The organism is Pseudomonas sp. Leaf434, from assembly GCF_001425545.1.
Classification (GTDB): Bacteria; Pseudomonadota; Gammaproteobacteria; order Pseudomonadales; family Pseudomonadaceae; genus Aquipseudomonas; species Aquipseudomonas siliginis.
In genome coordinates, this window is the sequence record NZ_LMQZ01000010.1 from 115344 (window position 1) to 173014 (window position 57671).

Annotated in this window: 47 protein-coding genes (2 of these 47 cut by a window edge); 14 read left to right on the top strand and 33 right to left on the bottom strand. The window is 60.5% G+C overall.

Annotated elements, in window-relative coordinates:
• A protein-coding gene (locus ASG55_RS21045; protein ID WP_056790093.1) for a dermonecrotic toxin domain-containing protein crosses the window boundary here: on the top strand, positions 1–2044 show its end. Its footprint begins 2948 nt before the window's first position; the window shows 2044 of its 4992 coding nt (coding positions 2949–4992); the start codon falls outside the window, past its left edge; the stop codon is at positions 2042–2044.
• Between the two features lie 92 nt (positions 2045–2136).
• Here ASG55_RS21045 and ASG55_RS21050 read toward each other — a convergent pair whose 3' ends face one another.
• From ASG55_RS21050 to ASG55_RS21070, 5 genes are all read right to left on the bottom strand, one after another.
• Positions 2137–2652, bottom strand: coding sequence for a CS1 type fimbrial major subunit (locus ASG55_RS21050; protein ID WP_056790095.1), 516 nt, complete (start codon positions 2650–2652; stop codon positions 2137–2139).
• 33 nt (positions 2653–2685) lie between these two features.
• Positions 2686–3429, bottom strand: coding sequence for a pilus assembly protein (locus ASG55_RS21055; protein ID WP_041479900.1), 744 nt, complete (start codon positions 3427–3429; stop codon positions 2686–2688).
• Positions 3430–3473: 44 nt separating this feature from the next.
• Positions 3474–4691: a hypothetical protein gene (locus ASG55_RS21060; protein ID WP_056790097.1), complete on the bottom strand. Its 1218-nt coding sequence runs from the start codon at positions 4689–4691 to the stop codon at positions 3474–3476.
• A gap of 4 nt (positions 4692–4695) precedes the next feature.
• Positions 4696–7218 (bottom strand): TcfC E-set like domain-containing protein, encoded by a 2523-nt coding sequence (locus tag ASG55_RS21065; protein ID WP_056790099.1) that lies wholly within the window; start codon positions 7216–7218, stop codon positions 4696–4698.
• A gap of 113 nt (positions 7219–7331) precedes the next feature.
• A complete protein-coding gene (locus ASG55_RS21070; protein ID WP_041479903.1) occupies positions 7332–7820 on the bottom strand; it encodes a CS1 type fimbrial major subunit in 489 nt (162 codons plus the stop codon).
• A gap of 495 nt (positions 7821–8315) precedes the next feature.
• Here ASG55_RS21070 and ASG55_RS21075 point away from each other — a divergent pair, with 495 nt between their 5' ends.
• Positions 8316–8891, top strand: a complete 576-nt coding sequence (locus ASG55_RS21075) for a PadR family transcriptional regulator (RefSeq protein ID WP_056790102.1) — start codon at positions 8316–8318, stop codon at positions 8889–8891.
• Entirely contained in the window at positions 8888–9673 is a 786-nt protein-coding gene (locus tag ASG55_RS21080; RefSeq protein ID WP_056790103.1) for a siderophore-interacting protein, read from the top strand. Before ASG55_RS21075 ends, ASG55_RS21080 begins: the two co-directional genes overlap by 4 nt.
• Positions 9674–9794: 121 nt before the next feature.
• Here the strand turns inward: ASG55_RS21080 and ASG55_RS21085 are convergent, their stop codons facing one another.
• Entirely contained in the window at positions 9795–10433 is a 639-nt protein-coding gene (locus ASG55_RS21085; RefSeq protein ID WP_056790104.1) for a Pr6Pr family membrane protein, read from the bottom strand.
• Position 10434: 1 nt separating this feature from the next.
• Positions 10435–10665 carry a VF530 family DNA-binding protein gene (locus ASG55_RS21090; protein ID WP_016773359.1) on the bottom strand — a complete coding sequence of 77 codons (231 nt, stop codon included), beginning with the start codon at positions 10663–10665 and terminating at the stop codon, positions 10435–10437.
• A gap of 300 nt (positions 10666–10965) precedes the next feature.
• On the opposite strand from ASG55_RS21090, the gene ASG55_RS21095 reads away from it, so the two are divergent.
• Together ASG55_RS21095 and ASG55_RS21100 are read left to right on the top strand one after the other, a co-directional pair.
• Positions 10966–12327 (top strand): carbohydrate porin, encoded by a 1362-nt coding sequence (locus tag ASG55_RS21095; protein ID WP_056790107.1) that lies wholly within the window; start codon positions 10966–10968, stop codon positions 12325–12327.
• A 222-nt stretch (positions 12328–12549) separates the two neighbouring features.
• Positions 12550–14961, top strand: coding sequence for a glucose/quinate/shikimate family membrane-bound PQQ-dependent dehydrogenase (locus tag ASG55_RS21100; protein WP_056790110.1), 2412 nt, complete (start codon positions 12550–12552; stop codon positions 14959–14961).
• 205 nt (positions 14962–15166) lie between these two features.
• Here ASG55_RS21100 and ASG55_RS21105 read toward each other — a convergent pair whose 3' ends face one another.
• The gene (locus ASG55_RS21105) at positions 15167–15355 is read right to left on the bottom strand and encodes a hypothetical protein (RefSeq protein ID WP_041479908.1); all 189 of its coding nucleotides are present in this window, start codon (positions 15353–15355) and stop codon (positions 15167–15169) included.
• A 396-nt stretch (positions 15356–15751) separates the two neighbouring features.
• Between ASG55_RS21105 and lon the strand changes: the two genes are divergently transcribed.
• From lon to cmoB, 4 genes are all read left to right on the top strand, one after another.
• Entirely contained in the window at positions 15752–18166 is a 2415-nt protein-coding gene (gene lon / locus ASG55_RS21110) for an endopeptidase La (protein WP_056790112.1), read from the top strand.
• Between the two features lie 216 nt (positions 18167–18382).
• On the top strand, positions 18383–18775 hold the full coding sequence (locus tag ASG55_RS21115) for a protease inhibitor I42 family protein (RefSeq protein ID WP_056790115.1): 393 nt from the start codon (positions 18383–18385) through the stop codon (positions 18773–18775).
• A 208-nt stretch (positions 18776–18983) separates the two neighbouring features.
• The gene (gene cmoA, locus ASG55_RS21120) at positions 18984–19727 is read left to right on the top strand and encodes a carboxy-S-adenosyl-L-methionine synthase CmoA (protein WP_056790118.1); all 744 of its coding nucleotides are present in this window, start codon (positions 18984–18986) and stop codon (positions 19725–19727) included.
• Entirely contained in the window at positions 19724–20680 is a 957-nt protein-coding gene (cmoB, locus tag ASG55_RS21125) for a tRNA 5-methoxyuridine(34)/uridine 5-oxyacetic acid(34) synthase CmoB (protein ID WP_056790120.1), read from the top strand. The genes cmoA and cmoB overlap by 4 nt, the downstream gene beginning before the upstream one ends.
• Positions 20681–20846: 166 nt before the next feature.
• Here the strand turns inward: cmoB and tadA are convergent, their stop codons facing one another.
• The 7 genes from tadA to treP form a co-directional block, all read right to left on the bottom strand.
• On the bottom strand, positions 20847–21347 hold the full coding sequence (gene tadA / locus ASG55_RS21130) for a tRNA adenosine(34) deaminase TadA (RefSeq protein ID WP_056790123.1): 501 nt from the start codon (positions 21345–21347) through the stop codon (positions 20847–20849).
• Entirely contained in the window at positions 21347–22723 is a 1377-nt protein-coding gene (locus ASG55_RS21135; protein WP_056790126.1) for a multicopper oxidase family protein, read from the bottom strand. Before ASG55_RS21135 ends, tadA begins: the two co-directional genes overlap by 1 nt.
• A gap of 117 nt (positions 22724–22840) precedes the next feature.
• Complete coding sequence (locus tag ASG55_RS21140) at positions 22841–23131, bottom strand: PTS transporter subunit EIIB (protein WP_056790130.1); 291 nt, start codon at positions 23129–23131, stop codon at positions 22841–22843.
• A 2-nt stretch (positions 23132–23133) separates the two neighbouring features.
• Positions 23134–25662 (bottom strand): phosphoenolpyruvate--protein phosphotransferase, encoded by a 2529-nt coding sequence (gene ptsP / locus ASG55_RS21145; protein ID WP_056790131.1) that lies wholly within the window; start codon positions 25660–25662, stop codon positions 23134–23136.
• 50 nt (positions 25663–25712) lie between these two features.
• Positions 25713–26936: a maltoporin gene (locus tag ASG55_RS21150; RefSeq protein ID WP_056790134.1), complete on the bottom strand. Its 1224-nt coding sequence runs from the start codon at positions 26934–26936 to the stop codon at positions 25713–25715.
• A 108-nt stretch (positions 26937–27044) separates the two neighbouring features.
• On the bottom strand, positions 27045–28691 hold the full coding sequence (gene treC, locus ASG55_RS21155) for an alpha,alpha-phosphotrehalase (protein WP_056790136.1): 1647 nt from the start codon (positions 28689–28691) through the stop codon (positions 27045–27047).
• Between the two features lie 21 nt (positions 28692–28712).
• Positions 28713–30155, bottom strand: a complete 1443-nt coding sequence (treP, locus tag ASG55_RS21160; protein ID WP_024014201.1) for a PTS system trehalose-specific EIIBC component — start codon at positions 30153–30155, stop codon at positions 28713–28715.
• A gap of 235 nt (positions 30156–30390) precedes the next feature.
• On the opposite strand from treP, the gene treR reads away from it, so the two are divergent.
• Both treR and ASG55_RS21170 read left to right on the top strand, forming a co-directional pair.
• Positions 30391–31095: a trehalose operon repressor gene (treR, locus tag ASG55_RS21165; protein WP_056790138.1), complete on the top strand. Its 705-nt coding sequence runs from the start codon at positions 30391–30393 to the stop codon at positions 31093–31095.
• A 100-nt stretch (positions 31096–31195) separates the two neighbouring features.
• The gene (locus ASG55_RS21170; RefSeq protein WP_056790141.1) at positions 31196–34324 is read left to right on the top strand and encodes a membrane-targeted effector domain-containing toxin; all 3129 of its coding nucleotides are present in this window, start codon (positions 31196–31198) and stop codon (positions 34322–34324) included.
• Positions 34325–34401: 77 nt separating this feature from the next.
• Here ASG55_RS21170 and guaA read toward each other — a convergent pair whose 3' ends face one another.
• The 4 genes from guaA to ASG55_RS21190 all read right to left on the bottom strand — a co-directional run bounded on the left by guaA (position 34402) and on the right by ASG55_RS21190 (position 39114).
• Complete coding sequence (gene guaA, locus ASG55_RS21175) at positions 34402–35979, bottom strand: glutamine-hydrolyzing GMP synthase (protein WP_016773344.1); 1578 nt, start codon at positions 35977–35979, stop codon at positions 34402–34404.
• An 80-nt stretch (positions 35980–36059) separates the two neighbouring features.
• A complete protein-coding gene (gene guaB / locus ASG55_RS21180) occupies positions 36060–37529 on the bottom strand; it encodes an IMP dehydrogenase (RefSeq protein WP_016773343.1) in 1470 nt (489 codons plus the stop codon).
• Between the two features lie 105 nt (positions 37530–37634).
• A complete protein-coding gene (locus ASG55_RS21185) occupies positions 37635–38183 on the bottom strand; it encodes a sugar ABC transporter ATPase (protein WP_041479923.1) in 549 nt (182 codons plus the stop codon).
• 163 nt (positions 38184–38346) lie between these two features.
• Positions 38347–39114, bottom strand: coding sequence for a sulfite exporter TauE/SafE family protein (locus ASG55_RS21190; RefSeq protein ID WP_056790143.1), 768 nt, complete (start codon positions 39112–39114; stop codon positions 38347–38349).
• A gap of 219 nt (positions 39115–39333) precedes the next feature.
• Here ASG55_RS21190 and xseA point away from each other — a divergent pair, with 219 nt between their 5' ends.
• From xseA to leuA, 3 genes are all read left to right on the top strand, one after another.
• On the top strand, positions 39334–40713 hold the full coding sequence (gene xseA / locus ASG55_RS21195; protein WP_056790145.1) for an exodeoxyribonuclease VII large subunit: 1380 nt from the start codon (positions 39334–39336) through the stop codon (positions 40711–40713).
• A 3-nt stretch (positions 40714–40716) separates the two neighbouring features.
• Positions 40717–41538, top strand: coding sequence for a peptidoglycan DD-metalloendopeptidase family protein (locus ASG55_RS21200; protein ID WP_056790148.1), 822 nt, complete (start codon positions 40717–40719; stop codon positions 41536–41538).
• Positions 41539–42001: 463 nt separating this feature from the next.
• Positions 42002–43681, top strand: a complete 1680-nt coding sequence (gene leuA / locus ASG55_RS21205) for a 2-isopropylmalate synthase (RefSeq protein ID WP_016773339.1) — start codon at positions 42002–42004, stop codon at positions 43679–43681.
• Between the two features lie 177 nt (positions 43682–43858).
• Here leuA and ASG55_RS21210 read toward each other — a convergent pair whose 3' ends face one another.
• The 14 genes from ASG55_RS21210 to hscA form a co-directional block, all read right to left on the bottom strand.
• Positions 43859–44650, bottom strand: a complete 792-nt coding sequence (locus ASG55_RS21210) for an amidohydrolase (protein ID WP_041479926.1) — start codon at positions 44648–44650, stop codon at positions 43859–43861.
• Entirely contained in the window at positions 44638–45786 is a 1149-nt protein-coding gene (locus ASG55_RS21215; protein ID WP_056790151.1) for a pyridoxal phosphate-dependent aminotransferase, read from the bottom strand. Before ASG55_RS21215 ends, ASG55_RS21210 begins: the two co-directional genes overlap by 13 nt.
• A gap of 291 nt (positions 45787–46077) precedes the next feature.
• The gene (gene der, locus ASG55_RS21220; protein WP_024014210.1) at positions 46078–47550 is read right to left on the bottom strand and encodes a ribosome biogenesis GTPase Der; all 1473 of its coding nucleotides are present in this window, start codon (positions 47548–47550) and stop codon (positions 46078–46080) included.
• 135 nt (positions 47551–47685) lie between these two features.
• Complete coding sequence (bamB, locus tag ASG55_RS21225) at positions 47686–48837, bottom strand: outer membrane protein assembly factor BamB (RefSeq protein WP_016773335.1); 1152 nt, start codon at positions 48835–48837, stop codon at positions 47686–47688.
• A complete protein-coding gene (locus ASG55_RS21230; RefSeq protein ID WP_056790153.1) occupies positions 48830–49471 on the bottom strand; it encodes a tetratricopeptide repeat protein in 642 nt (213 codons plus the stop codon). Before ASG55_RS21230 ends, bamB begins: the two co-directional genes overlap by 8 nt.
• Before the next feature lie 41 nt (positions 49472–49512).
• Positions 49513–50802 carry a histidine--tRNA ligase gene (gene hisS, locus ASG55_RS21235; protein ID WP_056790156.1) on the bottom strand — a complete coding sequence of 430 codons (1290 nt, stop codon included), beginning with the start codon at positions 50800–50802 and terminating at the stop codon, positions 49513–49515.
• A gap of 22 nt (positions 50803–50824) precedes the next feature.
• Positions 50825–51934, bottom strand: coding sequence for a flavodoxin-dependent (E)-4-hydroxy-3-methylbut-2-enyl-diphosphate synthase (gene ispG / locus ASG55_RS21240; RefSeq protein WP_016773332.1), 1110 nt, complete (start codon positions 51932–51934; stop codon positions 50825–50827).
• 3 nt (positions 51935–51937) lie between these two features.
• Positions 51938–52957: a RodZ domain-containing protein gene (locus ASG55_RS21245; protein ID WP_056790159.1), complete on the bottom strand. Its 1020-nt coding sequence runs from the start codon at positions 52955–52957 to the stop codon at positions 51938–51940.
• The gene (gene pilW, locus ASG55_RS21250; protein ID WP_016773330.1) at positions 52957–53715 is read right to left on the bottom strand and encodes a type IV pilus biogenesis/stability protein PilW; all 759 of its coding nucleotides are present in this window, start codon (positions 53713–53715) and stop codon (positions 52957–52959) included. Before pilW ends, ASG55_RS21245 begins: the two co-directional genes overlap by 1 nt.
• A 12-nt stretch (positions 53716–53727) precedes the next feature.
• Complete coding sequence (gene rlmN, locus ASG55_RS21255) at positions 53728–54876, bottom strand: 23S rRNA (adenine(2503)-C(2))-methyltransferase RlmN (protein WP_024014215.1); 1149 nt, start codon at positions 54874–54876, stop codon at positions 53728–53730.
• A 28-nt stretch (positions 54877–54904) separates the two neighbouring features.
• Positions 54905–55330 (bottom strand): nucleoside-diphosphate kinase, encoded by a 426-nt coding sequence (gene ndk, locus ASG55_RS21260; protein WP_024014216.1) that lies wholly within the window; start codon positions 55328–55330, stop codon positions 54905–54907.
• An 87-nt stretch (positions 55331–55417) separates the two neighbouring features.
• Positions 55418–55618, bottom strand: a complete 201-nt coding sequence (gene iscX, locus ASG55_RS21265) for a Fe-S cluster assembly protein IscX (RefSeq protein WP_056790162.1) — start codon at positions 55616–55618, stop codon at positions 55418–55420.
• A gap of 14 nt (positions 55619–55632) precedes the next feature.
• Positions 55633–55974 carry an ISC system 2Fe-2S type ferredoxin gene (gene fdx / locus ASG55_RS21270; protein ID WP_016773327.1) on the bottom strand — a complete coding sequence of 114 codons (342 nt, stop codon included), beginning with the start codon at positions 55972–55974 and terminating at the stop codon, positions 55633–55635.
• A protein-coding gene (gene hscA / locus ASG55_RS21275; protein WP_039761433.1) for a Fe-S protein assembly chaperone HscA crosses the window boundary here: on the bottom strand, positions 55974–57671 show its 3' portion. It continues 168 nt past the right edge of the window; the window shows 1698 of its 1866 coding nt (coding positions 169–1866); the start codon falls outside the window, past its right edge — the gene reads right to left on this strand; it ends in the stop codon at positions 55974–55976. Before hscA ends, fdx begins: the two co-directional genes overlap by 1 nt.

The window sequence follows — 57671 nt, forward strand, 5'->3', positions numbered from 1 at the left end:
TTATCAGCGCGGTCAGGGCCGCGCCTTGAAACTGTGGATCATGGAACAGTGCGCCCCGCCAGCCGAACGCCGTATTGCTCTGGCGCAACCGCCGATCCGAACGGTCGCCCCCCGCGAGACGGAGATTCTTCTACGCGGCTGGCCCTGGGCGGCAAAAACCCCGGAACAGCGGCTCAGACAGTTGTACCCGAAACTCAACGACAGAGAGGTCGCGGGTTTCCTGGCGGCGCTGGAAAAAAAGGGCAACAGCGAACGCGCCATCGCCGACCTTGAGCGCGAACGCGAAGTGCTCGACAACGCCCTCGACAGCTGGCGCAGCAGTTACACCCCCGTCATTGAAGACAACGGGGAACTGATCGCGCTGCCAACGGATTTCGTCCGCGAGGGCGGCTTGTACATCGAGCAGCAGTTGAGGAAGTGCTTCAAACGCGAGAACGAACGGCCCGGCGCACGCAATCCCCATCCGGAACACGGCTATACGCTGGACCTTTCAGCCGAACTGCCGCTACCGAACCTTGAGTCATGGTGGCGCGACTTGCGACGGCGTCCCGGGATGCAGCAATACTTCGAGCGGATTACCGGACTGAACATCACCAACGTTGCGCTTTCAACCACACCGGACAGCCTGCTGGCGAGTTTCCCGAATCTGCGGCAATTGAGCGCCCAACGCTGCGGTTTCAAGGAGGTGCCGGCTGCCCTCGGAAAAATGCATCAATTGCAGACGCTGGACCTGTCGCACAACAGCATTGAACTGACCTATGACTCAAGCACGCGCCTGAGCAATCTCACCCGCTTGCACAGCCTGAATCTCAATGGCAACAACCTGCGTGTGCCGCCGGATATCGGGCGCATGGAGCAACTGGTCGAACTGAACCTGGTCAATACGCGCATTCGCGATTGGCCGGCAGGATGGCTTGAAGTCGATGGACAGATACGGCAGCGCCCGAAGGGGTTCTACCTGGACATGCGAGACAATCCGCTGGACACCCTGCCCCGGGTCGAACCCGGTAGCGATCAGGCGCGCCTGCTGGCTCGCGCACGGATCAGTGTTGCCAAATTCGACGGTGACCAGTTGCGGCGTCTTGGCGAGTATCGCCAGTCGGTAGGGTTGAGCGTCGTGCCCGGTTATTCATCCGCCGCCGCCGATGAGCTTGATTACTGGAAGTTGATGCCCGCCAATGCGGATCCGTCCCACCCTTCGGCAGCCTTCAGCCGCTACCGCGAGCAGTCCTGGCATGACCTGATGGCCGAGCCTGATTCCGCCGGCTTTTTCAGCGTGATCCGCAAGCAACGCGAATCCGCCGATTACGGGACTGACGCGGGGCGGCGGAATTTGACCGCACGGGTCTGGGACATGGTCGATGCGGCGGCGCTCGACGAACATCTGCGCAAAAAGCTCTTCGAGCAGAACGTGTCTGCACAGGACTGCGCTGATCTGGGCCAGCAGCTGTTCAATTCACTGGGGCTCAAAGTCCTGGTATCCAAGGCCTGGAACGAAACGGCATCGGCCTCGCAGCTGGAAGACAGACTCGTGCGTCTGGCGCGCAGCGCGGCTCGCCTTGATCGGGTCAGCGATGAGGCCGCCATGGAGGTCAGTCGCCAGCAACAGCAACACCTGATCGATCCGCGCCTGCCGGCGCCGGACGAAATCCAGATTCATCGGGCGTTCGAAGCGGGCCTGGGCGAGCGTCTGGATTTGCCCTGGCAAGCGGGGGGCATGCCTGTGCAGCCTCGGGCCGGGGTAAGCGAGGAAAAGCTCAACGCTGCCTACCAGAGAATCATCCAGCGCGAACAGGGGGATGGCCTGGTCAACGGCATGATCGATCTCTATACCGATCCTTTCTGGGAGGATTACCTGCGCAATACCTATCCTGACCGTTATCAGGAGAACCTGCGCCTGTACGAAGAAAAATTCCGTCAGCTCGACAGCCAGGTGTTCAGCAGCGACCGGGAGTACAGGAAGCTGGCCGACAAAATCAGCTACGAGCGCAACGAGCTATCCCGCGCCTTGAGTCGCCAAGCGCTTGAGCGGGCCGGACTCTGAAGCGATCACGCCGCATTCGGCGAGCGCTTCAGGCTGGCCGAATCTGCGCCGCGGACCTGCGTCGTGCGAGCGATACCCACCTCGCACGACATTCAGGCATCAGCGTCATTGCCGTTTGGCGCGCTGGCGCTGAACAACAGCACGACGTTGCCGCTGTAATGACCGGGGCGGTAGCCACCCGGCGGTTTGATGGGTTCGATTTTCAGCAGCACACGTTTACCGACAGCCGCCTCTTCTTCCGAAAGCACTTGTTGCGGAATGATGTGCGAACTCAGCACGACGTCATTGAACGTCACCCGCAGCTCAATCACTTCACCCGTTGTGCCGGTATCAAGGAATGGCTCGGTGGCCAGACGCGCCTCGATGGCGCTGCTGTCATGCCGCATGTCAAAAGATTTTTCCAGATTGCCCAGGCTGTCCGTGGCATGGTGCCAGGCCAGCACCTGCGGACGGTGAATCCAGTCCGGTTGTGCCGGAATGATGTAGAAGGGCCGACTGGGAATGGTCAGCGACACTTCGAAGGTGTGCTCCTCCCGGGCGGCCCACGTCACTGCCGCGGTCAACGCGGCGGCGACCGCCAGCAGGGCGGCGGTGCATTGCTTGATCATGTTGGCTACCTGATGCGTGAATGGAAAACCGGCCTAGCGGCTGGCGACTTTCATGGTTTTCTTGTCGCTGCCTTCGATCAGAAAGAAGCGGTACTCACGGCCCTTTTCCTTGTTGAAGGCAAAGGACTTGCCCGCCAGCACATGGTGTTTGGTGGTCGCCCCGCAATCGCTTTCCTTGCTCAGCGAACAGCTCTTGAACTCATCGACGATCACCACGGTATTGCCGTTGTTGCGCAGTTCGTAGCGACTCTCGGTTTCGTTGATCGCCGTGGCGTAACGCGCTTCCCTGGGGCGGACAAAGAAGATCGTGCCAAACCCGGTCATGACGTTGACGCCGGCCGACAACGACTTTTTGTAATCCTCCCGCTCTTCACCGGTGACGACAAAATCGTCTTCCTTTTCCGGCACCACGGGCACGAAGCGCACGCGGAAATAGCGTTCTCGATCCCGTTCGCCCATGTACAGCAAGCGTGTGCCCTGCATGCCTTGCGCCGGGACGATCAGCCGCGCCGGGCTGGCCATCAGGCCGTTGCGCGAGGCGCCATCGGCGGCGTTTTCGACAGCAATTTCCTTGGGCGTGCCGGCGTCGTCGTAAACGATTTCGAGCACATTGATCTTGACGAATGCGGTGGCGTCGCCGCTGTTGAAAACTCGCTTGAGATAGGTGCTCTTGTCGGCTTCCAGATAGTCGTAAACGGTGCCGACATTGATCTGCGGCCCGGCCTGCGCCGTCAGGCAAAAAACGCTGAGCAGGCCCAGCAAAAGACCACGGTTCATCGTGTTGAACTCCATGAACGTTGAGTGAAAGCGGACCGGGACGCTCATACTTCCGAATCCCAGATAATGGTGACGTTGCCGCGCAAACGGTCGTTCTTGCCCGGCCTGAGCAGGAAGTCGATGTCTTTCGATGCCATATCAAAATGCAGATAGCCAGGCTTGCGCTCGACATACACTCCAGGCTGAAACGGCGCTGACCAGCGATTGAAATTCAGGGAAATCCGGTTAACCGGACCGCCGCCGGGGCCGCTGATGCCCGACGGCAAACTCATCGAGACCTGAACCGGGGCCGTATCGCCCTTCGGGCTACCCAGGTTGCAGACGTTTCCGCCGTAGGAATTGCACAACATCATGACCTTGAAACGCGATGAGGCCGAAATGTAGAAGACCTGGTCGGCAAATATCCGTGTGGGTTTGCGTCCGCTGTTGATCCATGGCTCCCAGCCACCTACGGGCTCAAGCGTGACCCGAGTGCCGCCGGGGGGCAGGTCGACCTTGAGGGTGTGTTGCACGTCGAGGACGAAATCCAGGGTCAGCGTGGGGTCGTCGGGCTGCAGCAAGAGGCCGCCCAGAACAAAATCGCGGCCGCCTCCCAAGGTGTAAGTAACCGAACCGGTATATTGCCCGGTAGACATGCCCAACGGATTGGGAGTCCTTAATTCATAAGCAAAATCCATCTTGTCGAAAGCTATTGACGGGAGACGGTAAGCGGCGTTTTTGGAGCAGCCAGCTTGCACCGGGGTCTTCCAGAAGAAGCGATAACTGTGCGTACCGTAGGACGCCACACCGCTGTAACGGCAGGGTTCCGGCACATAAACCCAACCGCTGGAGTCCCATAATTTGTCATGCGCTTCAGCCACGTCTGACACGCCGGTGATGCTGGTCGCGGAATCGCCCAGAATGTACGTGGAGCCGATACCGATGATGCGCACTTCGACGGTTTCGGTTTCCTGCGTTTGCATATTGGTAACTGTCAATTGTCGCCAGTCGGCCGGGGCTTTCACCAGCATCGGTTCACCGCGTGAGATGAAGCGTGTGGAGTCGAACCGTACAGGCATCTCGATGCTGAAAATGTTGTGGTCGGCGCATTGCGCCGGGTAGCTTGCGCAGTAGCCGGTGTTGGGGGTTTTGTTCACGAACAGATTCTTGCCTGGCTGCGTCGGGTCAGGCTGAAACGTCGCACGGATTTCCTGATTGAACCCATGGGCGGTGGACATGGCCAACGCCAGCGTCAGCGCGCAGCCTGCCTGGAAGATTTTCATATGCTCAGCCTGCCTTCATTTCGGTGGTAGTGACGTCGGCGAGGGTGTCTGGGGTGCAACGCAGATCGCCGATCATCAACACGTCGTTTTCGCTGCGGTGGTCGGCCTCGTTCAAGCGGAACTGACACAGCAACTGGTTGCCCTGGCGCACTTCCAGGGTGGGTGAACCGGCGTTCATTTCCATCGAGAAGAAACCGTCGACTTCGGTCACGCCACGGCTGGCGTGGTTGATCACGTGGTGGCCCTTGAGCGGCCGCCCGCTTGCATCGACCAGGCGACCGAGCACGGTGAGGGTTTTCATCACGCGAACCTTGCGATACTCGATGCCGCCCTTGTTCAGGTGATAGCGGGTTCGCGCCGGTTCGATGGTGGCGGCCGGTACGGTGTTGCCTTCGAAGTCGAAGCTCACCGAGCTGTTCTGATAAGCGGTGATCGGAATGAAATTGCGCCCCGGCTTCAGCGCGGCACCGCCGCCGCTGTAGTCATCGGCCCGCAGGACGATGTCGTCGATATCCGACTCGACGTCGACGATCATTCCGGCACCGCGCACGTCGCTCTGGCTGGTCAGCAGCATCTTTTCGCCGCCGACCACCAGTGTGCTGTCGAGGTTGAGCCCGCCAGTGAAGTTGCCGTTGTAGGAAGAGCGCTGGACGAAGGCGTCGCCGTTTACCGCGTCGGTGCGGAAATTGGTCAGGCTCGACATGCCCAGGCCGTAAGTGTCGGTAAGCGCCGTCACCGAGACGCTTTGCAGCACGTGATCCTTGAAATCCTTGCGCCAGCCGAGCGAAGCATTGTTGTCGCGTTTGCCGTCGCGGGCCGTGCGTGAACCGATGCTGCCGGTGAGCTGCTGACCGGGAGCGCCCAACGCCAGGTTGATGCTCAGATCGACGCCGCGATTGCGCGCATCGCCACTGCTGAAACTGCCCGGGCGATCAAAGACCGACAGGCGCCAACTGGCATCACTGCCCAGCAATACGGCGCGCTGGGTCCAGCCCAGATCCACGCCCACGCCTTCGACATTGCCTTCGCTGTGCGAGACCCGGGCATTGACCGAACTCTTGCTGCTCAGCCGATGGTTGAGCGCCAGCGACGAATTGCTGGTCTGGCCGACAAACACGTTACGTGGACGAACGCGCGTGCCGTCCGGCAGCGTGTCGTAGGTGTTGGTGGTGTCGAGCCAGCTGCGGTTGTGGCTGATCACCAGACTGCCCGCGCCATAGTTGTAAAGGCTTTGCAGGTCCAGACCGGTGCCGTAATCCTCGGTCTTGTAGACATTGGCATACAGGCTGACGTGGTTGGCCAGGGTCCAGTCGATGGAAGTACCGTATTGCAGTTTTTCGCGGATCTGCCGCGCCGACGCGCCGACAATCACCCGTGGGTGCAGCAGGTAATTGACCGCCGCACCGGCGGTGGGACTGCCGCTCGATTGCGTGTCCCAGTTGCTCAGCAGTTTGCTTTCTTCACCGGCAAACACGTTGTAGCGCCAGCGTTCGTCAAGGTTGCGCCAGTTGCTGGGCTTGTACACCAACTCCTGGGTGGTGGAGGTGATCTGGCCGTCTTCGATCAGGCGCACTTCCACTTCATAAATACCGCCGGGCAGCGGCCGGGTGTCGAGGGTCTGCAAACCGGCCGGCACCGATTGGGTATTGATCAACAGACCGTCGCGCCAGATCTCCACCGAACCCTGCCGGTTGGCTGTCACGTAGATCGGGTAAACGCTGGGCATCGGGCTGTTGATCGCGAGGCTGTCGGAGCTGCCGTACATGAGGCCGACCGCCGTATCGGGGCTGGTGCCAAACGTGCGCGGCTGGCGCGTGAGTCCTTCGGAATTGGGGGTGAAATAGCCCAGGCGCAAGAAACTGCCTTGCAGTTCGCGCTGGGTGTGCAGCTCGTGCACGGCGTGGTAGAGCTTGTCGTCGGGGCCACCAAGCCGGGCCAATTGCAGATTCAGCGTCTGGCTCCAGTTGCCCAGGCTTGAACTGGCTTCCAGGCCAAAGCGTCCGCCGAGGTCCTGATCCTGGCCACCGTTGAGGTTGAGCTGGTTGCGCACCATCAGGCCGCTGCTACCACCGCTCGGTTGCTCGTAATAACGCTTGGCTTGAAGGTCGCGTTCGGCGTTTTCGGTGACGATCGATACCAGCGAACTTTCCAGGTTGTAATGCACCGCGAGAAACTGGTCGGGGCAGGAACCGCTGCACGCACCTAATGGCACGCCGGGTTTGAGGTAGCTTGCCCATTTTTCCCGTTCAGCGGGGCCGAAGCGGTTTTCGCTGGTGTCGGTGAATTCGAGAAGGGTGATGCGATCATCGCGGGACAACACCACCATGGCCTCACCCAACGGCTGTTGGTCGACTTCGACCCGCACCGCCAGAGGCACATCAAAGAAATGCTCCTCGAAATCCGCTGGCAAGCCTTTGGCCTGCGCCAGCAAACTGCGTGGCGTCGTACCGGCGGTGTTGGATGCGACGGCTGCGCTGGCACAAAACAACAGCGCAAGCGCAGCCGCGATGGGTGTCATCGGGAACATGAACTCGTACTCTGATTGACTGACAATGAAAGTCCGTCGGGGCAAACATCACTGCCTGCCCCGTCGGTTGACGCCACTGCTGAAAAGCGAGCGTTTTGGACCTGATCAGTCGATCAGTTGCCGCCAACCGGTGGCACGGCGTCGAAGATCATCGCCACGGAACCGGTGTAGTCACCCGGCTGAAAGTTGCTGCCTTTGGCGGAGATTTTCAGCGGGGCGCGGTAGTTCACATCCGATTCGGATTCACCGACGACCATTTGCGGGGTCAGGGTCAGTTCCTTGTTGTTGAGCATGACCTGCAGGTCGATCGAGGTATTGCCGGCAACCAGTTTCGGCAGACTTTCCAGGCTGGCGTGAACCGAACCGTTGTTATTGCGCACGTCGAAGAAACCGTTGACGTCGGCCATCTTGCCGGTGGTCGGCTGATAGCTCATGTCCTGGTCCTTGTTGACCAGATCCGGATCAGTCGGCACCACATAGAAACCGTTGGTTGGCACATGAGCGATCAGGCTGATGGAGTGCGACGCTTCGCCCGCAGCGAAGGCAGTGGAGGACATTGCCAGAAGAGCCAGTGGAGCAGCGATTGCGATTTTCTTGAACATCGTTCAGTACCTGTTTGCTTTATATAGGGGGTGTCATTGAAAGTTCACAAACCATTTGCTCATCGACCGCCAGAGCAACTTGAACTTTCAATGGCGGGCATCATCGGCTGTTGCCTCTGGAATGTAAGCAGGCAACTTCCGACAAACTCGTAGTTAAACAACCTCACACCCCGCCAGAAAAAAGAACAAAAAACAGATACTTGCAACATTCGCTGTAAGTTGCGCCCTACACACAGTTACAGGCAAAAAACCATACAGCAACTTAGCCGCTTTAACGCGGCAACTTGCGAGGAATTAGAACATATACTCAAGTACAACTAGAGCGATAACTTTAACTTTACGGTCACCGCTTTGATTTATTGATCAAAAAACTTTTTCCGGCTCTTTTTCGCTTTGACCGCTCGTCCGTCAAGCTCAGGACAAGGCCAAAAACGTCTTGCGCAACCCTTAAGATATATCTTAAGCTGTATCTAAATACGACGAGAGAGAAGCGAAATGAGAGACGATCATTCCCCCCATCGCGAGCACGGCGATGGCCGCGACGGCTTCGAGAAACGCCCCGGTCGCGAACGCGGCGGTCGCGGCCCGCGAGTTTTTGCCCCCGGCGACTTGAAATTGCTGTTGCTGGCGCTGATCGCCGAGCAGCCCTGCCACGGCTACGACCTGATCCGCCAGATCGAAGGCATGTTCGATGGCGCTTACAGCCCGAGCCCCGGGGTGATCTACCCGACCCTGACTTTTCTGGAAGAGAGCGATTTGATTGCCGGTGATGCCGAGGCCGGCAAAAAGCGTTACAGCGTCACCGACGCCGGTCGTTTGTCTTTAAGTGAACAAGCGGTGGCGCTCGACGGCGTACGCATGCGCATTGACGTCAGCAAGCGCTCGCTGCGCGGCCATGATCGTCCGCCGGAAATCCACGAAGCGGTGCACAACCTGCGCCATGCCTTGCAGCTGCACCACGGGCGCTGGAGCGCCGAGGAAATCCTGCGCGTGCGCGACCTGCTCAACGACACCGCCAAAGCCATCGTCGACGGCCCTGCCGTTCAACCTGCCACGGAGAAAGCCGAATGACTGCAGTCGATACTCAAACCATTCACCGCGTGATGCACGAAATCAAACGGCGCAAGCTTGAAGTGCTGCGCGTCACCGACCTGACCCCACGCATGCGTCGCATCACCCTCGGCGGCCCGGAACTGGCCGGGTTCATCAGCCTGGGCACGGACGATCACGTCAAACTGCTGTTCCCGCAGAACGCCGAACAAGCGGCGGCGCTGGAGACGATGCAACTGGGCGCCGGCAAGGACAACGGGCCGATGCCCGAGATGCGCGACTACACGCCGCGTCGTTACGATCTGGAAAAAATGGAGCTGGACATCGATTTCGTCCTGCACGGCGACGGCCCTGCCTCGACCTGGGCCGAGCAGGCACAACCGGGGCAGTTCCTGCACATCGGCGGGCCACGCGGGTCGATGATCGTGCCGGACATCTTCGACAGCTATCTGCTGATCGGCGACGAAACCGCCCTCCCCGCCATCGCCCGCCGCCTCGAACACCTCGCGGCGAATCGCAAGGCGCTGGTGGTGATCGAAGTGGAAAACGGCGCTGAGCAGCAAGTGCTGGAAAGCGCAGCGCCGTTCAATGTGATCTGGGTCCTGCGCGAAGGCGGCAAGGACAACCTGCTGGCTACCGTCAAGCAATTGCAGGTGCCCAAGGGCAATCTGTACGCATGGGTGGCGACCGAAACCAAGGTCTCACGGCAGATCCGCCGGGTACTGATCGATGAGCATGGGCTCGATGAACAGTTCATCAAGGCGGTCGGCTACTGGCGCGCCGAGGGCTCTGAGGAAGAGTGATCTCTTCCTGACCCATATCACCCTTGTGGGAGCGAGCCTGCTCGCGAAGGCATCGGCACAGTCGAAAGATTTGCTGGCTGACGCACCGCATTCGCGAGCAGGCTCGCTCCCACACTGGATCTCAACTTCGTGCGGACAATTTGCGGTCGAGGCCGATAATCAGCACCCCCACCAACACAAACCCCACCAATATCCCCCCGGCATTCGCCAGCACCTGTGGATAACCCAACGCCGCCACATCAATGAACGGATACGCATAAGCGCCGAGCAGATGCCCGCGCAGCAAGGCATAGATGAAGTACACCAGCGGATAGATCAGCCACAGCGGCAGATGCCACAGGCGCAACGTGCCTTTGGGGACGCAGCGCCACCAATAGCCGAGAAACAGCAATGGCATGACGTCGTGGAGCAACTCATCGGCAACAAACTGCCAGCCTTCGGGGTGCCACAAATGCCGTAACAGAATGCTGTAGGCCAGACCGACGACGGCGATACTCACCGCGATTCCACTGCTGACCCACGGCTGCAGAAACCAGCGCCGTGCGGCGGATTCGCGCTCGGTGACCGCGCAGGTCAACACCGTCGCCACCAAGGTGTTGGTCAATATGGTGAAGTAGCTGAAGAAACTCACCAGCCCGCCCAGCAGGCTGGCGCCGATGCTCAATCGTGCGAAGAAGATCAGGTACAGCTGAATCGTCAATCCGGCCCAGCCCAACACGGCCAGGCCGGTGATCAGGCGTCGGCGCCTCGCGCTGTCCATCTCAGAGCGGTCGCTTGGTGCGCATCAGCTTAACGTACAGGCGCTCGACCTTTTCCCGCGCCCACGGGGTTTTACGCAGGAAGGTCAGGCTCGACTTGATGCTCGGATCGCTCTTGAAGCAACGGATGTCGATACGCTCGGCCAGCCCCGACCACTCGTAGTGAGTCACGAGTGCATTGAGGATCTGTTCAAGGGTCACGCCGTGCAGCGGATCGGGGGATTGTTCGTTCATGCCGGGCCTTTGGGCGAAGTGAAAATGCGTAAAGCCGCGCACCTTAGCCGAGGGGCCGGGCGGGTGGAAGGCCTGTCTTCAAATGTAGGCCAACCTAGGAAGATCGCAGGCTGTGGCCCGACTCACAATGCGCCCGTTTGCCGCACTGTTACCGAATCCGAAACGCTGCATGTCTGCAAAAGCGCTTTCTCAATTTGTTACAGATCATTATCCTGCCGCCCTTCCGCTGAAACGCTTCACTGCCTGCGACAATCTGAAGCGTTCGGCCTGCACCTGAAAACATCAAAAAAAGACTTCTTCATGCCTGACTTTTCCTTCTCCCGAGACAGCGCTATCTCTGCCCTGCGCACCCTTGGCGGCTGCACCGCCCTCGGCCTTGCCACTTGCGCCCACGCGGCGCCGGCCTTCGACAGTGAATCACCGTACATGCTTGGTGACTGGAACGGCACGCGCACGGAACTTGCGGAAAAAGGCTACGACTTCAAACTCGATTACACCGGCGAAATGGGCAGCAACCTGCACGGCGGCTATGACCACGACCGCACTGCCCGCTACAGCGACCAGTTCGGCCTCGGCACCCATCTGGATCTGCAGAAGATCCTCGGTTGGAACGACGCTGAATTTCAGCTGACCATCACCAAGCGCAGCGGCAACAACATCAGCAACGACCGCATCAACGACCCGCGCGTTGGCGGCTTCACTTCCGCCCAGGAAGTCTGGGGCCGTGGCCAGACCACGCGCCTGACGCAGATGTGGTATCAGCAGAAATTCTTCGATCAGAAACTCGACATCAAGGTCGGCCGTTTCGGCGAAGGCGAAGACTTCAACAGCTTCCCTTGCGACTTCCAGAACCTCGCGTTCTGCGGCTCGCAGGTCGGTAACTGGGTCGGCGGCATCTGGTACAACTGGCCGGTCAGCCAGTGGGCGCTGCGGGTCAAATATCACCTGACGCCCGAGCTGTATGCGCAGGTCGGCGCCTACGAGCAGAACCCGTCGAACCTCGATCGCGGCAACGGCTTCAAACTCAGCGGCAGCGGCACCCAGGGCGCGATCCTGCCGGTCGAACTGGTGTGGACGCCGAAGCTCAACGGCCTGCCGGGCGAATACCGCGCCGGTTATTACTACAGCAATGCCAAGGCCTCTGACGTCTATAAAGACCGCAATGACCAACCGGCAGCGCTGAGCGGCGAAGCCTATCGCAGTGCCTCGAGCAAGCACGGCGTATGGCTGGGCATTCAGCAGCAGGTCACCAGCATCGCCAGTGACCACTCCCGTGGTTTGAGCCTGTTCGCCAACGCGACGATGCATGACAAGAAAACCAACGCCATCGACAACTACGTGCAGGCCGGCCTGACCTACAAAGGCCCGTTCGACGCCCGCGCCAAGGACGACATCGGTTTCGCCCTCGCTCGTGTGCACGTCAACCCGGCCTATCGCAAGAACGCCGAGGCGAGCAACCGCGCCAACGCCGTCTACGACTACGACAATCCGGCGTTCCTGCCACCGCAGGACACCGAATACAGCGCCGAGCTGTATTACGGCGTGCACGTGACCAACTGGCTGACCGTGCGCCCGAACCTGCAATACATCCGCCATCCCGGTGGCGTGAACGACGTCGACGACGCCCTGATCGGCGGGATCAAGATCCAGTCGTCGTTCTAAAAAACGCCACAAGGCCCTGTGGGAGCTGGCTTGCCAGCGATAGCAATCTGTCTGGCGCTTTCAGTGTTGGATGTGCAATCGCCATCGCTGGCAAGCCAGCTCCCACAGGGATCCATGAAATTCGATAGCCGAACAAGTTTTTATCTGAACCATGCCTGCGCCAGATCGTCATCTAAAGTGACTACAGCGCGGGACTACATAAACGTCACGGAGAATCACACTATGAGCACCGAAAGTGCTTCGAGTCGGGGCCGTCTGCTACCGGGCCTGCTCGGCATCCTGCTTCTACTGATGGGCCTGGCCATGCTGGCCGGGGGAGTCAAGCTGAGCATGCTCGGCGGCTCGCTTTACTATCTGCTGGCCGGTATCGGCATCGCGCTGAGCGGCATTCTGCTGCTGATGCGCCGCCGCGCGGCACTGGGCCTGTACGCCATCGTGCTGTTTGCCAGCACGGTATGGGCATTGTGGGAAGTCGGTCTGGACTGGTGGCAACTGGTGCCGCGTCTGGCGCTGTGGTTTGTCCTCGGTTTCGTGATGCTGCTGCCGTGGTTCCGTCGTCCGCTGCTACTCAACGGCTCGGCGAAAATCGGCACTGGCGGCCTGACCGTCGCTGTGATCCTGGCCGGCGTTACCGCTCTGGCCAGCCTCTTCACCCACCCGGGCGAAACCTTCGGTGAACTGGGCCGCGACAGCGCCGACATGACCAGCACCGCACCGGCCATGCCGGATGGCGACTGGCAAGCGTACGGTCGCACCGAGTTCGGTGACCGCTACTCGCCGCTCAAGCAGATCACCCCGGAAAACGTCGGCAAGCTGCAAGAAGCCTGGCGCATCCAGACCGGCGACCTGCCAACTGCGGATGACCCGGTCGAGCTGACCAACGAAAACACCCCGCTCAAAGCCAACGGCATGGTCTACGCCTGCACCGCGCACAGCAAAGTGCTGGCACTGGACCCGGACACCGGCAAGGAAATCTGGCGCTTCGATCCACAGATCAAGAGCCCGGTCGGCTTCAAGGGCTTCGCCCACATGACCTGCCGTGGCGTGTCGTACTACGACGAAGCCGCCTATGCCAAGTCTGAAAATGCCGGTTCCGCTGTCATCTCTGAAGCCGGCCAGGCCGTTGCTCAGGCCTGCCCGCGTCGCCTGTACCTGCCAACTGCTGATGCCCGCCTGATCGCACTGAACGCCGACACCGGCAAGATCTGCGAAGGCTTCGGCACCAACGGCGTGGTCGACCTGACCCAAGGCATCGGCCCGTTCACCGCCGGCGGCTACTACTCCACCTCGCCAGCAGCGATTACCCGTGATCTGGTGATCATGGGCGGTCACGTTACCGACAACGAATCGACCAACGAGCCATCGGGCGTGATCCGCGCCTTCGACGTGCGCGATGGGCACCTGGTGTGGAACTGGGACAGCGACAAGCCGGACGCCACCGAGCCATTGGCCCCGGGCGAAACCTACAGCCGCAACTCGGCGAACATGTGGTCGCTGGCCAGCGTCGATGAAAAACTCGGCATGGTATACCTGCCACTGGGCAACCAGACCCCTGACCAATGGGGCGGCAACCGCACCCCGGGCGCCGAGAAATTCAGCGCCGGCCTCGTCGCGTTGGACCTGGCTACCGGTAAAGTGCGCTGGAACTACCAGTTCACCCACCACGACCTGTGGGACATGGACGTGGGCAGCCAGCCAACCCTGCTCGACATGAAAACCGCTGACGGCGTGAAACCTGCGCTGATCGCTCCGACCAAACAGGGCAGCCTGTACGTCCTCGACCGTCGTGACGGCACGCCGATCATTCCGATCAAGGAAATCCCGGTTCCGCAGGGCGCCGTGAAAGGCGACCACACCGCACCGACCCAGGCCCGTTCGGACCTCAACCTGCTGGCCCCGGAACTGACCGAAAAAGCCATGTGGGGCGCCAGCCCGTTCGACCAAATGCTGTGCCGCATCCAGTTCAAGGAACTGCGTTACGAAGGTCAGTACACCCCGCCATCGGAACAGGGCAGCCTGATCTATCCGGGTAACGTCGGCGTGTTCAACTGGGGCGGCGTCTCGGTCGACCCGGTTCGCCAACTGCTGTTCACCAGCCCGAACTACATGGCCTTCGTCTCGAAAATGGTGCCACGCGAGCAAGTCGAAGCCGGCAGCAAGCGCGAGAGCGAAACTTCGGGCGTGCAGCCAAACACTGGCGCGCCATACGCGGTGATCATGCACCCGTTCATGTCGCCACTGGGCGTACCGTGCCAGGCCCCGGCCTGGGGCTACGTCGCCGGTATCGACCTGACCACCGGCAAAGTCGTGTGGAAACGCAAGAACGGCACCAGCCGCGACAGCTCGCCAATCCCGATCGGCTTCACCCTCGGCGTACCGAGCATGGGCGGTTCGATGGTCACCGCCGGCGGCGTCGGCTTCCTCAGCGGCACCCTTGACCAGTACCTGCGTGCTTATGACGTGAATACCGGTAAAGAACTGTGGAAATCGCGCCTGCCTGCAGGCGGCCAAGCGACTCCGATGACCTACACCGGCAAGGACGGCAAGCAATACGTGCTGCTCGTTGTTGGCGGTCACGGCTCGCTGGGCACCAAGATGGGTGACTACATCATTGCGTACAAACTGCCGGAATAAGCGGTAGCGGCGGTAAAAAAGAAGGCGCCACCCTGTGAGGGGTGGCGCCTTTTTGCATGGAGGCGTGCCCAACATGCTCCATTCGCACCAAGGTGTATGGCATCAATGAAGTCTGTCCACTTCGCCTTGGGCAATTCGGTGCTTTCAAGAAAAAATCAAAAGATCGCAACCTTCGAACGCTTGTCGTCAGCGTGACCCGACAGAATCAAAAGGCTTTTCCTCCATTTGCCATCCGTTGCAATCGATCGATGATCAGTTGCTCGGCATGCTTGCGGGTTTCCAGCAACAAACTCTTATCCGTTTCGCTGTAGATCACCTGGAAACGCAAACCCGGCGTGTCGGAAGAATATTCGCGAATGATGAAATCCCTGTATTTCGTATCGGTATGACTCATGGTTCGATTCCTTGACGTTGGTAAATTCTCGAACACCTCTCTGGCGTTCGAGATTGAACTGCAATCTTCGGACGATTGAGTCAGTTGTCTACTGTCAGAAATTACAGGGGCTCAAGGCCAGTTCGAAATAAGCCGAACGGAACCCATCAAAACTCCATTTAATAGTAAAAGCTAACCAACACTCGCGTTTTTCGCTAGTTATGCACAGACATTGTTAGATTCCACTAGGCATCCGTGCCGACCTGAAGGATCTTGCCACCGGCCCAACGGCCGCCAAGGTTAACAAGGTCAAAAACTTTGCAAACCTGAACACACACGCAGAAACACACCCGCCCCATTGAAACCACCCCACCCCTGCCCCATCTAAGACCCCATACCCCATTGCGCAGGTGCCCCATGACCGACCAGCAAGATCGCCCGGACAACCACGACGATTACGAAAACGACCACATCGAACACACCTCCTCCGGCACCGGCCTGGCGCTGCCCGGGCAAAACCTGCCGGACAAGGTCTACATCATCCCGATCCACAACCGTCCGTTCTTCCCGGCCCAGGTCCTGCCGGTCATTGTCAACGAAGAACCGTGGGCCGAAACCCTCGAACTGGTCAGCAAATCCGAACACCACTCCCTGGCCCTGTTCTTCATGGACACGCCCCAGGAAGACCCGCGCCACTTCGACACCGGCGCCCTCCCCGAATACGGCACGCTGGTCAAGGTGCACCACGCCAGCCGCGAAAACGGCAAACTGCAATTCGTCGCCCAGGGCCTGAGCCGCGTGCGCATCAAGACCTGGCTCAAGCACCATCGCCCGCCGTACCTGGTCGAAGTCGAATACCCGCACCAGCCCACCGAGCCGACCGACGAGGTCAAGGCCTATGGCATGGCGCTGATCAATGCGATCAAGGAATTGTTGCCGCTCAACCCGCTGTACAGCGAAGAGCTGAAGAACTACCTCAACCGCTTCAGCCCCAACGACCCGTCGCCGCTGACCGACTTCGCCGCCGCCCTGACCTCCGCCACCGGCCCCGAGCTGCAAGAAGTGCTCGACTGCGTGCCGATGCTCAAGCGCATGGAAAAAGTCCTGCCGATGCTGCGCAAGGAAGTCGAAGTCGCGCGCCTGCAGAAAGAAATTTCCGCCGAAGTCAACCGCAAGATCGGCGAGCATCAGCGTGAGTTCTTCCTCAAGGAGCAACTCAAGGTCATCCAGCAGGAACTCGGCCTGACCAAGGACGACCGCAGCGCCGACCTCGAACAGTTCCAGCAGCGCCTCGAAGGCAAAACCCTGCCGGCGCAAGTGCAGAAGCGCCTCGAGGAAGAAACCCACAAACTGTCGATCCTCGAAACCGGCTCGCCGGAATACGCCGTCACGCGCAATTATCTGGACTGGGCAACATCGGTGCCATGGGGCGTGTACGGCGAGGACAAACTCGACCTCAAGCACGCACGCAAAATCCTCGACAAGCACCATGCGGGTCTGGACGACATCAAGGATCGCATCCTCGAATTCCTCGCCGTTGGAGCTTACAAAGGCGAGATCAGCGGCTCGATCGTGTTGCTGGTCGGCCCACCGGGCGTGGGTAAGACCAGCGTCGGCAAATCCATCGCCGAATCCCTCGGGCGGCCGTTCTACCGCTTCAGCGTCGGCGGCATGCGCGACGAAGCCGAAATCAAGGGCCACCGCCGCACCTACATCGGCGCCCAACCGGGCAAACTGGTGCAGGCGTTGAAAGACGTCGAAGTGATGAACCCGGTGATCATGCTCGACGAGATCGACAAGATGGGCCAGAGCTATCAGGGCGACCCGGCCTCGGCGCTGCTGGAGACCCTCGATCCTGAGCAGAACGTTGAATTCCTCGACCACTACCTCGACCTGCGTATGGATCTGTCGAAAGTGCTGTTCGTCTGCACCGCCAACACCCTCGATTCGATCCCCGGCCCGTTGCTGGACCGGATGGAAGTGATTCGCCTGTCCGGCTACATCACCGAAGAAAAAGTCGCCATCGCCAAGCGTCACCTGTGGCCGAAACTGCTGGAAAAGGCTGGAGTATCAAAAGGCAGCCTGAGCATCAGCGACACCGCGCTCAAAGCCCTGATCGACGGCTATGCCCGTGAAGCCGGCGTGCGGCAGCTGGAAAAGCAGATGGGCAAACTGGTGCGCAAAGCGGTGATGAAGCTGATCGACGATCCGAAAGCGGTGATCAAACTCGGCCCGAAAGATCTTGAAGCCTCGCTGGGCCATCCGGTGTTCCGCAACGAACAAGTGCTGTCCGGCACCGGGGTGATTACCGGTCTGGCCTGGACCAGCATGGGCGGTGCGACATTGCCGATCGAAGCCACGCGGATTCATACGCTTAACCGGGGCTTCAAGCTCACCGGGCAATTGGGCGATGTGATGAAGGAATCGGCGGAGATCGCCTACAGCTACGTCAGCTCGCACCTCAAGCAATTTGGTGGTGATGCGAAGTTCTTCGACGAAGCCTTCGTCCACCTGCATGTACCGGAAGGCGCAACGCCGAAGGACGGTCCGAGCGCTGGCGTGACCATGGCCAGCGCCCTGCTCTCGCTCGCACGCAATCAACCGCCAAAAAAAGGCGTGGCGATGACCGGCGAACTGACCCTGACCGGGCATGTACTGCCGATCGGCGGCGTTCGCGAAAAGGTCATCGCAGCGCGCCGGCAGAAGATTTTCGAATTGATTCTGCCGGAGCCGAACCGGGGTAATTTCGACGAGTTGCCGGATTATCTGAAGGAAGGGATAACCGTGCACTTTGCCAAGCGGTTTGCGGACGTGGCGAAGGTGCTCTTCTGACAATCATGTAGTGCCTGATGTACCGCTATCGCTGGCAAGCCAGCTCCCACAATGTTCAATGTGCCCACAAATCTTGTGGTCAACCGAGAAACCTGTGGGAGCTGGCTTGCCAGCGATGGCTTCAGTGCTGCCAACACGGAACTCCCTGACCGTCACACTTTGTCCCATCTTCAGTTATGCTCGCCGTTCGTCGTAACCGCCGGAGCTGCTGACCTTATGTCCCCCATTCGCCTGTTTCTCCCCCTCGCCCTTTCCTTGCTGGCGGCCTGCGCCACGCAACCGAAACACAACGTGACCGTGGAAAAACAAAGCGAATGTCCCGTGCGGCTCAACGTCGGGCAAAACCTGATCATCAGCCTGCCAAGCAACCCGACCACCGGCTACCGCTGGGCGATTCAGGATTCAGCTGGCGGCGTGTTGCGCGCCCTCAGCCCCGAGGTTTACAGCAATCCGGAAGATGCCGGCGTGGTTGGCGCAGCGGGGGTTTCGACCTGGCGCTTCCAGGCCTTCGCAGCAGGCACCGGGCGTTTGCGCCTGACCTCGCAACAACCGTGGGCACCGGAAGTGCTGCCTGTTGAGACCTTCGACTGCGCCATTTCGGTGAACTGACTGCGGGAAACGGCGCTGGCTTCTTCGCGAGCAGGCTCGCTCCCACAGGACACCGCGATCCCCCTGTGGGAGCGAGCCTGCTCGCGAAAGCCATATCCCGGACGGCGAGAATTACACCCGGTTCGGTGCTTTATCAGACAACCCAAGCATCCCCGCGCCACTTTGGCTAAAATGCCGGCCTTTTCCACCGACACCGCCGGACGCCGCCGTGAGCAAAGAACCCGATCGCCTATTCGCCCAGCCTTTGGCCCAGGTGCCTGACTTCGCCTTCAATGAAGACGTGGTGCGGGTGTTCCCGGACATGATCAAGCGCTCGGTGCCGGGTTACCCGACCATCGTCGAAAACCTCGGCGTGCTCGCGGCGCAGTTCGCCCAGCCGAACAGCGTGCTCTACGACCTCGGCTCGTCGCTCGGCGCAGTGACTCAAGCCCTGCGCCGCCATGTGCGCACCGACGGTTGCCGGGTTATTGCTGTGGATAACTCGGCGGCGATGGTCGAGCGTTGCCGCGAGTATCTCAATGGTCAGGATTCGATGTTTCAGGAACTGCTGCCGGTCGAGGTAATTGAGGGCGATATCCTCGCGCTGCAATTTGAGCCCGCCTCCGTAGTCGCGCTGAACTTCACCCTGCAATTCATCGCCCCGGATAAGCGCACTGAATTGCTCTCGCGCATCCGTCAGTCACTGTTGCCCGGCGGCGCGCTGATTCTCTCGGAAAAGCTGCGCTTCAACGATGCCGAAGAACACGCCCTGCTCACCGAACTGCACGTAGCGTTCAAACGCGCCAACGGCTACAGCGAACTGGAAATCGCCCAGAAGCGCAGCGCCATCGAAAACGTCATGAAGCCCGACAGCCTCGAAGAACACCGCGAACGCCTGCTGGCCGCCGGGTTCTCGAAAGTCGTGCCGTGGTTCCAGTGTCTTAACTTTGCCTCGTTGATTGCCTTGCCATGATTGATCTGTCCCCCCTCGCCCGGCGTCTGGCCGGTACTCCGCTGGCCGAATGGGCCAACACGCTGCAAGCGCAACTCGACAAGAAAATGGACAAAGGCCACGGCGATCTGGAGCGCTGGCAAAGTGCGCTGGACGCCTTGCCGAAGATCCAGCCAAGCGAAGTCGACCTGCTCAACGGCCTGAAACTCGACACCGATTGCGACGACGACACTCGCGCGCAGATGCGCACCGCGCTGATGGGTCTGTCGCCGTGGCGCAAAGGGCCGTTCGATCTGTTCGGTGTGCATGTGGACACCGAATGGCGTTCGGACTGGAAGTGGTCGCGGGTCTCCCCGCACCTCGACCTGAAGGGCAAACGCATCCTTGATGTCGGTTGCGGCAACGGCTACTACATGTGGCGCATGCTCGGCGCCGGCGCCGACAGCGTCATCGGTGTCGACCCGAACTGGTTGTTCTTCTGCCAGTTCCAGGCGGTGCAGCGTTACTTGTCCGAGCCGAATGCCTGGCACCTGCCGTTCCCGTTTGAAGACCTGCCGCCGAATCTGGAAGGCTTCGACACGGTGTTTTCCATGGGCGTGTTCTACCACCGTCGCTCGCCGATCGAGCATTTGCTGGCGCTGAAGGATTGCCTGGTCAAGGGCGGCGAACTGGTGCTGGAAACCCTCGTGGTCGAAGGCGACAAGCATCAGGTGCTGGTGCCGGAAGATCGCTACGCGCAGATGCGCAACGTGTGGTTTCTGCCGTCGGTGCCGGCGCTGGAATTGTGGCTGCGGCGCGCCGGGTTCACCGATATTCGTTGTGTGGATGTCAGTACCACGACGGTGGAAGAACAACGCGGGACCGAGTGGATGAAGTATCAGTCGCTGAGTGATTTTCTGGATCCCGAGGACCACAGCAAAACCATTGAAGGGCTGCCGGCGCCGATGCGGGCAGTTATCGTCGCCAGGAAGTAAGCGTATTTTCCCATGACCGCGGTGGGCCTCCCCCTCACCCCAGCCCTCTCCCCAGGGAGAGGGAGCTGATTGTTGAGCTTTTCAAAACTTGAGTCCGACTCGGTATTTCAGGTCGGCGGACTTGGTCCATTCAACTCGGTCGGTCCCCTCTCCCTCTGGGAGAGGGTTAGGGTGAGGGGTTTTTAGTGCGTCTGGCGCGGAAAAACTCGGTCAGCACCGCACCACATTCTTCAGCCAACACCCCGCCCTCATACAACACCCGGTGATTCAAAAAGCCCTGGGTAAAAAACTGTCCCTGACTCTGCACAATCCCGGCCTTGGGTTCCAGCGCGCCGTACACCACCCGCGCCACCCGCGAATGCACGATCAGCCCGGCGCACATGCTGCAAGGCTCCAGCGTCACATACAGCGTGCTGCCCGGCAGGCGATAGTTATCCACTGCCTGCGCGGCGGCGCGGATCGCGACCATTTCGGCGTGGGCACTCGGGTCGCTGGTGCTGATCGGGCAATTGAAGCCGCGACCGATGATCACGCCATCCTGCACCAGCACCGCGCCCACCGGCACCTCACCGAGGGCGGCGCCCTGCGCGGCGAGGGTCAAGGCTTCGCGCATGAAGTCGCGGTCGCGGCTGCGGTCGATGATCGCCGCCGGGCGGATCTGGCGCATCACTTCACCTCGATCGCGGCCATCAGGCCGGTTTCCATGTGGTCGATGACATGGCAGTGGAACATCCACACCCCCGGGTTATCCGCCACCAGCGCCACTTGCGCACGCTCGTTCTTGCCCAGCAGATAGGTGTCGGTGAAATACGGCACGACTTTGTGCCGGTTCGACGCGATCACCTTGAAGCTCATGCCGTGCAGGTGGATCGGGTGCTGGTACTGGGTCATGTTCTTCAATTCGAAAATATAGCTCTGGCCCAGTTTCAGGCTGGCAATGGGTCGGTCAGCACAGGTCTTGTCGGTGATGTCCCAGGCCTTGCCGTTGATCTGCCACAGGCTCGGCGGCTTGCCGTTTTCGGTGTTCACCGAGACCGAGCCGACCCATTCGAAATTGAAGTTGAGTTTCTCGGCATTGGCCAGATCCGGCTCGGCCACCGGGTTGGCCGGCAGGGCTTTCGGCCAGTCCGTCGGCGCGTCGGTGTTGGCGACCGAACGTAGCGTGCCAAGGCGCACCGGGCCGTTGCGCAGCGACAACTCTTCACCGGCCGCCGGCGCCTTGATCGCCAGGCAAATGCGCATGCCGGGGCCGAGCCAGTATTCCTTGCCCAACGGGCGGGGCTCGACCGGGTTGCCATCCAGCGCGTAGATCTTCGCTTCGACATCGGGGATGTTGATGCGATAGGTCAGGGTGTTGTCGAGGTTGAGCAAACGCACCCGGGTGATCTGCCCGGCCGGCAGATCAATCACCGGCAGCGGCACACCATTGATCGTCGACAAGCGCCCGGCGGTACCGCCACGGGCCGCTTCGCGGGGGATGCTGAACTCGACGAACTGGCCTTGCTCGTCGACATGCCAGTTCTTCAGGCTCAGGGTTTTCTCGTACTTGAAACCGGTCGGCTCGCGTTCCTCGATGATCAGCGGCCCGACCAGACCACGTCCGAGTTCTTCGCTGCTGCTGACATGCGGGTGATACCAATAGCTGCCAGCGTCCGGCACACGGAATTTGTAGTCGAAGTATTCGCCCGGCAGCACCGGCAGTTGCGACACGTAAGGCACGCCGTCCATTTCCAGCGGCAGGCGGATACCGTGCCAGTGAATGGTAGTCGCCACCGGCAAGTGATTGATGAAACGCACCCGCAGCCATTCACCCTGACGCACACGCAACTCGGTGCCCGGCGCCGACGGGCCGAACGCCCAGGCTTCGGTCTTGTGGCCCGGCACCAGCTCGACATCGAGCGGCGCGGCAATCAGTTCATAGTCGTGGCCGGCCTCGGCGTCGGCCATCTTGCCCAGCCAGTAACGCGACGCGCCTCCCGCGCCCACGCCAACGACAACAAGACCGGCCAGGCCACCGAGGATTTGGCGACGGGTAAAGGACATGAACTCAACTACCTCACGTATCAGCGACAGACCCCGAGGGATCCGCAAAAGGCGAATACGATACACCCGCAGTTGAGAAACAGTAAGGGCGACCTGCGGCCGCACGTCTTGTCGGCCTTATACGCGCAGCCCGGTAATCAGGTGCAGCACGCCGCCCTCAAGCGGCATGACGCCCGCCACACCGGCCAGACTCAACGCCTGACGGTCGACACAGGCCGCGTCGTGCAGCGCCACGCGCACCCGAGTCAGCGCCACCGGGTGCTGCGACTTGAGGTTATCCACACCGCCCAGCGCCGCAACAATCTCGGCGCTCAGGCCGGCAATCGGTTCGGCGACGGCTTTCACCTCATCCGGGACTAGATCCGGCGTCAGCGCTTTCCAGAATGCCTGCTGCAATTTGTCGAACATGTTCAATTCTCCATAACCGGCGAGGCATCGACTTTCGCCCCATGAAACTGCTGCAAGGCTGCGCGCACGTCGGCGGCGCTTTCCAGGTTCGAAACCTGTTCGGCGATGATTCGACAGTCGGCCAGATCCACTTCGCGGACCGCCGACTTGATCGCCGGAATCAACGGCACGCTCACCGACAGCTCATCCACACCCAGCCCCAGCAGCAACGGCACCGCAAGGCGTTCAGACGCCATGGCGCCGCAGACGCCGACCCATTTGCCGTGGGCATGCGCAGCCTTCACCGTCATGGCAATCAGGCGCAGTACCGAGGGATGAAAGCTGTCCGCCTGACTGGCCAGACGCGGATGATCGCGGTCCATGGCCAGGGTGTATTGGGTGAGGTCGTTGGTGCCGATGGAGAAAAAATCCACGTGCGGCGCCAGCACATCGGCCATCAGCGCAGCGGCAGGCACTTCGATCATGATTCCCAGCTTTGGCAGGTGCGCCAGGCCCAGCACCCGCGCTTCTTGCTCGAGAATCTGCCGCGCCAGACGCAGTTCGGCCAAATTCGTGACCATCGGCAACATGATGTGCAAACGCGTCAGCTCACAGCAGGCGAGGATTGCGCGGAACTGCTCGCGCAACAGTTGCGGTCGCTCAAGGCACAGACGAATGCCGCGCAAACCAAGGAAGGGATTGGTTTCGCTGTCCATCGGCACGTAGGCCAGCGGCTTGTCGCCACCGACATCGAGGGTGCGCACCACCAGATTGTGTGCCTGCCCGATGGTGCGCGCGATGGCGCTATAAGTGGCCACCTGTTCGTCATGGCTCGGCGCCTGCTGACGGCCCAGGTAGAGAAATTCCGAACGCAACAGCCCCACGCCATTCGCGCCCAGCTCCATGGCCTGGGCGGTTTCTTCCTGCGAGGCAACGTTGGCGGTGACTTCGATGTGCTGACCGTCACGGGTACAGGCCGCCTCGCTGGCCTGCGCCAGTTCCTGCTGATGACGCTGGCGCTGGCGCTCATGCCGCGTGCGCAATTGATCAATGGACTCGGCGTCCGGGTGCAACTGCAATTCGCCTTTATCGGCATCGAGCAGCACCCGCGTGCCGTTGCCGAGCCCGAGCATTTGCGCCGGCATGCCGCAGATCGCCGGTAAACCGCAGGCTCGCGCGAGGATCGCGACATGGCTGGTGGCGCCACCGCCGACGGTGGCAAACCCGAGCACTTTGCGCGTATCGAGCCCGGCGGTCTGGGATGGGGTCAACTGATCGGCGATCAGAATGGTGTCGTCCGGCAACTCCAGCATCTGCTCGTTAACACCGAGGATCAGCTTCAGCACGCGCTGGCCGACATCATCCAGATCCGCCGCGCGCTCGGCCAGCAAGGCATTGCCCAGCGAGCGAAACATCGCCGCCGTTGCGTCGGTGCTGGTCTTCCAGGCAAACGCCGCGCTGTTGCCCGCGTCGATCAGCGCCCTGGCCTGATCCAGCAGGCTCGGGTCGGCCAGCAGTTCCTGATGCGCCTTGAAGATCTCCGCCTGCGCTAGGCCGCTGGCGGTGTCGCGTAGATGCTGCAGGGCCATGTCGGCTTCGATCAGGGCTTGGCTCAACGCCTCCAGTTCAACTGGCGGCTCGGCGCCGAACTCGTTGACCATGAGCGACGCTTCGACAATCTGCATGACTTGCCCCAACGCCGAACCGGGCGAGGCGCAGACACCGCGCAGGATGTTCGGCATTTCTGCTGCATCGACTTCGACCGGCGCGGGCGCTGTGACCGCTTCGCCGCAGCCTTCGCTCAGCAAGCGTGTCAGCGCATCGACTGCGGCTACGGCATCTTCACCTTCGGCGCTGACCTGCACACTGTCGCCATGAGCCGTCTGCAACGCCATGATCGCCACCAGGGATTTGCCGTTGGCTTGCGCGTGCAGCTTGTGCAGATGGATGGTCGCTGAAAATGCTTTGGCCGCTTGGGCGAATACTGCCGCCGGCCGCGCGTGCAGGCCATTGGGATTGGGCAGATGGATCGGCTGCGAGAACACCGCGTCGCCCGGCACCGGCGCAGGATGTTCGCCGGCGGCTGCGCCAACCACGACGTCAAGCACTGGCTGGCCCACCTCGACCAACCCGGTTGAGCCAACGAGTGAATCGAACGGCTCGCCGCTGACCACCAGCATCAAGGTCAACAAACTGCGCGCGTGCAGGGCAATGTAGTCAGCATCGAAGTCGATCAGCGCCTGCCCCGCTTCGACCCGCTGCCCCGCGTCAACGCGGCGGGTGAATCCTTCGCCGGCGAGATTCACCGTGTCCAGGCCGATATGCATCAACACCTGAACACCCGCATCACTGGTGATGGTGAGCGCATGCCCGCTGGCCTGCACGTCGCTGACCACACCTGCAAGCGGTGCGCAGAGCGTTGACGAAGTCGGGTCGATGCACAAACCGTCGCCGATGATCCGCCCGGCAAACACCGGGTCGGGCACCTGGTCCAGCGCCATCAGCACGCCGGATAAAGGAGCCAGCAGCTGCAATTGTTGGGGTGTGGCCATGACATCACCTGAGCGTGTATTGATTGAATGAGCGGTCGCAGCCGCTTTGCTTATTTCCACCAGTATTCAACCTGCAGCCCGACATTGGCCCCGTGCCGTGCGTTGCCGAACGCGCCGGTGTCGGACAGCGCCGAACCTTTGGCCAACAGGTTGGCGGCACGCTTGGCTGCCTGGTTCCAGCTGGCATAGGTGTAATACAGACGCACCTCGGGCCGCGCCCAGAATTCCGGGCCTTTCGGTGACCAGGTCGGTGCAAAGGTGAACTTGCTCAGCTTGCGCGTGCCGTCCGCCGCCTCGACCTGATCGTGACCCAGTTCGGTCACCAGTTTGAACTGCTCGCTCAGTGCATAGGCCGGACGCACACCGAGTGACAGCCAGTTCTGATCGGCGCCGCCCTGACGAATATCTTTCTGATACACCGCCTGGAATTGTCCGCCAAAACGTGGCGTCAGTTGCCAGTCGAAGAACTCGACGATCCGATAACTCTTGTTGCGGTCATCGAGCCTGACGTTACCGGTATAGCCCAATCCGGTGCCAGGCCCTTCACCGTATTGCAGCGCCAGTTTGTTCTTGCCGCCGAGGAAGTCCTGCTGCACGTGCTGAGTGGTAATCGCCCAGCCACGGTGGGCGTCGCGGCTGTCGGGCTTGTCGATGTAGCTGAGGCCGAACTCCAGTTCTCCGCCGCGGTTGCTGTTGAAACCGCCGACGTTGAAGTCGTGGCGGTTGATGTAATCCTTTTGGTAAAGGTTGTCCTTGCGCGAAAAGGCGTAGCTGTATTTCAGGCCACCGAGCAACACGTCTTCAATGCCTGCACCGGTGGCGCTCTGGTTCCAGTAATAGAAATCGGAAATATGGATGTCGTTACGTTTGTAGTAGCGCCGACCGGCCCACAGCGAGCCGCCGTTGAGCGCGGGCATCGCCGACCATTGCGCGTAAGCCTGAGGCAAACGAATCGAGCCGTTGTCTTCCTTGAACGTCAGGCTGCGGTCGTAACGGTTGTACAGCGATGCCATGCCGTCGACGCTCAGCACCGAGCCGTCTTCGAGGGTGTACAGATCCTGGCGCAGCTCGAGCTCACCGTACTGCTCGCACTCGTTACCGAGGCGATATTTGGTCTGCGCGCCGGGCAACTGGAAACACGACTGGCTGCTGCTGTTGACCGAGGTTCCGACACCGCTGCGCAGATAGCCGCCGAACTCCAGCGCCTGTGATGACGTGGGCATTGCCAGACAAATCCCCGCGACTGCCAGGCTGTAATTTATGGTTGCTCTCATATATGCCACCCGTTGTTTTTATTGTGTGGTTGCAGGAATTCAGCGCGCACAAATCCCCCGCGCAGCGTTCTGCGTGTTTTTTTCAAAGGTTGTTATTCAGTTAAAAAATCAGGGGTCGGTCAGGTGCAGCACGAAGGATTCGTAAGGTCGCAACTGCAGCAAACTCGTGCGTTGCGGGCAGTCCGGGTAGTTGCTGATCAGCAGGCGCTGCTCTTGGGCTTCGTCGATCAGCGCCGGTAGCTCGACCTCACAGGCAGTGCCATAGAAGTTGTTCACCACTAACAAGCGTTCTCCCGTCCCCTCGCGCAGGTACGCCCAGACCTGTGGATGCTCCGGCAACAACTGCCGATAGATGCCATCGGAGATCAACGCTTCAGTGCGGCGTAAAGCGATCAGGCGCCGATAGTGATGCAGCACCGATTCCGGGTCGTGCAGTTGATGCGCGACGTTGATCTGTGCGGCATTGGCCGGCACACCGATCCATGGTTCGCTGCGAGTGAAGCCGGCGTTGTGCCCGGCGTGCCAGTGCATCGGCGTGCGCCCGTTATCGCGGGACTTCTGCATGATCGCCGCCATGTTGTCGAGGTCGCTTGCCCCGGCTTCACGCTTGAGGCGAAAGATATTCAGGGTCTCGACGTCACGGTATTGCTCGATGCTCTCGAACCCCGGATTGGTCATGCCCAGTTCTTCGCCCTGATAGACGAAAGGCGTGCCCTGCAGAAAGTGCAGCGCGGTACCAAGCATCTTCGCCGACAGCTCGCGGTATTCGCCGTCATTGCCGAACCGCGAGACCACGCGTGGCTGATCGTGGTTACACCAGAACAGCGCATTCCAGCCGCCACCCGCCTGCATGCCGGTCTGCCAGTCGGAGAGAATCTGCTTGAGCTGGAGGAAATCGAAATCGGCGCGCACCCACTTCTGCAGATTCGGGTAATCGACCTTCAGGTGATGAAAGTTGAAGGTCATCGACAGTTCTTTCGACTGCGGGTTGGAGTAACGAATGCAATGTTCGAGGCGGGTCGAAGACATTTCTCCGACATTGATCAGCTCATGCCCTTCGAAGACTTCGCGGTGCATCTGCTGCAAGTAGGTGTGCACGTTCGGCCCGTCGGTGTAGAAGCGCCGACCATCGCTGTCGTCCTCGGGGAAGTCCGCCGGTTTCGAGATCAGGTTGATCACGTCCAGACGAAAACCACCCACACCCTTGTCGCGCCAGAAGCGCATCATCTTGAACACTTCGTCGCGGACCTTGGGGTTGTCCCAATTGAGATCCGCCTGGGTGTGGTCGAACAGGTGCAGATAATACTGGCCGGTCTGCGCTTCGTACTCCCAGGCCGAACCGCCGAACTTGGATTCCCAGTTGTTCGGCTGGTCGCGCCAGATATAGAAGTCGCGGTAAGGGTTGTCGAGGCTGCTGCGCGCCTGCTGGAACCACACATGCTCGATCGAGGTGTGGTTGACCACGATGTCGAGCATCAACTTGATTCCGCGTTTGCCCGCTTCGGCGATCAGCAGTTCACAGTCGGCCATGCTGCCGTAGCTCGGATCGACCGCGTAGTAGTCGCTGATGTCGTAGCCGTTATCGCGCTGCGGCGAGCGCAGGAACGGCGTGATCCACAGGTAATCGACCCCCAGCCATTGCAGGTAATCGAGCTTGGCGACGATGCCGAGCAGATCGCCGGTGGCGTTGCCCGCATGGCTGTGAAAGCTCTTCGGGTAGATCTGGTAGATCACCGACCGTTGCCAGTCTTGCATGGCGCGACTCCTTTATTGATTTCAGGCAACCCGGTAACCCGGACGGACGATCTTCATGCTCAGCACGCAGGTCAGGGCAAACGGCACGAGCATGGCGATCAGCATCCCGATGACGAACATCGGGATGAACTGCGGAACGATCGAGATGAAACCGGGCAGGCCACCGACGCCGATGGCCGAGGCCTGGATCTTGTTCAGCGAGAGGAACATGCAGCCCAGCGCCGAACCGGCCAGCGCGGCGTAAAACGGAAACTTGTAGCGCAGGTTGACACCGAACATCGCCGGCTCGGTGATGCCGAAATACGCAGAAATCGCCGAGGTCGAGGCCATGCTCTTGTCCCGCGCATTGCGCGTCATCCAGAACACCGCCAGGGCCGCACTGCCCTGCGCCAGATTGGACATGACGATCATCGGCCAGATGAAGGTGCCGCCCTGGCTCGAGATCAATTGCAGATCCACGGCGAGGAACATGTGGTGCATGCCGGTGATTACCAGCGGCGCATACAGCAAACCGAAAATCAGACCTCCCACCAACGGCGCCAGATCGAACAGCATCACCAGCCCTTCGGTGATGTAGATGCCGATATGCCGGGTCACCGGGCCGATGATCGCCAGCGCCAGCACGCCAGTGACAACGATGGTGGTGATCGGCACCACAAGTAATTGCACGGCGTTGGGCACTCGCGCGCGCAGCCATTTTTCGATGACGCTCATCACGTACGCCGCCAGCAGGATCGGCAGGATCTGCCCCTGGTAGCCGACCTTTTCCACCTGGAACAGGCCGAGGATGTCGAAGTACGGCAGTTGCTGCCCGTCCAGCCCGGCCACGGCCTTGCCGTAATTCCAGGCGTTGAGCAGGTCCGGGTGTACCAGCATCAGACCGAGGACAATGCCGAGAATTTCGCTGCCGCCGAAACGCTTGGCCGCCGACCAGCCGACCAGCGCCGGCAGGAACACGAACGAGGTGTTGGCCATCAGATTGATCAGGCTCCACAACCCGTCGAGGTTGGGATAGGCATCCAGCAGGGTCTGGCCCTCGATGAACATGCCCTTGGCACCGAGCAGGTTGTTGATGCCCATCAACAGGCCGGCAATGATCAGCGCCGGCAGGATCGGCATGAACACATCGGAAAACACCCGCACCAGCCGCTGCATGGCGTTTATCTTCTCGGCGCTTTTCTGTTTAACGTCGGCGATGGTCGATGCCGCCAGGCCCGTCTGCTGGCGCAGTTCGGCATAAACCTTTTCAACATCACCCGGGCCGATGACCACTTGATACAAGCCGCCGGTGAAGAACGAACCCTTGACCAGATCGACGCCATTGAGCGCGGCCACATTCACCAGCGCGGGGTTCTTCAGCGCCAGGCGCAAACGCGTCACGCAATGCGCCGCCTGCTCGATGTTGTCGCGGCCACCGAGGCTTTCCAGCAGCTCCTTGGCGATGTTCGGGTAGTCATGGCTCATGCTTGTTCTTCCGTCGTGGATTGTTGTTATTGGCAGCACGCCGAGAGGAAAAATACTCGTCTGTACGAGTTAATGCAACAACTCGTCTGTACGAGTTTGCGTCCGTGGATGAACGTCAGAAAAATGCGGATTCTTCCTACTCCGACCTAAGATGTTTTCCTTCGTCCGCATGGACAAACCCCTACCCTGCCCTTAAGGTTCGGGGTTTTGAGCACCGTCGGCACAGAGTCCAGCCATGAGCAAATACAACCAGATCTACAGCGATTTGCTTGCCAGCATCACCACGCAGCGCCTGGAGCGCGGCGCCCGGCTGCCTTCCGAAACCGAGCTGATGGACACCTATCAGGCCAGCCGTGGCACGGTACGCAAGGCCATCGACCAGTTGCAGGAGCGCGGTTTCGCTCAGAAGATTCACGGCAAAGGCGCGTTCGTGCTGTCGACCAACCCGATCGAATTCCAGCTCGGCGGCATCGTCAGTTTCCAGGAGACCCACCCGCGACTGGGCAACGACGTCAGCACCGAAGTGGTCGAGATGTGTCAGGTGCCGCTGGAAGGTGCGCTGCTCGAACACATCAATGCCGAGCCCGGCAGCCCGATCACCCGGATCAAACGGGTGCGGCGCATCGACGGCAAACGCGTCATCCTCGACATCAACCACTTCGTCAGCGAGGTGATTCCCGACCTGTCTGCAGACATCGCCGAACATTCGATCTACGCCCACATCGAACAGACCCTGCAACTGCAGATCGCCTACGCCCAGCGCACCATCGAAGCCGTGCCGTGCAGCAAGGACGACCACCACCATCTGGACCTCGACGGCCAGAGCCATGTCATCGTGGTCAGCAACCAGACCTTCCTGCAGGACGGCCGCCAGTTCGAGTACACCGAATCGCGGCATACGCTGGACAAGTTCTATTTTTCCGATGTGGCGCGGCGCTGAGGCATATCTTTCGATACGCAACACGCAATAGCCAAGTAACACCCTCCCCTTGAGCGCATGGGCCATCTTCTGCCTTTGTGTCTCAAGGATGAACACCCGAATGACCACTGCCGAACGTCGTCTGCTGCCAAACGCAGCGGACAAAACCGCCCTCAAAGCCATCGCCACTACCATTGTGCAGAACTGCCCAAGCCTGCTGGATGAGGCCCGGCTAGTCGCGATCGAACTGCTGACCGCCAAGGGCCTATCTGGCCTTGATCCCGACCAGGTTTATTTCCATCGTTTCAAAACGGCGCAAAGCAGCACGCTGACCTTTACCGGTTGGGAGCACTTGCTGGAAAAGCCTTATGAAACGCTCACCCTCACGCAACTGGTCGTCCATCGATTTCGCGCCACCGACCAAGACAACGCAGATTTGCTGGGCCTTTACTGCGGCTTCTACTCGGATGGCCCGGGCGCGGAGAATTTCAATCAGAGCAACGAAGTGCGACTGCTTGGCAGCGATGTGCTGAAGGCATTCTGGGCCGTTGATTTCAGCACGCGTTACAGCGGTCAATTGACCAAATTCTGGCAAACCTCGTCGGACGATTTCCGCACCCTGGCCAAGTGCAATTTTCTCAGTCAGGCGGTGCAGGCACTGCAACAGGGGAACGTTGACGGCAATGATTTTCAACGCATCGTCACCTCGCTGATCGGCCCCGTAAGCTGGCCGGTAACCCTGCAAATGCTCCGATCGACGTACCCGGTCGGCGCGCAAGTGCGCACGCTGGATCTGGACGGTCACGTCGCCACCAACGTGCTGCGTCTGGTCGAAGACAGTGGCCGGCAGACCCTTTACCTGCCGGGACAGGCCCAGGCCTTTCGGCTGATGGACACTGCCGCGGATCTGCACTGGTGGCTGCTTGAGCAGATGAATTCAGAGCAGAAACGCTCTTTGTTTCTGAAGCACTTCTCGCTGGCTGACAGCAATCACATCACCGAGAACCTCACTGATCTGATGAATCGCCTGGTGAGCACCTGGGGCCACAGCGATCATCGAATGATCAACCGCAGCAACGTTGCGATCAGCGGTGACGCCTTCACGTGGTTAAGCGAGTCGACCCGCACGGGCATGGTTGCCGAGGCGCATCTGGTGCTCACGTCCAACAGTGACCTGCGCAAGAAACTCTGGACCGGCTATCTGAGCGCCGGGCTGAAAGTGTTCGGCCCGATGGCGGCCGTGGGCTGGCCTGCAGCTTTTCCCTTGATCGGCGCCGGCGTCGCGAACATGGGGCTGAACATCGATCAGGCGATCAACGGCATTACGGCGACCGAGCGTAGAGCCGGGGTTATCGGTGCGGTGCTCAGCGCTATCGAAACCGTATTCAATGTGCCGTTCCTGATCGGCACCGGCGCGCAACTGGAAGTCGGGCCACAGGTCGAGTATGCCGAGGCTGAAGAGATGCGCGGGCTGATCGAACTTACTTCGGCTGACTCACGGTTATTGCCGCCTCTGGATCCCCCGCCCGTCACGTCGTCCAATGAAACTGCCAGCGAGTTGGCAAACGAAATCCCCGGCGAAACGGCATTCGTCGATGTCACTGAGCCATTGATTACGCCTGCTCCGCGGCAAGGTTCGACTTTTGCGCAAGTACCGGCCAGCTATCGATGCAACGAGTTACTTGCGCAACACGCTGTAGAGGCGACGCCGGGGAAATACGAAGGCATCTACCGCCTCGACAAAGAACCGGGTCATGCCATCGAAATGGATGGCGCCGCCTATTACGTGCGCTACTTCGCCGACTCGCAGGACAGTGGCAACTGGGCAATCATCAATCCCGAGCGCCCCAATCAGTTCGCTTATTCGTTGCCGGTCCGCCTGGGAAGCGCCGGCAAGTGGGAGCGCATGCCAGCGCTGCGGCTGCGCGGAGGCGGTCAATGCGTGGGCAAGGCATGTTTGCCGGAGACTGATGTGAGCTCAACCGAGGCAACACCGTCGGTGGACCTGCCACGCGTCGAACCGCTTCCAGGCGTTCCGTGTCCGCTACGCCCGGTTACGAAGCTCAAGGGTATCTCAGAGACGGAAATACCCGGAATGAGAAGATGGGCAATGAACTTGCCCAACGCCTCCGCCGAGACCACAAGCGCCGGGCGCCGCTATCTGCTGGCGACCGACCGCTACGTGGCCCATTTCGGAGAACAACGCACGGCTCTGCTGAACGACGCCGAAGCATTCTATCGGGAGTTGAAATGGATCAACCTGCCCCAGCGCCCGGTCATTCCGCCCGTCAGTCCGCAGATGGAGATCAATGAGTTGATTGATCTCATCTTTGCCAGTACCGATGGACTGGCCGTCGGTGAAACCCTCGATCGCATCGCCAGCACGCGTTTCATGATCGAGAACATGCCCAAGTTCGCGCGGCATATCAAAACGCTCTACGTGCGTGGGTTGCTGAGTGATTTCGCCCAGGATGACCTCAACCATTTCTACCTGTCGGGAGACATGTCAGAGGACCTCAGTACCTATTTGTCCAGCCTGGGTACCGACCCTGAGAACCGGTTCAACATGCTCGAATTGATCCGGGCTGCCCAAGCCAATGGCGTCCGGGTTCATGGACTGGATGCAGCAGAAACCTGCACGCTGAAAGTCCCGCTCACGTCGATCGAAGAGCAGATGATCAAGGCGCGCCTCGCAACGCAGATCATGGAGCGTGACAAGCTCCTCAACAGACCCGGCAAGTGGGTGGCTCTGGTCGATGCCACGAATACCAATATCTTCAGAGATCTGGCAGGCATAAGCGAACTCCGGGGCGGCATCGGTTTGCGCATCGAAGAAGTCTGGCCCGACGAGGTGGCCGACCTCAGGATCGACCCGGGAGTGGAAGTCGCTCGCGGCCCGTTTTACAACGGGGCGACGACAAACAGCGCCTTCGATCCTCTGTTCGCTGACCTGCGATTGCAGGTCAAGGCCCCCGTGCCGCCATGGAATGATGCAACGCTGGAAAAGCTTCTGCCTCGCAATGGCATGTTCGTGATACGGAAAACAGAACCAAGCACATACACACTCGTGCGGCGCAACAGCGCCAGCAACATCGTGCAAACAAGGGTGCATTGCACCGCAGATGGCCGGTTTTATATCTGGGACCAGTCGATGCGTCGCATCACCGGCATGGTCTTCCGCGACATCGCCGCAGTAGCCGAGCGCCTGATCGAGCTCGGCATGACCCTGCAAAGTCGTTTACCCGCCTGACCTGTTTTCAGGGCCCTGAAACGAAAAAACCCTTGGCTTCACGCCAAGGGTTTTTCGTTATTCGAACCGCAGCAGGATCATTCCCACTCAATCGTCGCCGGCGGCTTGCTCGACACGTCGTAAGTGACGCGGGAGATGCCTTCGATTTCGTTGATGATGCGGCCGGAAACGGTTTCCAGCAGTTCGTAAGGCAGGTGTGCCCAACGCGCGGTCATGAAGTCGATGGTTTCCACGGCACGCAGGGCCACGACCCAGGCGTAACGGCGGCCGTCACCGACCACGCCGACCGATTTGACTGGCTGGAACACTACGAACGCCTGGCTGACCTTGTGATACCAATCGGCCTTGCGCAGTTCTTCGATGAAGATGTGGTCGGCGCGACGCAGCAGGTCGGCGTATTCCTTTTTCACTTCACCGAGGATGCGCACGCCCAGGCCCGGGCCTGGGAACGGGTGACGGTAGACCATGTCGTACGGCAGGCCGAGTTCCAGGCCCAGACGACGGACTTCGTCCTTGAACAGTTCGCGCAGGGGCTCGACCAGTTTCAGGTTCATCTCTTCCGGCAGGCCGCCCACGTTGTGGTGCGACTTGATCACGTGGGCCTTGCCGCTTTTCGCGCCAGCCGACTCGATCACGTCCGGGTAGATGGTGCCCTGAGCGAGGTACTTGATGTTGTCCAGCTTGCAGGATTCGGCATCGAACACGTCAATGAAAGTGCGGCCGATGATCTTGCGCTTCTTCTCCGGGTCGGCTTCGCCGGCCAGGTTGTTGAGGAACTGCTCCTCAGCGTTGGCGCGGATCACCTTGACGCCCATGTTCTCGGCGAACATCGCCATCACTTGCTCGCCTTCGTGCAGACGCAGCAGGCCGTTGTCGACGAAAACGCAGGTCAGCTGATCGCCGATGGCCTTGTGCAACAGCGCGGCAACCACCGAGGAGTCAACGCCGCCGGACAGACCCAGCAGCACGTTGTCGGTGCCGACCTGGGCGCGGATGTTGGCGATGGCGTCTTCAGCGATCTTCGACGGCGTCCACAGGGCTTCACAGCCGCAGATGTCGAGCACGAAGCGCGACAGGATGCGCCCGCCCTGCTTGGTGTGGGTCACTTCCGGGTGGAACTGCACGCCATAGTAAGCGCGGTCGTCGTTGAACATACCGGCGATCGGGCAGCTCGGGGTGCTGGCGAGGATGTGGAAGTCTTCCGGCATCTTCGTGACTTTGTCACCGTGGCTCATCCACACGTCGAGGCCGAACAGGCCGTCGGCATCGATGTGGTCTTCGATGCCGTCGAGCAGGCGGCTCTTGCCGACCACGTCGACGCGGGCGTAACCGAACTCACGCAGTTCGGAACCTTCAACCTTGCCGCCCAGTTGCTCGGCCATGGTCTGCATGCCGTAGCAGATGCCGAACACCGGAACGCCGAGGTCGAACACCGCCTGCGGGCAGCGCGGGCTGTTGGCTTCGTGCACGGACTCGGGGCCGCCGGCGAGGATGACGCCTTTAGGGGCGAATTCGCGGATCGCATCTTCGTCCATGTCGAACGGGTGCAGTTCGCAGTACACGCCGATCTCGCGCACGCGGCGGGCAATCAGCTGGGTGTATTGCGAACCGAAGTCGAGGATCAGGATGCGGTGAGCGTGAATGTCGAGGGCCATGACTCATTCTCATGTAGTGAATCAGAAACAACTCGGGGCTGAATGAACAGCCCCGGTGATTTAACGTTTTGCTGGAAGCCTCAACCTACGCGGTAGTTCGGCGCTTCCTTGGTGATCTGCACGTCGTGAACGTGGGACTCGGCCATGCCGGCACCGGTGATCCGCACGAACTCGGGCTTGGTACGCATTTCTTCGATGTTGGCGCTGCCGGTGTAACCCATCGAGGAACGCAGACCGCCCATCAACTGGTGAATGATCGCGCTCAGGGTGCCTTTGTACGGCACACGACCTTCGATACCTTCCGGAACCAGTTTCTCGGCACCGGCCGAGGAATCCTGGAAGTAACGGTCGGACGAGCCCTGGGCCTGGGACATGGCGCCCAGCGAACCCATGCCGCGATAAGCCTTGTACGAACGGCCCTGGAACAGTTCGATCTCGCCCGGGGCCTCTTCGGTACCGGCGAACATCGAGCCCATCATCACGCAGGACGCACCGGCCACGATGGCCTTGGACAGGTCACCGGAGAAACGGATACCGCCGTCGGCGATCAACGGTACGCCAGTGCCTTCAAGGGCAGCGGCGACGTTGGCGATGGCACTGATTTGCGGTACGCCGACACCGGCGACGATACGGGTGGTGCAGATCGAGCCAGGGCCGATACCGACCTTGACTGCGTCGGCGCCGGCTTCGGCCAGGGCCTTGGCGGCAGCGCCGGTGGCGATGTTGCCGCCGATCACCTGCACTTCAGGGAAGTTCTCTTTGACCCAGCGTACGCGGTCGATCACGCCTTTGGAGTGACCGTGTGCGGTGTCGACCACCACCACGTCCACGCCGGCATTGACCAGTGCAGTGACGCGATCACCGGTGTCTTTACCGGTGCCGACCGCAGCGCCAACGCGCAGACGACCTTGATCGTCCTTGCTGGCCAGCGGGTAGGCTTTGGCTTTTTCGATGTCGTTGACGGTCATCATGCCTTTGAGGGCGAATTTGTCGTCGACGATCAGCACGCGCTCGATGCGGTGCTTGTGCAGCAGTTCACGGACGTCGTTCTTGTCGGCGCCTTCCTTGACCGTGACCAGACGCTCTTTAGGCGTCATCACTTCGCGGACAGTGGCTTCCAGACGGTTTTCGAAACGTACGTCGCGGGAGGTGACGATGCCGACCAGGTCGCCATCGTGCAGGACCGGAACGCCGGAGATATTGTGCAGACGGGTCAGTTCGAACAGATCACGCACCGTGGCATCGGCCTCGATGGTGATGGGATCCTTGACCACACCGGCTTCGAACTTCTTGACCTTGCGCACTTCGGCAGCTTGCTGCTCGATGGTCATGTTCTTGTGGATAATGCCGATGCCACCTTCCTGAGCCATGGCGATTGCCAGACGGGCTTCAGTAACGGTGTCCATGGCGGCAGAAACCAGAGGAATATTCAGTTCGATGCCACGGGTAAGACGGGTCTTGAGACTGACTTCGTTGGGAAGTACCTCGGAATAACCGGGCACTAGGAGAATGTCGTCGAATGTCAGAGCTTCTTGGCTGATACGCAGCATCGCGGGGGCTCCCGAGCGGGAAAATGGAAGCGCGCCATTATAGTCAGACACCCCCTGCTGTTCAATGTAAAACTCAGCCTAATTGATAGATGGAAAAGCCCGGCCCTACAGCTCCACCTTGACCCAAGAGACAGGTTGATCGAGCCAATCGGCGAACTCGTCGATAAAGCTCTGCTTGAACCCCGCCTCCAGCCAATTGTTGAAAATGAAGCCGAGGTTGGAAAACGCGCATTCCTGCAGAAACAGGAAGCCGTTGATGTCGTCCTCATGTCCGCATTCCGGGCAGGTGAAATTGTCGGTGCGGCCTGGAAACCAGTCTTCAAGACTCTCGAACAGCGCCTCGCCCACTTCGCGACGGCACTCGGCGCAACCGGCCTCTTCGAGAAAGCCCTTGGCCGGGGTGTAGATGCAGCGTTTGGTGACGATCTCCAGGCCATTGACCGGCTCGCCGAACGGCAGCGCTTGCGGGTGCAGCACCACGGCGCGAGCACCATCAGCGATGGCGTGGGCCATACGGTTGCCGGTGCGGCCGCAGGTGGTCAGTTGTTCTTCGATGATGTTCTTGCGCACCAGCCAGCGCACGATCGCCCGCGCCCGGGGCTCGTGCACCGGCAGGGTGGAGATTTTCGGGACGATAATGCTTTGCGAGTTCATGGTGGAGCCTGCTGCCAGTATTTAAGATTTCCAATGTGGGAGCGAGCCTGCTCGCGAAAGCGCAGTGTCAGGCTGCATTTTTGTTGCTGACACACCGCATTCGCGAGCAGGCTCGCTCCCACAAGGAACTGCGGCCGGCAGCTTAATCCCTGAAGAAATCCGGTCAAGTGCTGAAATAGCGCACCATCAACGCGATCCCGCTGGCCAGCACCAGCCAAGTCACCAGCCGCACAAACGCCTCACGGGACAATCTCATGGTCAGCCGCCGCCCGATCCACAAGCCCAGCGCCATGGCCGGCAACAGACACAGCGCCAGCATCAACAAGGGTAGCTCGGCATACACACCGGCGATGACAAACAGGCTCAAGCGCACCACGGTGCTGCAACTGATCAACGCACTTTGCGTGGCCCGCGCCGCTTCCTTGGGCAGGCGGCTGTTCAGATAAATCGCGTAAAGAAAGCCGCCACTGCCAAACAACGCGCCGAACAACCCACCCACCGTGCCCATCGGCACCGCCCACGCCGCTGACAACTGCGCGGGCCGCGCTTTGACCCACAGGCTGTAAACCGCATAGGCACTGATAAACAGCCCCATCAACAGCAGCAACAGATCGGATTTCAGATTCAGCAGGAAGATCACCCCCAGCGTGCAGCCGATTGCCATGCACGGCAGCAGCCTGAGCAATTCCGGCTTGGCGACGTCGCGCCGCGAGGGCAGCAGATTGCCGAACGCCGCGACGAAATCCAGCAGCACCAGCAGCGGCACGATTTTCGATAGCGGCATGAACAGAATCAGCATCGGCCCCGCGACCAGCGCAGTGCCGAAACCGGCGATGCCGAAGACGATGTAGGCCAAGGCAATGGCCAACCCGATGACCGCCCAACCGCCAGCGCCCCACGACCACGCCCCCAACAGCTCCATCATGCTCATCGTCCGCATCCTTTATAAGACCGCGCTGACTGTAGCCAGTAGCGGGCAGCACGACCAGATATCAAATTGATCCCATGTGGGAGCGAGCCTGCTCGCGAAGGCGGAGTGTCATTCCCGTTGTTGTCCGCTGACACAATGCTTTCGCGAGCAGGCTCGCTCCCACAGGGTTTTGTGCGGCGTCATGGTGATTGGCGGGCAAATGCCTTTAAACTGCGCCCCATGATTAAAGATCCCTTTGCAAGACTTGGCCTGGACCGTGAAGTCCTGACCGTCAGCCAGCTCAACGGCCGTGCGCGGGTGTTGCTTGAAGACGTGTTCAGCAACATCTGGGTCGAAGGCGAAATCTCCAACCTCGCGCGCCCGGCGTCCGGCCACGTCTATTTCACCCTCAAGGACAGCGGCGCGCAGGTGCGTTGCGCGCTGTTCCGGCAGAACGCCGCGCGGGTGCGTCAGGCGTTGAAGGATGGTCTGGCGGTCAAGGTGCGCGGCAAGGTTTCGCTGTTCGAAGGCCGTGGCGACTATCAGCTGATCCTCGACACCGTGGAGCCGGCCGGTGACGGCGCGCTGCGTCTGGCCTTCGATGCGCTGAAGGAAAAGCTCAGCGCCGAAGGCCTGTTCAGTGCCGAACGCAAAGTGCCGCTGCCAGCCCATCCACAGCGCATCGGCATCATCAGCTCGCCGACCGGCGCGGTGATTCGCGACATCATCAGCGTATTCCGCCGCCGTGCGCCGCAAGTGCAACTGACTCTGATTCCAACCGCTGTACAGGGCCGCGAGGCCACCGCGCAAATCGTTCGCGCGCTGAAAATGGCCGATGCCCGTGGCTTTGACGCGCTAATCCTCGCCCGTGGCGGCGGCTCGCTGGAAGACCTCTGGTGCTTCAACGAGGAAGCGGTGGCGCGCGCGGTCGATGCCTGTGTCACGCCGATCGTCAGCGCCGTCGGCCATGAAACCGATGTTTCGATCAGCGATTTTGTCGCCGACGTCCGCGCACCAACACCCTCGGCCGCCGCCGAGCTGCTCGCCCCGGATTCCAGCCATCTGATCCGTCAGGTCGAGAGCCTGCACCGGCGTCTGGTGATGCGCATGCGTGACCGCTTGATGCGTGATCGCCTGCGTCTCGAAGGCATGGCGCGACGGCTGCGGCATCCCGGCGAACGTCTGCGCCAGCAGGCGCAGCGTCTCGATGATCTGGACATGCGCATGCGCCGCGCATTCGAGCGCAGCCTCAATACGCGTCGAGAACGCCTGATCCGTCTGGAAACCCGTCTCGCCGGGCAACATCCGGGACGCCAATTGGCGATGCTTCGTCAGCGCCTCGACAGCCTCGCCGAGCGTCTGCCCCGAGCCATGCGCGATGCTCTGAAACAGCGTCGGCAGCAATTGCACAGTCAGATGCAGACGCTGCACGTGGTCAGCCCGTTGGCGACTCTCGGCCGGGGTTACAGCATTCTGCTCGACGAGCGTGGCCACGCGATCCACAACGCTGCGCAGACCCACACCGGCCAGCGCCTGAAAGCCAAACTCGGCGAAGGCGAACTGCAAGTGCGCGTCGAGGACAATCACCTGACGCCCGTCACCCTCTCTTTACTGGACTGATCCATGCCGCGTTTTCTTGCTCCGCTGCTGTTGCTCTGCCTGACTTTCAACGCCCACGCCGACAGCTACATCACTCGGCTGCTGAACAAACCGGTGCCGGGCGGCGTCGCCGTGGTGAATCTGGGCACTGCCGCGCAGGCGCCGAAAGCCACTTATCAGGGCAAACCGGTGCTGGTGGTCAAAGAGCAGAACAATTGGCTGGCGATCGTCGGCGTGCCGCTGACGGTCAAGCCTGGCGCGCAGCAGATCAGCAGTGGCGGGCGCAACTTGCCGTTTACCGTGGGCAGCAAGAAATACCCGGAACAGCACATCACCCTGAAGAACAAACAGCAGGTCAATCCGAACGCCGACAACCTCAAGCGCATTGAAGGCGAACTGGCGGAACAGATCGCGGCTTACCGCAGTTTCAGCCCGAACACGCCGAGCAATCTGCTGCTGGACAAACCGGTCAACGGGCCGCTGTCGAGCAAGTTCGGTGTGCGTCGTTTCTTCAACGGCGAAGAGCGCAATCCTCACGCCGGCCTCGATTTCGCAGTGCCAGCGGGCACGCCCATCAAGACCCCGGCGGCGGGCAAGGTGATTCTGATCGGCAATTACTTCTTCAACGGCAACACGGTGTTTGTTGACCACGGCCAGGGCTTTATCAGCATGTTCTGCCACATGTCGAAGATCGACGTGAAGAACGGCCAGCAACTGGCGCGCGGCGCGGTGGTGGGCAAGGTCGGCGCGACCGGCCGGGCAACCGGGCCGCATATGCACTGGAACGTCAGCCTGAATGATGCGCGGGTGGATCCGGCGATTTTCATTGGTGCCTTCCAACCTTGAGTATGTGTTGAGGCGACCGGCCTCTTCGCGAGCAGGCTCGCTCCCACACTGGATCTTATTCACAACAAAGATCCCCTGTGGGAGCGAGCCTGCTCGCGAAGGCGGCCTATAAAACACCGCCATACTCAATGATTCTCAAAAAACTCAATTGCGCCCCAATCTAGCCTTACGCAAACATCAATAACTTCCACCGCCTGAAGCGCAATAAATTCCTGCAAAATCCCGCTTTCCGGGTATTCCTCTCAATTTTTTCCGACTGCTTGCCATCCTTTCCCCTCGCGGTTAGGGTTGAAGCCATGAAAACCTCTCACACCCTCATTCAGCTTCGCCAGCACCGCAGCCTGTGCCTCGTCAGCGCACGACTGCCAGGCTGAATCGCTGCGCCTCGTCCCACGCTTTTCCAAGAACATTCGTTCAACCGGCAGGCCGCCTCTTTTCGGCCCAGACAACAAGGAATTTCCCGATGAGCATGCTCAAAGACCCGTCTTCGAAATACCGCGCGTTTCCCGTCATCAACCTGCCGGATCGCACATGGCCGTCGAAGACCATCGACGCCGCGCCGATCTGGTGCAGCTCCGACCTGCGTGACGGCAACCAGTCGCTGATCGAGCCAATGGACGCGGCGAAGAAGCTGCGCTTCTGGAAAACCCTGGTGCAGGTCGGCGTGAAGGAGATCGAAGCGTCGTTCCCAGCCGCGTCGCAAACCGACTTCGACTTCGTGCGTACGTTGATCGAAGAAGGCCACATCCCGGACGACACCACCATTCAGGTGCTGACCCAGGGCCGTGAAGATCTGATCGAGCGCACCTTCGAATCCCTGCGCGGGGCGAAGAAAGCCATCGTTCACCTGTACAACGCCACTTCGCCTTCTTTCCGTCGCATCGTCTTCAACCAGGACAAGGACGGCATCAAGGCCATCGCGGTCAACGCTGCCAAGCTGTTCGTCAAATATGCAGCCATGCAGCCGGAAACCGAATGGACCTTCGAATACTCGCCGGAAACCTTCAGCGCTACCGAGCTGGAATTCGCCAAGGAAGTCTGCGATGCAGTGATCGAGGTGTGGAACCCGACGCCTGAGCACAAGATGATCCTCAACCTGCCGGCCACGGTTGAATGCGCGACGCCGAACGTCTACGCCGACCAGATCGAATGGTTCGGTCGCAACATCAACCGTCGTGACAGCGTGATCATCAGCCTGCACACCCACAACGACCGGGGCACCGGCGTGGCCGCCACCGAGCTGGGCCTGATGGCCGGCGCCGATCGCGTCGAAGGCTGCCTGTTCGGCAACGGCGAGCGCACCGGTAACGTCGACCTCGTCACCGTCGCGCTGAACATGTACACCCAGGGCGTCGACCCTGAGCTGGACTTCTCCGACATCGACGGCGTGCGCAAGGTCGTCGAAGAGTGCAACCAGATCCAGGTGCACCCGCGTCATCCGTACGTTGGCGACCTGGTGCACACCGCGTTCTCCGGCTCGCACCAGGACGCAATCCGCAAGGGCTTCGCCCAGCAGAAACCGGACACCCTGTGGGAAGTGCCGTACCTGCCGATCGACCCGGCCGACATTGGCCGCAGCTACGAGGCGGTGATTCGCGTCAACAGCCAGTCGGGCAAGGGCGGCATCGCTTACTTGCTGGAGCAGGAATACGGCATCAGCCTGCCACGTCGCATGCAGATCGAGTTCAGCCAGGTCGTACAGCGTGAGACCGATCGCCTGGGCCTGGAGATGACAGCCAAGCAGATTCACTCACTGTTGATCAGCGAATACCTGCAAGCCAACACTCCTTACGCGCTGGTCAGCCATCGTTTGCAGGAAGAGAACGGCAACAGCGCCGTCGAAGTCGAAGTGGCCAGCAAAGGTCAGGGCGAAACCAACCTGCACTGGCGCGGCAAGGGCAACGGCGCGCTGGAAGCACTGGTCGCCGGCCTGCCGATTCCGGTGGAAATCATGGACTACAACGAACACGCGATCGGCGCGGGCACCAATGCCAAAGCGGCGGCCTACATCGAACTGCGGGTGAACGGTGAACGTGCAGTGCACGGCGTGGGTATCGATGAAAACATCACCACGGCGAGTTTCAAGGCACTGTTCAGCGCGCTGAACCGCTCGCTGAGCCAGCCAGAGGCGAAAGCGGCGTAATCCGACTGCTGAAATGCGAAAGGCCCCGGAGTGTGAGCTGCGGGGCCTTTTTTTGCCTTCAGGTTTCTGGCTGACTTTTATGGCCCCTTCGCGAGCAGGCTCGCTCCCACATTTGGAATGCATTTCCCTGTGGGAGCGAACCTGCTCGCGAAGGCGTCCTGACAGGCGCTGGGAGTATCAGGTGAACTCGAAAGTGTCGGCATCCAGGTTCGCCGGAAAGCGCTCGCGATATGCAGCCAACGGCGCCGCTTCCAGAATCACCTTGAACACGCCATCCGCCTCCCCCGCCGCCAGCAACGTCTCGCCCTGGAAATCCAGCACCTGACTGTCGCCGGTATACGCGAAGCCTTTGCCATCGCTGCCCACCCGATTTACCGCTGCCACGTAGCAGAGATTTTCAATCGCTCGTGCCGGCAGCAGGCGGTTCCAGTGCAGACGCCGTGCGCCCGGCCAGTTGGCGGTGTACAGCAGCAGATCGGTGTCCTGCGCGTCGCGGCTCCACACCGGGAAACGCAGGTCGTAGCAGATCAGCGGACGAATCCGCCAACCCTTGAGCTCGAATTGCACCTGACGCTCGCCCGGAGTGTAATGGTTGTGCTCGCCGGCCATACGAAACAGGTGACGCTTGTCGTAATGCAGCACTTCGCCGTCCGGCCGCGCCCACAGCAAGCGGTTGCGATGGCTGCCGTCAGCCGCCTGGATGATCACGCTGCCAGTGATGACCGCATCGAACTTCGCCGCCTGCGCCCGCAGCCATTTGCTGGTCGGACCGTTTTCCGCTTCGGCGAGGGTTTCCGATTCCATCGAGAATCCGGTGGTGAACATCTCCGGCAGGATAATCAGATCGGCGCCACGGGCCTGTTCCAGCAACAACTCGAAGTGCTCGAGGTTGGCCCGGCGGTCGTGCCAGGCCAGGCTGGTCTGGATCAGCGCCAGAGTCAGGTCTGGCAATGCACTCAGATCACGCATAGTTTTGCCGCCGCTTCACGCAGCGTCTCCTCGCGTTTGGCAAAGCACAGGCGTATCAGGCGCTGGCCTTGCGGTGGATTCTGGTAGAACACCGACACCGGAATGCTCGCGACACCGTGCTCGCGAGTCATCCACATGGCCATGTCGACATCGTTCAGATCCGGACGGATCTGCGAATAATCGACCAACTGGAAATAGGTGCCGGTGACTCGGGTAAAGCTGAAGCGCGATGGCGCAAGCAGATCGCAGAACAGATCGCGCTTGGCCTGATAGAAACCCGGCAGCTCTTCAACGTGTTCCGGGTGCTCGGCCATGTAATCGGCCAGCGCGTATTGCAGCGGCGTGACGCCACAGAAGCTCACGTACTGATGCACCTTGCGCAGTTCGGCTGTCAGGGCTGGCGGGGCGACGACATAGCCGGTTTTCCAGCCGGTGACGTGGTACGTCTTGCCGAACGAACTGACCACGAACGAGCGCTGATACAGCTCTTCATGGGCCAGCACGCTGACATGCGGTACGCCGTCGAACACCAGGTGTTCGTAGACTTCGTCGCTGATCAGGTATATGTCGCGATCACGGATCAACGCCGCCAGTTGATCGAGCTCGGCGCGGCTGATCAATGCGCCGCTGGGGTTGTGCGGGGTGTTGATGACGATCATTTTCGTGCGCGGGCTCAGGGCCGCGGCGAGCTGGTCGAAATCGATGGTGAAATCGTCCGGGTTCAGTTGCACATGCACGCAACGGCCACCCGCCAGCTCCGTTGCCGGTGCGTAGCTGTCGTAGCACGGATCGAAGACGATGACTTCATCGCCGCTGTGAATCACTGCCTGAATCGCGCAGAAGATTGCCTGAGTCGCACCGGGCGTTACCGTCACTTCATGATCGGCATCGACAGTCACGCCATAGCTGCGCGCGATCTTGGCCGCGATCTGCTGACGCAACGCCGGCAAACCGGTCATCGGCGAATACTGGTTATGGCTACTGGCGATATGCCGCCCGACCGCATCACGCAACGACTGCGGGCCGTCGAAATCCGGGAAACCCTGGGACAGGTTGATCGCGCCGGTCTGCGCCGCGAGCTGAGACATCTGCGTGAAAATAGTGATGCCGACATTCGGCAGCTTGCTGGTGATCATCGGGGGTTCTCTGCTCAACACCCGGCTCTGACGACGGCGCGGGAGAGCCCGAGGATAGCCGATCCGGCGCCCATAAAAAAAGGGCGCCAAACGGCGCCCTTCTCTCATTGAACAAACCCAATCCTGTGGCGAGGGGATTTATCCCCGTTCCGGCTGCGAAGCAGTCGCAAACCCGTTGAATGCGGTTTGACTGATACACCGCGGACACAGGTTTTGGTGCTGATGCGCAGCCCATCGGGGATAAATCCCCTCGCCACAAAAGCCCCACACAAAATTGTGCAGGGCCTCGGATCACTTCTTGTCGCGGCGCTTCTTGCTGGCTTTCTTGTTGTGCGACATCAAGCGACGCTTCTTGTTGACCTGGCGGTCGGTCAGCGTGTTCTTGTTGCCTTCGTACGGGTTCTCGCCGCCCTTGAACTCGATGCGGATCGGCGTACCGACCAGCTTGAGTACACGACGGTAAGTGTTCTCCAGATAGCGCACGTACGACTTCGGCACTTTCTCGATCTGGTTACCGTGGATCACGATGATCGGCGGGTTCGCACCACCGAGGTGAGCGTAACGCAGCTTGATCCGACGGTTGTTGACCATCGGCGGCGCGTGCTCGCCCACCGCATCTTCGAGAATCTGGGTGAGGCGGTTGGTCGGCCAGCGGGTAACAGCGGACTTGAACGAGTTCTGCACCGAAGCGTAGAGGTTGCCCACGCCCGTGCCGTGCAACGCCGAGATGAAGTGAATGTCGGCGTAGTCGACGAAGAACAGCCGGCGTTGCAGCTCGACTTTCACGAAGTCGCGCTCGCTCGGCGTCATGCCATCCCACTTGTTGATCGCGATGACCAGCGCACGACCGGATTCGATCGCGAAGCCCAGCAGGTTCAGGTCGTGATCGACCACACCCTCGCGGGCGTCCATCACGAAGATCACCACGTTGGCGTCTTTGATCGCCTGCAGGGTTTTGACCACGGAGAACTTTTCGACTTCTTCGTGGATCTTGCCGCGCTTGCGCACACCGGCGGTGTCGATCAGCGTGTACTTCTCTTCATTGCGCTCGAACGGAATGTAGATGCTGTCGCGGGTGGTGCCCGGCTGGTCATACACGATGACCCGGTCTTCACCAAGCATGCGGTTGACCAGGGTCGACTTGCCGACGTTCGGACGACCGATGATGGCGATCTTGATCCCGTCTTTTTCGCTCGGACCAGGAATGCGCTTGGCTTCCTCGCCTTCGGCAACGACTTCTTCCTCTTCACCTTCAGCCGGCTCGTCATCATCGCGCGGGAATTCGCTCAGGGCGGCTTCCAGCAGTTGCGTGATGCCACGGCCGTGGGCGCCGGCGATCGGGATCGCGTGGCCCATGCCCAGCGGGGCAAATTCGGCGCGGGCCATTTCCGGGTCGATGTTGTCGACCTTGTTGGCCACCACGTGGGAACGCTTGTTACGTTTGCGTAAATGCTCGGCGATCATCTGGTCGGCAGCGGTAAAACCGGCCTTGGCATCTACCAGAAACAGCACCACATCGGCTTCTTCGATGGCCAGCAGCGACTGCTCGGCCATTTTTTCGTCCATACCATGTTCGTCACCGGAGATACCGCCGGTGTCGATCAGAATGTAGGAACGCCCTTGCCACTTGGCCTCACCGTACTGGCGATCACGGGTCAGACCGGACAGGTCGCCGACGATGGCGTCACGAGTCCTGGTCAGGCGGTTGAACAAGGTGGACTTGCCGACGTTCGGTCGGCCCACCAGGGCGATTACGGGAACCATGCGGCTCTCCACTTCGTTATTTCAGAAAATACAAAAGCCGCTGCGAGGCAGCGGCTGGTGCTCGGGGCAACACCCGGGGGCGCTGCAAACCCTGCTGATGCAGGGCTGCTTGGGGATGAACCCCAAGCATAGTTGTTACTTGATGGTCAGGGCTTCCAGTTTGCCGCTGTTGCCATACACATAAATCGTGTCGCCCACCACCAGCGGACGGGCACGCAGGCCGTCGCTGTCGATGCGCTCACGGCCGACGAAACGACCGTCGACCTGACTCAGCAGATGCAGATAACCTTCCAGGTCACCCACAGCTACGTAGCTGGAGAACACTTCCGGAGCCGACAGTTGACGGCGAGCCAGCGAGTCGTTGCTCCACAGTGCGGTGGTGGAACGCTCATCGACGCCTTCAACGGTGCCCGAGGACAGGCTCACGTAGACGCTGCCGAAACCCTGAGCGATACCGGCGTAGCTCGACGCATCGCGCTGCCACAGTTGACGACCGCTTTCCAGGTCCAGTGCCGCAACGCGACCCTGATAGCTGGCCACGTACAGCGTGCCGCCCGACAGCAGCAGACCGCCGTCGATGTCGACGACGCGCTCCAGCTCCGAACGACCTTGTGGAATGGCGATGCGTTGTTCCCACACCGGCACGCCGTTGGAGATGTCCAGCGCGACCACTTTACCGGTCGACAGGCCAGCTACGGCCAGGCGGTTGGTGACCAGCGGAGCACTGGTGCCACGCAGGGTCAGGACCGCCGGGGTGCTGTCATACACCCAGCGCTGGTTGCCGGTGGCAGCGTCCAGCCCGATCAGACGATCGTCCTGGGTCTGCACGACGACCACGTCGCCATTGTTGGCCGGCGGCGCGAGTACTTCACTGTTGACGCGGGCACGCCACTTCTCTTCACCGTTGCTGGTGTCCAGAGCGACGACTTCGCCACGCAGCGTACCGATCAGTACCAGACCATAACCCACGCCGACGGCGCCGGAGACAGGCAGTTCCAGATCCTGGTCCCACTTCACGTCGCCGTTGCTGCGATCCAGCGCCATCACCACACCAGTCACATCGGCGGCGTAGATGGTGTCACCGTCGATCGCCGGCACCAGCATGTTGTAGGTTTCGCCCTGACCGTCACCGATCGAGCGGCTCCACTGCTTCTGCAGAACGACTTCTTCTTTGAAGTCGGTCAGTTCGGCCGGTGGCAATTCTTTCTTGCTGTTGCTGCTGCAACCCGCGGCCAGAAGGGCCAGAGCCAGCAATGCTGCATGCTTCCAACGGATCACGTCACGCATCCCCTTTGGCCAGGTCGTCGAGCTTGATTTGAAGGCCACCGACCGCCGCTTCATCCGACAGTGCCGCCTTGGCTTTTTGATACGCCTTGTTCGCGTCATCGGTACGGCCCAAGCGCACCAGCAGGTCGCCCTTGAGTTCTTCGCGAGTGGCCAGGAACGCTTTGTCGGCATCGCCGTCGAGCAGTTTCAGGGCGTCTTCGGCCTTGTCCTGCGCGCCGAGCACCTGCGCCAGACGCTGACGGGCGATTTCGCCCAGCGCCGGGTTGGCCGGTTTGTCGACGATGGCTTTGAGTTCGGTTGCCGCGTCGTCCAGCTTGCCGCTGTCGACCGCCACTTTGGCGACGAACAGGCTGCCGTATTGCGCATAGGCAGAACCGCCGTACTCGCTGTTGAGCTTGCCGGCCAGATCCGCAACGCGGGCGGCATCAGGCTTGCCGTCAGGCGTCAGCGTGGTTTCCAGCAATTGCTGATAGAGCACCGAGGCGCCTTGCGACTGGTTGCTCTGGTACTTGTGCCAGGCCTGCCAGCCGAACACGATGACCAGCGCCAACAGGCCGCCGGTGACCAGAGGTTTGCCGTTGCGTGTCCACCAGTCCTTCAAATCCGCCAACTGTTCGTCTTCGGTACTCGACACCCCAATACTCCTTAATCGCTAAATCGGCTGTTAAGACAGCTTCAACCCTGCACGACGCAGGTGGCCAGGTGAGCGGCAAGCGCATCCCAGGCAATGCTTTGTTGTTCGCCCTGGCCACGCAGGGGTTTGAAACCTACCACTTGCTGGGCCATTTCGTCGTCACCGAGGATCAATGCGTACAGCGCACCGCTCTTGTCGGCCTTCTTGAACTGGCTTTTGAAACTGCCGGCGCCGGCATTGACTTGCAGGCGCAGGTTTGGAAGTTCATCGCGAACCCGTTCGGCCAGGGCCAGACCGGCCAGCTCGGCCTCTTCACCGAAGGCGCAGAGGTAGACGTCGACCTGACGGGAAATTTCTTCCGGAATCTGCTCAAGGGTTTCGAGCATCAATACCAGACGCTCGATGCCCATGGCAAAACCGACGCCCGGGGTTGGCTTGCCGCCCATCTGCTCGACCAGACCGTCGTAACGGCCGCCCGCGCACACGGTGCCCTGGGCGCCGAGCTTGTCGGTGACCCATTCGAAAACGGTTTTGCTGTAGTAATCGAGGCCACGCACCAGTTTCGGGTTGAGCACGTAAGGAATGCCGACGGCATCCAGACGCGCCTTCAGGCCTTCGAAGTGAGCGCGGGACTCGTCGTCGAGGTAATCGGCCATTTTCGGCGCATCGACCAGCACGGCCTGGGTGTCGGCATTTTTCGTGTCGAGCACGCGCAGCGGGTTGGTTTTCAGACGACGCTGGCTGTCTTCGTCGAGCTTGTCGTGGTGCGCCGAGAGGTACTCGACCAGCGCTTCACGATAGCGACCACGGGATTCGCTGGTGCCGAGGCTGTTGAGTTCGAGCTTGACCGCATCACGGATGCCCAGCTCGCCCCACAGGCGCCAGGTCATGATGATCAGCTCGGCGTCGATGTCCGGACCGTCGAGGTTGAACACTTCCAGACCGATCTGGTGGAACTGGCGATAACGGCCTTTTTGCGGACGCTCGTGGCGGAACATCGGGCCGATGTACCAGAGTTTCTGCACCTGACCACCGCCGGTGATGCCGTGCTCAAGCACGGCACGCACGCACGCCGCAGTACCTTCCGGACGCAGGGTCAGGGAATCACCGTTGCGGTCTTCGAAGGTGTACATCTCTTTTTCGACGATATCGGTGACTTCGCCGATCGAGCGCTTGAACAGCTCGGTGAACTCGACGATCGGCATGCGGATCTGCTTGTAACCGTAGTTATCCAGCAGACGCGCCACAGTGCCTTCGAAATAACGCCACAGCGGGGTCTGTTCGGGCAGGATGTCGTTCATGCCACGAATGGCTTGCAGAGACTTGCTCACAAAATTTCCTTAATTCGTTCGATCAGCCGCGCGCGATAACGGCAGCGTCAGCTTCGACCTTTTCGGCCGCTTTCTGGCGGATCAGCTTTTCCAGCTCGTCCACCAGATTGTCATTCGTCAGCTTCTGCGACGGCTTGCCGTCGATGTAAATCAGGTTTGGCGTGCCGCCGGTCAAGCCGATATGGGCTTCCTTGGCTTCGCCGGGGCCGTTGACCACGCAACCGATGACCGCGACATCCAGCGGCACCAGCAGGTCTTCAAGGCGCCCTTCCAGCTCGTTCATGGTCTTGACCACATCGAAGTTCTGCCGCGAGCAGCTCGGGCAGGCGATGAAGTTGATGCCACGGGAACGCAGATGCAAAGACTTGAGAATGTCGTAACCGACCTTCACTTCCTCGACCGGGTCGGCCGCCAGCGAGATGCGGATAGTATCGCCAATCCCTTCGGCGAGCAGCATACCTAGGCCCACGGCGGATTTCACCGTGCCCGATCGCAAACCGCCGGCTTCAGTGATGCCGAGGTGCAGCGGCTGGACGATTTCTTTCGCCAGCAAACGGTAGGCTTCGACGGCCATGAACACGTCGGAGGCTTTCACGCTGACCTTGAAGTCCTGGAAATTCAGGCGTTCGAGGTGTTCAACGTGGCGCAGCGCGGATTCGACCAATGCGGCCGGGGTCGGCTCGCCGTATTTCTTTTGCAGGTCTTTTTCCAGCGAACCGGCGTTGACGCCGATGCGGATCGGAATGCCGCGATCACGCGCCGCATCGACCACGGCACGCACGCGGTCTTCGCGACCGATGTTGCCCGGATTGATGCGCAGACAGTCCACACCCAGTTCGGCCACGCGCAAGGCGATTTTGTAGTCGAAGTGGATGTCAGCCACCAACGGCACTTTGACCAGTTGCTTGATCTTGCCGAACGCCTCGGCGGCGTCCATGTCCGGCACCGAGACGCGAACGATGTCGACGCCGGCGGCTTCCAGACGATTGATCTGCGCCACGGTCGCGGCGACGTCATTGGTGTCGCTGTTGGTCATGCTCTGCACAGCGATCGGCGCGTCGCCGCCCACCGGTACGTTGCCGACCCAGATCTTGCGCGATTCGCGACGTTTGATTGGAGATTCGCCGTGCATGACTTATTGACCCAACTTCAGGCGAGCAGTCTCGCCACTGGTGAACGGAGCGATATCGACCGGTTGGCCGTTGTAGCTGACCTGTGCCGCGCGGGCAACGCCCAGACGTACGGCGAGCGGCGGCTTGCCGGAAACACTCACGCTGTCGCCTTTATGCTTCAGGCCGCTGAAAATCACTTTGCCACGGCCATCGGTCACCTGTGCCCAGCAATCGCCGGTGAACTGCAACTGCACCTGGCCTTCGCCGGCGACCGGCGCAGCTGCTTCAGCGCTTGGCGCTTGAGCAACCGGCGCGGTCGGGGCAGCTGTCGCTGGGACATTCGGCGCTGGAGTGGCCGGAGCCGCCACCACTGGCGCAGGCGTCGGTGCCGGAGCGCTTGGCGCAACTGCCGGGGCAGCCGGCTCGGTTGCTGGCGCTGCGGACTCGGCACCGGTGGATTCAGCACTGGTTTCCGACTGCGGCAAGGCCAGCGATGTCGAATTGTCAGCCTGATTTTCGGCGACAGCCTGATCTTCCGGCTCGTCGATCGGGTGGATCTGCGTGGTGCCGTCCGCGCCTTCGACTTCGACGTGTTCAGGCGCCAGGCTGGTCAGATCGCGGGTGCGCTGCGAGGTCTGATCCTGCCACCAGACGAAACCGCCACCGATGACCGCGATCAGCAGCAACAGGCTGACGATACGCAAAATGGTGTGGGAAACGCGCACCGGCTCTTCGATACGACCGAGGGCATGAACGTTGCTGCCCTGGGAATCGGTGCCGGTGGACTGGTCGAATTGCTGAACCAGAACGGTCTGGTCCATGCCGAGCAATTTGGCATAGGCGCGAATGTAACCGCGAGCGAAGGTATGCCCCGGCAGCTTGTCGAAAGCGCCGGCTTCAAGATTGCTCAGGGACGTCACGGTGAGGTTGAGCTTGAGGGCCACTTCGGCCAGCGACCAGCCATTGCTTTCGCGGGCCTGGCGCAGGGTCTCACCGGGATTTACGCGATTCGCTGCTACAACTTCGGGATGCGCCGCTTTCATCATTGCTCCGACAGGTATTGCTGATATTCCGGCGTACCGGGATAGAGTCGTTTTAATTGCAGACCGTAACTGGCTGCCTTGTCGCGATCTTCAAACACTTTTGCCAGCCGAACGCCGAGCAATAGACTACGTGCATTTTGTTCGGTGAGCTGGCTGAAACGGTCGTAATAGTCACGCGCGGGCACATAATGCCTGTCTTCGAAGGACAACTCAGCCATTTCCAGCAATGCGCGCGGTTGTTGGCGATTCAGGCGCAGCGCCTTTTCCAGCTGTTGCTGGGCCAGATCACGCTGGCCAAGCTTAGCGGCGGTCATGCCGAGGTTTTCGAAGACCCGCGAGCGCTCAGGATACAGGGTATCGGCGGCCGCTTGTTCAAAACGCTCGTAGGCTTCCTTGTAGCGCTGTTCTTCGTAGAGAAAACTGCCGTAGTTGTTGAGGATGCGCGCATCGGCGGGACGTGAGGACAGGGCCTTGCGAAAGTGCTCGTCGGCAAGTGCCGGCTCCATCTCGGCCTGAAACACCAGACCGAGGGCCGCATTGGCATCGGGGTCGGAACCGTCCAGCTCCAGCGCTTTCTTCAGTGGCACCTTGGCGCGCTCGGTCATGCCTTGCTGAAGATAGCCCAGCCCCAGCTGCACGTAGGCAGCCCGCGCTTCATCGCGGCCCTTGCTGGTCTTCATCGGATTGTAGTCACCCGACAGGACACAGCCAGCGCACAGGCTGGCCAACAGCAACAGCAGCGCAAAGCGCAGGGACATAGAGATCCTCTCTTAGTTAGTGTTCGCGGCGTTCTGTGCCAGATCGCTGTCGGCGCTCAACTCGCGCACGGCGATGTAACGTTCGCTGCGACGGGTGCGATCCAGCACCTGCCCTACCAATTGACCACATGCGGCGTCGATGTCTTCACCACGGGTGGTGCGCACGGTGACGTTGAAACCGGCCTGATGCAACTGATCCTGGAAGCGGCGGATGGCATTGTTGCTCGGCCGCTCGTACCCGGAGTGCGGGAACGGGTTGAATGGGATCAGGTTGATCTTGCACGGGATGTCTTTAAGCAGCTCGATCATTTCCACTGCGTGCTCAAGCTTGTCGTTGACGTCCTTGAGCAAGGTGTACTCGATGGTCAGCACACGTTTCTCGCCAAGGGCGGACATGTAGCGCTGGCACGACTCGAGCAGCATCTTAAGCGGATATTTCTTGTTGATCGGCACCAATTGGTTACGCAATGCGTCATTCGGTGCGTGCAGGGACAACGCCAGGGATACGTCGATGTGCTTGGCCAGCTCATCGATCATCGGCACCACACCCGAGGTGGACAGGGTCACGCGGCGCTTGGAGATCCCGTAGCCGAGGTCATCCATCATCAGATGCATGGCGGCGACGACGTTGTCGAAGTTCAGCAACGGCTCGCCCATGCCCATCATCACCACGTTGGTGATGGCGCGGTCGACGGTGGCCGGGACGCTGCCGAAAGATTTGTTGGCAATCCACACCTGACCGATGACTTCGGCGGCGGTGAGGTTGCTGTTGAAGCCTTGCTTGCCGGTGGAGCAGAAACTGCAATCCAGGGCACAGCCTGCCTGGGACGAAACGCACAAGGTGCCGCGTTTGCCCTGGGGAATGTACACGGTCTCGACGCAGCTGCCGGACGCCACGCGCACCACCCATTTACGGGTGCCGTCGCTGGAGATGTCCTCGCTGACCACTTCCGGACCACGCACTTCAGCAATGGCCTTGAGCTTGTCGCGCAAGGCTTTGCTGACGTTCGTCATGGCGTCGAAATCATCGACGCCAAAGTGGTGAATCCATTTCATTACCTGACCGGCACGGAAACGCTTCTCCCCGATTGAGTCGAAGAATTTTTCCATTTCCGGCTGGGTCAGACCCAGCAGGTTTGTTTTAACAGTCGATGTAGTCATGGATTCACCTTCACTCTGCAAGCAATGCTTAGCGAGTGGTTACTTCAGTAGCTGCGAAGAAGTAAGCGATTTCGCGAGCGGCAGCAGCTTCGGAGTCCGAACCGTGAACGGCGTTGGCGTCGATCGATTCAGCGAAGTCAGCACGGATGGTGCCGGCAGCAGCTTCTTTAGGGTTGGTAGCGCCCATCAGCTCACGGTTGCGAGCGATAGCGTTTTCACCTTCCAGAACCTGAACGACAACCGGACCGGAAGTCATGAAAGCAACCAGGTCACCGAAGAAACCGCGCTCGCTGTGCTCAGCGTAGAAGCCTTCGGCTTCGGCTTTGGACAGTTGCTTCAGTTTCGAAGCTACAACGCGCAGGCCAGCGTCTTCGAAGCGAGTGGTGATCTTGCCGATCACGTTTTTAGCAACGGCGTCAGGCTTGATGATGGAGAAAGTACGTTGAACAGCCATGGTGTAACTCCAGAAACGGTAATTTGCGAAAAATTAAACCCGCGAATTATACGCGGGTTCTTGGGTATTGCCTAACCTGCGAGACGATCAGTCCAATTCTGCGGCCCAAAGGGTCTGGACCGCTTCCAACACCTTCTCGCCAACGCTACCAGAGGTGTCGTCAAAATCGGGGAGTGACTTGATCATCTGCTGCAGTTTGACGAAACCAACAGAATACGGATCGGTACCCGGGTGGGCCTCGGCCAGCTCTTCTGCAATGCGTTGAACATCATTCCAACCGTAGCTCATGACAGTCTTACCAGTCAGTGCGGCGCTTCGGCCGCATGGTTAAGCGAATATTTCGGAATCTCGACGGTGAGGTCTTCCTCACCGACGATGGCCTGGCAAGCCAGACGCGATTGCGCCTCAAGGCCCCAGGCACGATCAAGGAAATCCTCTTCCAGCTCGTCAGCCTCTTCCAGCGAGTCAAAACCCTCGCGGATGATGCAGTGGCAGGTGGTGCAGGCGCAGACGCCGCCGCACGCGCTTTCCATCTCGATATGGTGTTCGTGGGCCAGTTCGAGAATCGATGTGCCGGGCGCAGCCTCGACCACCATGCCTTCAGGGCAGAACTTCTCGTGGGGCAGAAAAATGACCTGCGGCATCAGATATCCTCGATTTCATTCAGGTTGCGCCCCGACAGAGCGGCTTTCACCGTCAGATCCATGCGGCGGGCAGCAAAAGCATCGGTCACTTGCGACAGACGCTTGGTCTGCTGCTCGATGGCGTAGCCATCGGTACCTTTCATCAGTTCGGCCAGTTCCTGCATTTGCAGTTCGATGACCATACGCTCTTCGGCGTCGAGCAATCGCTCGCCATCGGCCTCCAGCGCGCCCTGCACCGCCTCGAGCAGGCGCTGGGCATCGACTTGCTGCTCACGCAGAACGCGGGCGACCTTGTCGTCATTGGCGTGCTGGAACGAATCCTTGAGCATCTTGGCGATTTCGCCATCGGTCAGACCATAGGAAGGTTTGACCTGAATGCTCGCCTCAACGCCCGAGCCCAATTCACGGGCAGACACGCTGAGCAGACCGTCGGCGTCGACCTGGAAGGTCACGCGAATTTTCGCCGCACCGGCCACCATCGCCGGAATGCCGCGCAATTCGAAGCGAGCCAGAGAGCGGCAGTCGCTGATCAGCTCGCGCTCACCCTGCAACACGTGGATCGCCATGGCCGACTGGCCGTCTTTATAGGTGGTGAAGTCCTGAGCGCGGGCGACCGGGATGGTGGTGTTGCGCGGAATCACCTTCTCCATCAGACCGCCCATGGTTTCCAAACCAAGGGAAAGCGGAATCACGTCGAGCAGCAGCAGTTCGCCGCCATCGCGCTTGTTGCCAGCCAGGGTGTCGGCCTGGATCGCGGCCCCGATGGCCACCACTTGATCCGGGTCGATTTCCGTCAATGGCTGACGACCGAAGGCTTCGGCAACGGCTTCACGAACACGTGGCACGCGGGTCGAACCGCCGACCATGACCACAGCGTGGACGTCTTCCAGTTCAATACCGGAATCGCGAACCGCGCGGCGGCAGGCTTTCAGACTGCGCGCGACCATTGGCTCGATCAGCGCATCGAAGGCTTCGCGGGTCAGTTGCGCTTTCCAGTCGCCGTAAGCCACTTCCACACTGGCTGCATCGGTCAAAGCTTCTTTGGCCGCGCAGGCGGTTTGCAGCAGATTGCGTTGTGCGCCCGGATCGAGATCGGCGGACAGGCCAGCACTCTCGATGATCCAGCCGGCAATCGCATGATCGAAGTCATCGCCGCCCAGCGCGCTGTCGCCGCCAGTGGCCAGAACTTCAAAGACGCCGCCAGTCAGACGCAGAATCGAAATATCGAAGGTACCGCCGCCAAGGTCATAAATTGCAACCAGGCCTTCAGCATGTTGATCCAGACCATACGCCACAGCAGCAGCGGTCGGCTCATTGAGCAGACGCAACACGTTCAGACCGGCGAGTTTGGCCGCATCTTTGGTGGCCTGACGCTGCGCATCGTCGAAGTAGGCAGGAACGGTGATTACCGCGCCAACCAGTTCGCCACCCAAGGTCGCTTCAGCGCGCTGACGCAGGACCTTGAGGATATCGGCGGAGACTTCAACCGGGCTTTTCGGTCCTTGCACGGTGTCGATGAACGGCATGTGCGATTCGCCGCCGACAAAGCGGTACGGCAGTTGCTCGCCCAATTGCTTGACGTCGGACAGACCACGACCCATCAAGCGCTTGACCGAAAGCACGGTGTTAAGAGGATCGGAGGATGCCGCCAGCTTGGCGGACTCACCGACTTCGACGCGGTCGGCGTGATAACGCAC

Coding starts and splice junctions, on each gene's coding strand:
- ASG55_RS21050 (WP_056790095.1), bottom strand. CDS start 2,652: ATGATCAAGCAATGCACCGCCGCCCTGCTGGCGGTCGCCGCCGCGTTG.
- ASG55_RS21055 (WP_041479900.1), bottom strand. CDS start 3,429: ATGAACCGTGGTCTTTTGCTGGGCCTGCTCAGCGTTTTTTGCCTGACG.
- ASG55_RS21060 (WP_056790097.1), bottom strand. CDS start 4,691: ATGAAAATCTTCCAGGCAGGCTGCGCGCTGACGCTGGCGTTGGCCATG.
- ASG55_RS21065 (WP_056790099.1), bottom strand. CDS start 7,218: ATGTTCCCGATGACACCCATCGCGGCTGCGCTTGCGCTGTTGTTTTGT.
- ASG55_RS21070 (WP_041479903.1), bottom strand. CDS start 7,820: ATGTTCAAGAAAATCGCAATCGCTGCTCCACTGGCTCTTCTGGCAATG.
- ASG55_RS21075 (WP_056790102.1), top strand. CDS start 8,316: ATGAGAGACGATCATTCCCCCCATCGCGAGCACGGCGATGGCCGCGAC.
- ASG55_RS21080 (WP_056790103.1), top strand. CDS start 8,888: ATGACTGCAGTCGATACTCAAACCATTCACCGCGTGATGCACGAAATC.
- ASG55_RS21085 (WP_056790104.1), bottom strand. CDS start 10,433: ATGGACAGCGCGAGGCGCCGACGCCTGATCACCGGCCTGGCCGTGTTG.
- ASG55_RS21090 (WP_016773359.1), bottom strand. CDS start 10,665: ATGAACGAACAATCCCCCGATCCGCTGCACGGCGTGACCCTTGAACAG.
- ASG55_RS21095 (WP_056790107.1), top strand. CDS start 10,966: ATGCCTGACTTTTCCTTCTCCCGAGACAGCGCTATCTCTGCCCTGCGC.
- ASG55_RS21100 (WP_056790110.1), top strand. CDS start 12,550: ATGAGCACCGAAAGTGCTTCGAGTCGGGGCCGTCTGCTACCGGGCCTG.
- ASG55_RS21105 (WP_041479908.1), bottom strand. CDS start 15,355: ATGAGTCATACCGATACGAAATACAGGGATTTCATCATTCGCGAATAT.
- lon (WP_056790112.1), top strand. CDS start 15,752: ATGACCGACCAGCAAGATCGCCCGGACAACCACGACGATTACGAAAAC.
- ASG55_RS21115 (WP_056790115.1), top strand. CDS start 18,383: ATGTCCCCCATTCGCCTGTTTCTCCCCCTCGCCCTTTCCTTGCTGGCG.
- cmoB (WP_056790120.1), top strand. CDS start 19,724: ATGATTGATCTGTCCCCCCTCGCCCGGCGTCTGGCCGGTACTCCGCTG.
- tadA (WP_056790123.1), bottom strand. CDS start 21,347: ATGCGCCAGATCCGCCCGGCGGCGATCATCGACCGCAGCCGCGACCGC.
- ASG55_RS21135 (WP_056790126.1), bottom strand. CDS start 22,723: ATGTCCTTTACCCGTCGCCAAATCCTCGGTGGCCTGGCCGGTCTTGTT.
- ASG55_RS21140 (WP_056790130.1), bottom strand. CDS start 23,131: ATGTTCGACAAATTGCAGCAGGCATTCTGGAAAGCGCTGACGCCGGAT.
- ptsP (WP_056790131.1), bottom strand. CDS start 25,662: ATGGCCACACCCCAACAATTGCAGCTGCTGGCTCCTTTATCCGGCGTG.
- ASG55_RS21150 (WP_056790134.1), bottom strand. CDS start 26,936: ATGAGAGCAACCATAAATTACAGCCTGGCAGTCGCGGGGATTTGTCTG.
- treC (WP_056790136.1), bottom strand. CDS start 28,691: ATGCAAGACTGGCAACGGTCGGTGATCTACCAGATCTACCCGAAGAGC.
- treP (WP_024014201.1), bottom strand. CDS start 30,155: ATGAGCCATGACTACCCGAACATCGCCAAGGAGCTGCTGGAAAGCCTC.
- treR (WP_056790138.1), top strand. CDS start 30,391: ATGAGCAAATACAACCAGATCTACAGCGATTTGCTTGCCAGCATCACC.
- ASG55_RS21170 (WP_056790141.1), top strand. CDS start 31,196: ATGACCACTGCCGAACGTCGTCTGCTGCCAAACGCAGCGGACAAAACC.
- guaA (WP_016773344.1), bottom strand. CDS start 35,979: ATGGCCCTCGACATTCACGCTCACCGCATCCTGATCCTCGACTTCGGT.
- guaB (WP_016773343.1), bottom strand. CDS start 37,529: ATGCTGCGTATCAGCCAAGAAGCTCTGACATTCGACGACATTCTCCTA.
- ASG55_RS21185 (WP_041479923.1), bottom strand. CDS start 38,183: ATGAACTCGCAAAGCATTATCGTCCCGAAAATCTCCACCCTGCCGGTG.
- ASG55_RS21190 (WP_056790143.1), bottom strand. CDS start 39,114: ATGAGCATGATGGAGCTGTTGGGGGCGTGGTCGTGGGGCGCTGGCGGT.
- xseA (WP_056790145.1), top strand. CDS start 39,334: ATGATTAAAGATCCCTTTGCAAGACTTGGCCTGGACCGTGAAGTCCTG.
- ASG55_RS21200 (WP_056790148.1), top strand. CDS start 40,717: ATGCCGCGTTTTCTTGCTCCGCTGCTGTTGCTCTGCCTGACTTTCAAC.
- leuA (WP_016773339.1), top strand. CDS start 42,002: ATGAGCATGCTCAAAGACCCGTCTTCGAAATACCGCGCGTTTCCCGTC.
- ASG55_RS21210 (WP_041479926.1), bottom strand. CDS start 44,650: ATGCGTGATCTGAGTGCATTGCCAGACCTGACTCTGGCGCTGATCCAG.
- ASG55_RS21215 (WP_056790151.1), bottom strand. CDS start 45,786: ATGATCACCAGCAAGCTGCCGAATGTCGGCATCACTATTTTCACGCAG.
- der (WP_024014210.1), bottom strand. CDS start 47,550: ATGGTTCCCGTAATCGCCCTGGTGGGCCGACCGAACGTCGGCAAGTCC.
- bamB (WP_016773335.1), bottom strand. CDS start 48,837: ATGCGTGACGTGATCCGTTGGAAGCATGCAGCATTGCTGGCTCTGGCC.
- ispG (WP_016773332.1), bottom strand. CDS start 51,934: ATGCACGGCGAATCTCCAATCAAACGTCGCGAATCGCGCAAGATCTGG.
- ASG55_RS21245 (WP_056790159.1), bottom strand. CDS start 52,957: ATGAAAGCGGCGCATCCCGAAGTTGTAGCAGCGAATCGCGTAAATCCC.
- pilW (WP_016773330.1), bottom strand. CDS start 53,715: ATGTCCCTGCGCTTTGCGCTGCTGTTGCTGTTGGCCAGCCTGTGCGCT.
- rlmN (WP_024014215.1), bottom strand. CDS start 54,876: ATGACTACATCGACTGTTAAAACAAACCTGCTGGGTCTGACCCAGCCG.
- ndk (WP_024014216.1), bottom strand. CDS start 55,330: ATGGCTGTTCAACGTACTTTCTCCATCATCAAGCCTGACGCCGTTGCT.
- iscX (WP_056790162.1), bottom strand. CDS start 55,618: ATGAGCTACGGTTGGAATGATGTTCAACGCATTGCAGAAGAGCTGGCC.
- fdx (WP_016773327.1), bottom strand. CDS start 55,974: ATGCCGCAGGTCATTTTTCTGCCCCACGAGAAGTTCTGCCCTGAAGGC.